Annotated in this window: 49 protein-coding genes and 1 riboswitch (1 of these 50 cut by a window edge); of the genes, 25 read left to right on the top strand and 24 right to left on the bottom strand. The window is 59.9% G+C overall.

The window, feature by feature from the left end:
- Positions 1-93 precede the first annotated feature (93 nt).
- From CLR77_RS06910 to CLR77_RS06880, 7 genes are all read left to right on the top strand, one after another.
- A complete protein-coding gene (locus tag CLR77_RS06910; RefSeq protein ID WP_097459896.1) occupies positions 94-435 on the top strand; it encodes a hypothetical protein in 342 nt (113 codons plus the stop codon).
- Complete coding sequence (locus CLR77_RS06905; protein WP_097459895.1) at positions 432-923, top strand: hypothetical protein; 492 nt, start codon at positions 432-434, stop codon at positions 921-923. The genes CLR77_RS06910 and CLR77_RS06905 overlap by 4 nt, the downstream gene beginning before the upstream one ends.
- 339 nt (positions 924-1,262) lie before the next feature.
- Positions 1,263-1,916 (top strand): DUF4303 domain-containing protein, encoded by a 654-nt coding sequence (locus tag CLR77_RS06900; protein WP_097459894.1) that lies wholly within the window; start codon positions 1,263-1,265, stop codon positions 1,914-1,916.
- Positions 1,917-1,976: 60 nt separating this feature from the next.
- Positions 1,977-2,369 (top strand): DNA-binding protein, encoded by a 393-nt coding sequence (locus CLR77_RS06895; protein ID WP_097459893.1) that lies wholly within the window; start codon positions 1,977-1,979, stop codon positions 2,367-2,369.
- Between the two features lie 21 nt (positions 2,370-2,390).
- The gene (locus CLR77_RS06890) at positions 2,391-2,645 is read left to right on the top strand and encodes a DUF2164 domain-containing protein (protein ID WP_097459892.1); all 255 of its coding nucleotides are present in this window, start codon (positions 2,391-2,393) and stop codon (positions 2,643-2,645) included.
- Positions 2,646-2,679: 34 nt separating this feature from the next.
- On the top strand, positions 2,680-3,114 hold the full coding sequence (locus CLR77_RS06885) for a GFA family protein (protein ID WP_097459891.1): 435 nt from the start codon (positions 2,680-2,682) through the stop codon (positions 3,112-3,114).
- Positions 3,115-3,176: 62 nt separating this feature from the next.
- Positions 3,177-3,866 carry an aspartate/glutamate racemase family protein gene (locus CLR77_RS06880; RefSeq protein WP_097459890.1) on the top strand — a complete coding sequence of 230 codons (690 nt, stop codon included), beginning with the start codon at positions 3,177-3,179 and terminating at the stop codon, positions 3,864-3,866.
- A gap of 270 nt (positions 3,867-4,136) precedes the next feature.
- Here CLR77_RS06880 and CLR77_RS06875 read toward each other — a convergent pair whose 3' ends face one another.
- From CLR77_RS06875 to CLR77_RS06865, 3 genes are all read right to left on the bottom strand, one after another.
- Positions 4,137-5,711, bottom strand: coding sequence for a class I adenylate-forming enzyme family protein (locus tag CLR77_RS06875; RefSeq protein WP_097459889.1), 1,575 nt, complete (start codon positions 5,709-5,711; stop codon positions 4,137-4,139).
- A 2-nt stretch (positions 5,712-5,713) separates the two neighbouring features.
- Positions 5,714-6,865, bottom strand: a complete 1,152-nt coding sequence (locus CLR77_RS06870) for an acyl-CoA dehydrogenase family protein (protein WP_097459888.1) — start codon at positions 6,863-6,865, stop codon at positions 5,714-5,716.
- A gap of 66 nt (positions 6,866-6,931) precedes the next feature.
- A complete protein-coding gene (locus CLR77_RS06865) occupies positions 6,932-7,768 on the bottom strand; it encodes an IclR family transcriptional regulator (RefSeq protein ID WP_097459887.1) in 837 nt (278 codons plus the stop codon).
- Between the two features lie 191 nt (positions 7,769-7,959).
- Between CLR77_RS06865 and CLR77_RS06860 the strand changes: the two genes are divergently transcribed.
- Both CLR77_RS06860 and CLR77_RS06855 read left to right on the top strand, forming a co-directional pair.
- A complete protein-coding gene (locus CLR77_RS06860) occupies positions 7,960-9,162 on the top strand; it encodes a 3-oxoadipyl-CoA thiolase (protein ID WP_097459886.1) in 1,203 nt (400 codons plus the stop codon).
- A 42-nt stretch (positions 9,163-9,204) separates the two neighbouring features.
- Positions 9,205-10,374 carry an acyl-CoA dehydrogenase gene (locus CLR77_RS06855; RefSeq protein WP_097459885.1) on the top strand — a complete coding sequence of 390 codons (1,170 nt, stop codon included), beginning with the start codon at positions 9,205-9,207 and terminating at the stop codon, positions 10,372-10,374.
- Positions 10,375-10,414: 40 nt separating this feature from the next.
- On the opposite strand, the gene CLR77_RS06850 is transcribed toward CLR77_RS06855, so the two are convergent.
- On the bottom strand, positions 10,415-12,175 hold the full coding sequence (locus CLR77_RS06850) for a thiamine pyrophosphate-binding protein (RefSeq protein WP_097459884.1): 1,761 nt from the start codon (positions 12,173-12,175) through the stop codon (positions 10,415-10,417).
- 238 nt (positions 12,176-12,413) lie between these two features.
- Here CLR77_RS06850 and CLR77_RS06845 point away from each other — a divergent pair, with 238 nt between their 5' ends.
- From CLR77_RS06845 to CLR77_RS06830, 4 genes are all read left to right on the top strand, one after another.
- Positions 12,414-12,938 (top strand): hypothetical protein, encoded by a 525-nt coding sequence (locus CLR77_RS06845; RefSeq protein WP_097459883.1) that lies wholly within the window; start codon positions 12,414-12,416, stop codon positions 12,936-12,938.
- Positions 12,935-13,726: a peptidoglycan-binding protein gene (locus CLR77_RS06840; protein WP_097459882.1), complete on the top strand. Its 792-nt coding sequence runs from the start codon at positions 12,935-12,937 to the stop codon at positions 13,724-13,726. Before CLR77_RS06845 ends, CLR77_RS06840 begins: the two co-directional genes overlap by 4 nt.
- 16 nt (positions 13,727-13,742) lie before the next feature.
- The gene (locus CLR77_RS06835; RefSeq protein WP_097459881.1) at positions 13,743-14,957 is read left to right on the top strand and encodes a CaiB/BaiF CoA transferase family protein; all 1,215 of its coding nucleotides are present in this window, start codon (positions 13,743-13,745) and stop codon (positions 14,955-14,957) included.
- A gap of 212 nt (positions 14,958-15,169) precedes the next feature.
- A complete protein-coding gene (locus CLR77_RS06830; protein WP_097459880.1) occupies positions 15,170-15,997 on the top strand; it encodes an IclR family transcriptional regulator in 828 nt (275 codons plus the stop codon).
- A gap of 181 nt (positions 15,998-16,178) precedes the next feature.
- Here CLR77_RS06830 and CLR77_RS06825 read toward each other — a convergent pair whose 3' ends face one another.
- From CLR77_RS06825 to CLR77_RS06800, 6 genes are all read right to left on the bottom strand, one after another.
- Positions 16,179-17,582, bottom strand: coding sequence for a porin (locus CLR77_RS06825; RefSeq protein ID WP_097459879.1), 1,404 nt, complete (start codon positions 17,580-17,582; stop codon positions 16,179-16,181).
- Between the two features lie 176 nt (positions 17,583-17,758).
- On the bottom strand, positions 17,759-19,429 hold the full coding sequence (locus CLR77_RS06820; protein ID WP_097459878.1) for a long-chain fatty acid--CoA ligase: 1,671 nt from the start codon (positions 19,427-19,429) through the stop codon (positions 17,759-17,761).
- 457 nt (positions 19,430-19,886) lie between these two features.
- A complete protein-coding gene (gene pstA, locus CLR77_RS06815; RefSeq protein WP_097459877.1) occupies positions 19,887-20,777 on the bottom strand; it encodes a phosphate ABC transporter permease PstA in 891 nt (296 codons plus the stop codon).
- A 2-nt stretch (positions 20,778-20,779) separates the two neighbouring features.
- A complete protein-coding gene (gene pstC, locus CLR77_RS06810) occupies positions 20,780-21,736 on the bottom strand; it encodes a phosphate ABC transporter permease subunit PstC (RefSeq protein WP_097459876.1) in 957 nt (318 codons plus the stop codon).
- Between the two features lie 92 nt (positions 21,737-21,828).
- The gene (gene pstS / locus CLR77_RS06805) at positions 21,829-22,899 is read right to left on the bottom strand and encodes a phosphate ABC transporter substrate-binding protein PstS (RefSeq protein ID WP_198962703.1); all 1,071 of its coding nucleotides are present in this window, start codon (positions 22,897-22,899) and stop codon (positions 21,829-21,831) included.
- A 428-nt stretch (positions 22,900-23,327) separates the two neighbouring features.
- On the bottom strand, positions 23,328-24,344 hold the full coding sequence (locus CLR77_RS06800) for an MBL fold metallo-hydrolase (RefSeq protein ID WP_097459874.1): 1,017 nt from the start codon (positions 24,342-24,344) through the stop codon (positions 23,328-23,330).
- Positions 24,345-24,506: 162 nt separating this feature from the next.
- On the opposite strand from CLR77_RS06800, the gene CLR77_RS06795 reads away from it, so the two are divergent.
- Positions 24,507-25,274 carry a class II aldolase/adducin family protein gene (locus tag CLR77_RS06795; RefSeq protein WP_097459873.1) on the top strand — a complete coding sequence of 256 codons (768 nt, stop codon included), beginning with the start codon at positions 24,507-24,509 and terminating at the stop codon, positions 25,272-25,274.
- Positions 25,275-25,303: 29 nt separating this feature from the next.
- Here CLR77_RS06795 and CLR77_RS06790 read toward each other — a convergent pair whose 3' ends face one another.
- From CLR77_RS06790 to CLR77_RS06770, 5 genes are all read right to left on the bottom strand, one after another.
- Positions 25,304-26,242: a ketopantoate reductase family protein gene (locus CLR77_RS06790; RefSeq protein WP_097459872.1), complete on the bottom strand. Its 939-nt coding sequence runs from the start codon at positions 26,240-26,242 to the stop codon at positions 25,304-25,306.
- A gap of 36 nt (positions 26,243-26,278) precedes the next feature.
- The gene (locus CLR77_RS06785) at positions 26,279-27,418 is read right to left on the bottom strand and encodes an acyl-CoA dehydrogenase family protein (RefSeq protein WP_097459871.1); all 1,140 of its coding nucleotides are present in this window, start codon (positions 27,416-27,418) and stop codon (positions 26,279-26,281) included.
- A 10-nt stretch (positions 27,419-27,428) separates the two neighbouring features.
- Positions 27,429-28,625, bottom strand: coding sequence for an acyl-CoA dehydrogenase family protein (locus CLR77_RS06780; protein WP_097459870.1), 1,197 nt, complete (start codon positions 28,623-28,625; stop codon positions 27,429-27,431).
- A 50-nt stretch (positions 28,626-28,675) separates the two neighbouring features.
- Positions 28,676-29,857, bottom strand: a complete 1,182-nt coding sequence (locus CLR77_RS06775) for an acetyl-CoA C-acyltransferase (RefSeq protein WP_097459869.1) — start codon at positions 29,855-29,857, stop codon at positions 28,676-28,678.
- Between the two features lie 108 nt (positions 29,858-29,965).
- Positions 29,966-32,053 (bottom strand): 3-hydroxyacyl-CoA dehydrogenase NAD-binding domain-containing protein, encoded by a 2,088-nt coding sequence (locus CLR77_RS06770; RefSeq protein WP_097459868.1) that lies wholly within the window; start codon positions 32,051-32,053, stop codon positions 29,966-29,968.
- Positions 32,054-32,274: 221 nt separating this feature from the next.
- On the opposite strand from CLR77_RS06770, the gene CLR77_RS06765 reads away from it, so the two are divergent.
- A complete protein-coding gene (locus CLR77_RS06765; protein ID WP_097459867.1) occupies positions 32,275-32,733 on the top strand; it encodes a MaoC family dehydratase in 459 nt (152 codons plus the stop codon).
- A gap of 50 nt (positions 32,734-32,783) precedes the next feature.
- Positions 32,784-33,473 carry a VIT1/CCC1 transporter family protein gene (locus CLR77_RS06760; RefSeq protein ID WP_097459866.1) on the top strand — a complete coding sequence of 230 codons (690 nt, stop codon included), beginning with the start codon at positions 32,784-32,786 and terminating at the stop codon, positions 33,471-33,473.
- Positions 33,474-33,566: 93 nt separating this feature from the next.
- Here the strand turns inward: CLR77_RS06760 and CLR77_RS06755 are convergent, their stop codons facing one another.
- Entirely contained in the window at positions 33,567-33,851 is a 285-nt protein-coding gene (locus tag CLR77_RS06755) for a hypothetical protein (RefSeq protein WP_097459865.1), read from the bottom strand.
- Between the two features lie 161 nt (positions 33,852-34,012).
- Between CLR77_RS06755 and CLR77_RS06750 the strand changes: the two genes are divergently transcribed.
- The 3 genes from CLR77_RS06750 to CLR77_RS06740 are packed head-to-tail and all read left to right on the top strand — an operon-like array spanning position 34,013 to position 35,955.
- Positions 34,013-34,432 (top strand): GFA family protein, encoded by a 420-nt coding sequence (locus tag CLR77_RS06750; protein ID WP_097459864.1) that lies wholly within the window; start codon positions 34,013-34,015, stop codon positions 34,430-34,432.
- A 9-nt stretch (positions 34,433-34,441) separates the two neighbouring features.
- The gene (locus CLR77_RS06745) at positions 34,442-34,990 is read left to right on the top strand and encodes a flavin reductase family protein (RefSeq protein ID WP_198962702.1); all 549 of its coding nucleotides are present in this window, start codon (positions 34,442-34,444) and stop codon (positions 34,988-34,990) included.
- A 50-nt stretch (positions 34,991-35,040) separates the two neighbouring features.
- Positions 35,041-35,955 carry a pirin family protein gene (locus tag CLR77_RS06740; RefSeq protein WP_097459863.1) on the top strand — a complete coding sequence of 305 codons (915 nt, stop codon included), beginning with the start codon at positions 35,041-35,043 and terminating at the stop codon, positions 35,953-35,955.
- Positions 35,956-36,006: 51 nt separating this feature from the next.
- Here the strand turns inward: CLR77_RS06740 and uca are convergent, their stop codons facing one another.
- From uca to CLR77_RS06720, 4 genes are all read right to left on the bottom strand, one after another.
- On the bottom strand, positions 36,007-39,630 hold the full coding sequence (gene uca, locus CLR77_RS06735) for an urea carboxylase (protein WP_097459862.1): 3,624 nt from the start codon (positions 39,628-39,630) through the stop codon (positions 36,007-36,009).
- On the bottom strand, positions 39,627-40,277 hold the full coding sequence (locus CLR77_RS06730; RefSeq protein ID WP_097459861.1) for an urea amidolyase associated protein UAAP2: 651 nt from the start codon (positions 40,275-40,277) through the stop codon (positions 39,627-39,629). The genes uca and CLR77_RS06730 overlap by 4 nt, the downstream gene beginning before the upstream one ends.
- A gap of 15 nt (positions 40,278-40,292) precedes the next feature.
- Positions 40,293-41,018, bottom strand: coding sequence for an urea amidolyase associated protein UAAP1 (locus tag CLR77_RS06725; protein ID WP_097459860.1), 726 nt, complete (start codon positions 41,016-41,018; stop codon positions 40,293-40,295).
- A gap of 56 nt (positions 41,019-41,074) precedes the next feature.
- Positions 41,075-41,174, bottom strand: a riboswitch (guanidine-I (ykkC/yxkD leader).
- A gap of 227 nt (positions 41,175-41,401) precedes the next feature.
- Positions 41,402-42,610 (bottom strand): HD-GYP domain-containing protein, encoded by a 1,209-nt coding sequence (locus CLR77_RS06720; RefSeq protein WP_097459859.1) that lies wholly within the window; start codon positions 42,608-42,610, stop codon positions 41,402-41,404.
- A 213-nt stretch (positions 42,611-42,823) separates the two neighbouring features.
- Between CLR77_RS06720 and CLR77_RS06715 the strand changes: the two genes are divergently transcribed.
- Positions 42,824-44,110 (top strand): serine hydrolase domain-containing protein, encoded by a 1,287-nt coding sequence (locus tag CLR77_RS06715; protein ID WP_097459858.1) that lies wholly within the window; start codon positions 42,824-42,826, stop codon positions 44,108-44,110.
- A gap of 27 nt (positions 44,111-44,137) precedes the next feature.
- Here CLR77_RS06715 and CLR77_RS06710 read toward each other — a convergent pair whose 3' ends face one another.
- Positions 44,138-44,479 carry a hypothetical protein gene (locus CLR77_RS06710; protein ID WP_097459857.1) on the bottom strand — a complete coding sequence of 114 codons (342 nt, stop codon included), beginning with the start codon at positions 44,477-44,479 and terminating at the stop codon, positions 44,138-44,140.
- A 258-nt stretch (positions 44,480-44,737) separates the two neighbouring features.
- Between CLR77_RS06710 and CLR77_RS06705 the strand changes: the two genes are divergently transcribed.
- Positions 44,738-45,007, top strand: coding sequence for a hypothetical protein (locus CLR77_RS06705; RefSeq protein ID WP_227519837.1), 270 nt, complete (start codon positions 44,738-44,740; stop codon positions 45,005-45,007).
- 55 nt (positions 45,008-45,062) lie between these two features.
- Here CLR77_RS06705 and CLR77_RS06700 read toward each other — a convergent pair whose 3' ends face one another.
- Positions 45,063-46,142, bottom strand: a complete 1,080-nt coding sequence (locus tag CLR77_RS06700; RefSeq protein ID WP_143269370.1) for a hypothetical protein — start codon at positions 46,140-46,142, stop codon at positions 45,063-45,065.
- A gap of 202 nt (positions 46,143-46,344) precedes the next feature.
- Here CLR77_RS06700 and CLR77_RS06690 point away from each other — a divergent pair, with 202 nt between their 5' ends.
- The 3 genes from CLR77_RS06690 to CLR77_RS06680 all read left to right on the top strand — a co-directional run bounded on the left by CLR77_RS06690 (position 46,345) and on the right by CLR77_RS06680 (position 51,031).
- Entirely contained in the window at positions 46,345-49,884 is a 3,540-nt protein-coding gene (locus tag CLR77_RS06690) for a response regulator (protein ID WP_227519836.1), read from the top strand.
- Between the two features lie 75 nt (positions 49,885-49,959).
- Positions 49,960-50,520 carry a hypothetical protein gene (locus CLR77_RS06685; RefSeq protein WP_227519835.1) on the top strand — a complete coding sequence of 187 codons (561 nt, stop codon included), beginning with the start codon at positions 49,960-49,962 and terminating at the stop codon, positions 50,518-50,520.
- A 97-nt stretch (positions 50,521-50,617) separates the two neighbouring features.
- On the top strand, positions 50,618-51,031 hold the full coding sequence (locus CLR77_RS06680; RefSeq protein WP_097459853.1) for a response regulator: 414 nt from the start codon (positions 50,618-50,620) through the stop codon (positions 51,029-51,031).
- Positions 51,032-51,085: 54 nt separating this feature from the next.
- On the opposite strand, the gene CLR77_RS06675 is transcribed toward CLR77_RS06680, so the two are convergent.
- On the bottom strand, positions 51,086-51,364 hold the full coding sequence (locus CLR77_RS06675; RefSeq protein ID WP_097459852.1) for a hypothetical protein: 279 nt from the start codon (positions 51,362-51,364) through the stop codon (positions 51,086-51,088).
- 633 nt (positions 51,365-51,997) lie between these two features.
- Positions 51,998-52,516: a 3'-5' exonuclease gene (locus tag CLR77_RS06670; protein WP_097459911.1), complete on the bottom strand. Its 519-nt coding sequence runs from the start codon at positions 52,514-52,516 to the stop codon at positions 51,998-52,000.
- A 315-nt stretch (positions 52,517-52,831) separates the two neighbouring features.
- On the opposite strand from CLR77_RS06670, the gene queC reads away from it, so the two are divergent.
- Positions 52,832-53,072, top strand: partial view of a 7-cyano-7-deazaguanine synthase QueC gene (gene queC / locus CLR77_RS06665; protein WP_097459851.1) — the 5' portion only. The gene runs 422 nt beyond the window's last position; 241 of the gene's 663 nt are visible here — the first part of the coding sequence; the start codon lies at positions 52,832-52,834; its stop codon lies beyond the right edge, outside the window.

Below are 53,072 nucleotides of genomic sequence, written 5' to 3'. Positions count from 1 at the left end.
TCGAGATGTTCTATAACAACCGACGCCGCCATGGTTCTAATGAGCAGTTATCGCCAGTAGAGTATGAGCGGCGTCATCAGGAACGGCTGGGAAGTGTCTAGAGAATTGGTGGCGATTCATCTCAATCTCAAGATTTCATTAAAATTTGATGGCATGGAGGCCAGAAGACATTCAAAAGAGCCTCACTTTGGCGAGGTTGGAAGAAAGCGACTTGAAAAGACCGCAGAACAAGTCATTTCTGAGTTCGAGAAAGATGATGAAACCGGGTTTGTAATTATTACTGGAGCAAATAATAGAATTACTTCAGAGGAGATAAGAGTATCTGACTCATTTCGTGTAAAAACTCTAGGGAAATCTTTGAGCAGAGAATCGGCCTGGACAAAATTGAAAGAATATTATGAGCGCCTCAATGCGGATGGTGTGTTTAACCAATGATTGCAGATATTGACAAGGATAAAGTCAAATACGGCGTCTGTGTGGTTCTATGGAGCATCCTTGCTTCACACTTTGGGCAGCCATTGGTACACGGAAATCAAGATGCTATAAATGTCATTGTCACCGTCTTTTCAATCCTAGCGGGCTTTTTGGTAGCAGTTATTACTCTGGTTGGCGACCCTAAATCCCTACCGTCGGGGAGTTGGCAGGTTGCAAGACTGGGAAGTGATTTGACTTACAATCGTTTGATTCGCCATAAATGGCTTTTCAAAGGTTATTTGATTACTTTATTTTTGATCTTTGCATCAATAGTCGCTAAAAATAAATTTCCGGCCACTCAAGTCGTGCTTGAGTACATATATATGTTTTTCGCTGCCATTTCATCTTTCCTATCCTTCAAGCTGCCATCGGCATTAATGGAGCTTCAGAAGGAGCGCATAGAACATGAAATTGAAGAGCGGCGTAAAAACGAAGGGATAGATGAGTAAGTCCGCGTATAACAATCAGCTGCAGCGGATCAATTTACGCTACGCTTCAATTGCCCGCTGAGCTGGGCGTTACGCCTACAAAAGCTCGAATTGAAACATCGACACCCTGCATAAAATTACCTCAGATGTGGCTATCGCGAGCCTTAGTTCTTGGATCACAGTGCAACTTTCCCTAAGACGCTTCAGGGCCGGCCTTGCACTGGTCTTTCTACAGGCTCGCTCGCTTAACCAGAAATAAATGCCAGAAGAAATCATTGAACCACTACACTTTGGGTGTCCGTTTTCATCATCAGATTAAAATGGGATCGTCCCGGTTCTCCTATACAGTGAGATAGCAAAATGGAATTTGATCTTAAGGAATTCAAGCAAGCACTTTTTGAGGAAGCGTCTGTGGTCTTCCCGCAAATCATGGAAGATCTGGGGCATGAGCGGATCTACTCGATTGCGCTCTACAATAGCGGTGATGACTGGTGTTACCTATCGCCCACGGTGAGTACATACGCGGGACTGCGGCAGGCTGCGGAGGGATACACAAAAAATGACTTCTTCCGGGAAAAGTCTATCCCGGATCTCGAATGCCTTCTGAAGTGGTCCCCCTGCGATTCACCCCACCATGGCACCTATGAGGAATCAATGCCGCGGACGGATCAGGCGCTTCGCCCTTTGTCCGACCTTATGGAGGACCTATACGACGAGGAGGAGGACGACTGGTCTGAATCCTACGTTTTGCATGACCTATTGGTCGACGCCTGCATCGAAACGCTCCAATTGCTTGACCAGAAAGGTGTGTTTGGCAAAGACCTCAATCGCCTGCAGATCACGCTTAACTTTCTCAACGGCGACCAGAGCAATGAAGAACGCCTGGAGCGAGCGCTTCGCCTGAATCCTGCCAGCCTCTGTGACCGACTTGCCGGAGACTATGAGAAGGCGTCTGAGGTTATGGAGTCCGTATACCGCCAAATGGAAGGCACACGCCCTCCTGGCACGGATTAATGAAAGAGGCAGCATCGGCGCTTTTTGCGGTTTTAGAGCCAGGATCAACCGGAGGCACCCATGGTACGAAGAACGAGCATAACAATACTGCTTGCCTCGCTGCTTTTGCTGTTCCCGGGCACCCCGGCGCTGGCCTATGGCATTATCTCGATCAAGCCTTCGGAAGCCGCGAGTCATGTCGGCGAGCAGGCCAGGGTTTGTGGGATCGTCGCAAGTGCCAAATTTGCCTCCCGATCCCGGGGAGCGCCGACCTTCCTGAATCTGGGGCAGCCCTATCCGCGCCAGGTTTTTACAGCGGTTATTTGGGGTAGAGATCGCAGTAAATTCGCCTACCCGCCGGAATCGCTCGGGGGATCATCCATCTGCGTCAGAGGCCTGATCAGCCTCTATCGCGGGAAACCGCAGATCGTCGTGCATGATCCAAAGTTCATCGAGCGTTCCAGCCATGAGTGATTGAGGGATATGGCAAACAGCATGGACAAGATCACGTTCACCAAAGAAGAAAAGGACCTGATGGTCCGGAAAGTTCAGCTCTATTTCCGGGAAGAGCTGAATCAGGAGATCGGCGGTTTCGATGCGGAGTTCCTCATCGATTTTTTCTCGGCGGAGATGGGGGCCTTTTTCTATAATCGCGGGCTCTATGATGCGGAAGCCGCCATCCATGGGAAGGTCGCGGAAATTTCAGACCTGCTGCTCCAGTTGGAAAAGCCCGTATCCATACGTAAATAAATCCAAGAGCCAGGTTCAAACACAGGGCTAATCAATGAAAGGCGAGTGTCTCTGCGGAGCCGTTAACTTTGACATCAACGGTGAATTGCCGAATATCTATCAATGCCACTGCTCGCTGTGCCGCAAGGTGACGGGCGCTGCCGCCAACGCGGCGACCTTTGTTCGGCAGGCGGATTTTCGGTGGCTGTCCGGTCAGGACAGCATCACCTCCTTTCAGAAACCCACCGGCTACCGGAGTGACTTTTGCTCGACTTGCGGTAGCCCCGTGCCCAACCCGCTGGGCCATTCAGATCTCGTTTGGGTTCCGGCCGGATTGCTCGACGGCAAATTCACGTCGGAGATTACCGTCCATCTCCATGTCGATTCATCGGCTACCTGGGAGAAGGATGCCGCGACCTGTCTCAGGTTCGGCGCCGGGCCCGACAGTCTCGATGCGCTCAATCAGGCATTGCAGAAAACCGCTGGCTGAACAAAGCGATACTGGGTGGATTCTCTTGGTAACCCTCCACCATCGCTTTAACGGAGGCATCCATGTCGCTTCACATCGGAATCGTCGGCTGCTCTGCTGAAGGAGCGGCCCTGTGCTACAAAACGATCTGCACCGAGGGCCCTGAAATCATGGGCCCCCATGCGCACCCTGAAGTCACCCTGCATACATCCTCTTTATCCGACTACGTGCGGTGCCTGGAAAATGGCGATATCGAGGGTGTCGGAAAGCTGATGCTGCGTTCTGCCCATATCCTGGCGGATGCCGGGGCGGACTTTCTGATTTGCCCCGATAATACGATTCACCAGGCTTTCGACTGGGTAGCCTCTCGCTCGCCGCGCCCCTGGCTGCACATCGCTGACGTCCTGTCCCAGGAAGCCCAGGACCGTGGCTACACCAAAGTCGGGCTCACCGGCACGAGCTGGCTTGTGCGTAGCGAGGTGTATCCCGTGGCCCTTCATCGTCATGGATTAGGATTCGAACGGCCACTGGCACATGAAGTCGATGAAATCGGCCGGATCATCATGGACGAACTGGTCTACGGACACTTCAAGCCGGACAGCATTGCGTATTTCCAGACCGTCATTGACGGCCTTAAAAACCGGGGCTGCGATGCCGTGGCCTTGGCCTGCACCGAAATCCCCCTCATCATCAATGACGCGAATTCGCCGTTGCCGACGCTCGACTCCAACTGTCTTCTGGCACGTGCGGCACTGAGGAGAGCGACGGCGTAACCAGCAACACCCTATGCGGCTGTCGGCCGGGTTGCTTGCCAACATGGTGGTATCAGGCCCCATCATCAGCTTTCCCGCCGACGGTCATCGATTGGGTCGTCAGCGGCACGCCGTCCTTGCCGGGATCGAGTTCGAGCAGGATGCTCGCCCAAGGGCTCGTCCACCGATCCGGGCAAGGGACCGAAGTTGGAATCGGTATCGAAGCCCCATTGCCTGCCGCCCGACCAGGTGCAGGACGTGCCCGCAATCCGGGATTTTCCGGCTGCGGACCTAAGAGTCCGCAGACTGCCGCGCGAGGTCGCGCAAATGCCCTTTCAGAATCTTGCCGGTGGCGGTCGCCGGCAGGTTATCCATGAAAATGATTTCCGATGGCCGTTTGTAGGCGGACAACCGCTGTGCCGCGAATTCCGCCAGCTCCTGCTCGGTCAACGCGGCGCCGGGCACGGGCTGTACGTAGGCGACCACCTCCTCGTTGCCTGCCACCGGGCGGCCGACCACGGCGGACAGTGTCACCAGGGGATGTTCGTTGAGCACAGCCTCCACATCGGGCGGATAGACGTTGAAGCCGGAGCGGATAATCAATTCCTTGGAGCGCCCGACGATATACAGGTTGCCCTCTACATCGACCCGTCCCATATCGCCGGTATTCAGCCATCCCTCGTCGTCGAGAACGGCCCGGGTCGCCGCTTCGTTCCGGAAATAACCTTTCATGATATTGGGGCCGCGCAACCAGAGTTCGCCGACTTCACCGCGCAGGACCTCCTGGCGGCTCATGGGCAGGATCAGGCGGTACTCAAGGCCCGGCAGGACCTTTCCCACGGTGACTGTTTCATTGATCTCGCCGATCCGGGTCTGGCTGACGGTCGGGCTGGCTTCGGTCAACCCATAGCCATTATGCAGCGTGGTACCGAATACACTTTCCACCCGGCGCTTGAGGTCCAGGTCGAGCGGTGCGCCGCCGGCAGACAGGTAAACCAGCGACGGCGCCTCCAGCGTCACGCCCTCCCGCGCCAGGTATTCCAGGGTGCGCGCATACATCGCGGGGACACCCTGAACGACACCAATCTCCCGGTGGGCCAGCGCGTCGACCAGATCCACCGGATCGAAACGCGGTACCGTGTGCAGACAGGCGCCGTTGGCCAGGGCGCCAATCGCCACTGATGACAGGCCGAAGACATGGGACGTGGGCAGGACACCATAGACATTGCGACCCGGCGCCAGCAATCTCATGCCGCCGGAGACACGGGAGATGAACAGGATACCGCGATGCGTCAGCATCACGCCCTTGGGCTGACCGGTGGTGCCCGAGGTGTAGATCATGGCGGCCACCTGGTTTCCGTCCGCCTCGACCGGCAGCGGGTCCACCGCATTCAGCGGGCCAACCGCCAGCTCGCCCAGATCACCGGCCGGCACCGATGCCGCACCATGGCGCTCCGCGTGCCGTGCGGCGTCCTCGGAAACTTCCACCGTATAGAGGATCCGGCGGGGCTGACAGTTATCGCGAATCGCATCGATTTCATTGGGCGCCAGACGGGCATTGATCACCGCCACCCACACATCCATCCGGCTGGCCGCCAGCAGCAACGCCACCAGCGCCCGGCCATTTTCGCTGACGACCATCAGCCGGTCGCCGGGACGCAGGCCCTGCTCGACGAGCCAGCGCTGCGTGCCGTCGATCACCGCAACCAGATCGCCGTATCGCCAATGGACCTTGTGGTCGATCAGTGCGACGGCGTCGGGACGCTTCTCGACCCACTCCCAGACAGCGTGGTGTATCCGCGTGGGCAGCTCCGCCTCGAGCTCGCTGGCCCAGCGTCCCTGGATCTTTTCGTCAGGCGCACGCATATCTATTGCGCCTCTCGAATCATGTTGCGGGCAATGACCAGTTGCTGGATCTGGCTGGTGCCTTCGTAAATCCGGAACAGGCGCACGTCGCGGTAGAAGCGCTCCACCGCGTATTCCGCCATATAGCCCGCACCGCCGTGGATCTGCACCGCCCGGTCAGCGACACGGCCGACCATTTCCGAACAGAACAGCTTGGTGCAGGAGGCCAGGGTACTGACGTTAACCCCCTCATCCTTCTGGCGCGCGGCGTCCAACACCATGCAGCGACCGGCGTAACTTTCGGCTTTGCTATCGGCCAATAGTGCCTGGATCAATTGATGCTCGGCCACCGGCTTGCCGAACTGCACGCGCTCCATGGCAAAGTGCAGGGCATCGGCCAGAAGCCGTTCGGCGACGCCGACACAGACAGCGGAGATATGCAGGCGACCGCGGTCCAAAACCTTCATGGCCGTCTTGAAACCCACCCCTTCCCGGCCACCGATGATGTTCTCGGCGGGCACGCGGCAGTTGTCGAAGATGATGTCGCAGGTGTGGGCGCCTTTCTGCCCCATTTTGTGATCAGGCTTGCCGCGAATCAGGCCGGGGGTATCCCCTTCCACAATAAAGGCAGAGATACCGCCAGCCCCTTTGTTGTCAGGATCGGTACGCGCCATCACCGTAAACAGGCCCGCTTCCGGCCCGTTGGTGATGTAGCGCTTGGTGCCATTGAGCACGTAGTGATCGCCATCTCGGATCGCCGTGGTCCGCAGGGAGCCGGCGTCCGACCCCACATCCGGCTCAGTCAGGCAAAAGGAACTGATCAGCTCGCCGGTGGCCAGGCGGGGAATGTACTTCTGCTTCTGCGCCTCGGTGCCGTCGATCAGGATGCCCTGGGAGCCGATGCCGTTGTTGGTGCCGAAAATGGAGCGGAAAGCCGGCGAGGTACGCCCGATCTCCATGGCCACCAGCGCCTCTTCCTCCATAGTCAGCCCCAGGCCGCCGTAGGCCTCCGGAATGGACAGGCCGAACAGTCCCATCGCCTTCATTTCCTGCAGGATATCGTCCGGGATACGGTCTTCCTCGGCGACGTGCTGCTCGCTCGGCACGAGGCGCTCGCGCACGAAACGGCGGAGAGTATCGAGGAGCTGGTTGAGGGTTTCTTCGTCTCTAATCACGTTCGATCCACCTAGGGCCGATTATTGTTTTCCGGGCACATTGTGCGGCCAGCCGTTCCTGTTGCTTCAACCCAGGTGGCTGAGCCCAGCCTGTACGTTGTGCGCAAGGTTCTTCAGGCGTGGCCCCAGATCGGCATCGAGCCGCTCCTCAGGCAACGAAAACGACGGCCCGCCACAGTTGAAGGCATAGATTTCGCCGTTTTCCGGCTGCACCAGCGCCACGCCGACGGCGTTGACGTCACGCTCCCAGGTACCGACGGTTTTGACATAGCCGTGCTGCTCGTAATACCGCAACGACCGCTCGATCCCACGACGCACCGTCGGCCAGCGTTCAGCCGCATGGCGCTTGATGTGGTCCATCAAATAGTTACGCTCCGCTTCCGGCAATGCGGCGAGGAAAGCCCGCCCCATGGCCGTCGTACCGACGGGAATCCGCGACCCCACATCCAGGCGCAGGGTCAGGGCGCTGTTGCCGCGCGCATGTTCCAGATAAATCATGTTGAGACGTTCGCGCATGCCCAGGGAGACTGAGGCGTCGACCGTATCCGCCAGTTCCTGCATCAGCGGCCGGGCGATCTGGCGAACGCCGAAATTCGACAGGGTCGCGTAGCCCAGGGCCAGGACGCCGGTACCCAGCGAGTAACGCTCCAGCCGTTGCGAGTACGACAGGTAGCCGAGCCGTGTCAGCGTATAGGTCAGACGGGTCACCGTCGGTTTTGGCAGGCCGGTACGGCGGGCGATTTCCTGATTGCCGAGAAAGCCTTCGCCCGGTTTGAAGGCCCGCAAGACCTCCAGGCCCCGCGCCAGCGCCGTAACGAATTTACGATCCTTATCGCCGGTTTCGGGGTCGACGGCCAAGTCCAGTCCCAAATCCGAAAATGCATTGATAGGGTCTTTACCCATGATCAGGTCCTGTGAAAACAACGAGTGTCGCCGCCGGCCGACAAAGCGCTCAAAGCCGCTGCCAGCCTCAATCCGGCACACCGAGCGAACGGTTGCATTGGACTCTGTCACGGCCTATGCTGTCTGTCAAGTTTGCGAAACCATGTTTTGCACAGCGAAACAATCGCCACTTTAACGATGCGGAGGCTTCCATGCTTGACGCTTACATCTACGACGGCCTGCGCACGCCGTTCGGTCGCCATGCCGGCGCCCTGGCACCGGTGCGACCGGATAACCTGCTGAGCTATGTCCTGAAAGCACTGGTCGAGCGAAACGGCTTCGAGGCTGCGCGCTATGAAGACGTGATCGCCGGCTGCACCAATCAGGCGGGAGAGGATGCTCGCAATGTGGCCCGCCATGCCGGACTCCTGGCCGGGCTGCCGGTGGAAACCGCCGGTCTGACCGTGAACCGGCTCTGCGGCAGCGGACTGGCCGCTGTCATCGATGCCGCACGCGCCGTCACCTGCGGTGAAGGCGACCTGATCCTGGCTGGCGGCGTGGAGAGCATGAGTCGCGCGCCCTTCGTGATCGCCAAGAGCGAGAATCCCTACAGCCGCCAGTTCACCGCCTTTGACAGTACCATCGGTGCCCGCTTTCCCAACCCGGCCATCCAGGCACAATACGGGGCGGACACGATGCCGGAAACGGCGGACAACGTGGCCCGCGATCTGGACATCAGCCGCGACGCCGCAGACCGCTACGCCGAGAACTCCCAGGCCCGCTATGAAGCCGCCCGCGCCGAAGGCTTCTTCATGGGCGAACTGCTTCCCATCGAGGTCCCACAGGGACGCAAGCAACCGCCCCTGATGGTGAGCGCCGACGAGCATCCCCGGCCGGGAACCAGCGCCGACAAACTGGCCCGCCTGCCCAGCCTGTTCGAGGGTGGCGTGGTCACGGCAGGTAACGCCTCGGGAATCAATGACGGCGCCGCAGCACTGGTGATCGGCTCCCGCACCGTCGGCGAACAGGCCGGAGTGCGACCGCGGGCACGTATTCTGTCTGCCGCCGTGGCAGGGGTGCCGCCGAGGGTGATGGGGCTGGGGCCGGTCGCTGCCTGCCGCAAAGCCCTGGCCCGCGCCAACCTCGCACTAAGTGCCATGGATGTCATCGAGATCAACGAAGCGTTCGCCGCCCAGGTGCTAGGATGCGCCAGGCAACTGGGCATCGACGGCGACGACCCGCGCCTGAACCCGAATGGCGGGGCCATTGCCGTCGGTCATCCATTGGGCGCATCGGGCGCACGCCTGACACTCACCGCCCTACGACAATTGGAGCGTAGCGGTGGGCGCTACGCACTGGTTAGTCTCTGTATCGGTGTCGGCCAGGGTATCGCCGCCGTCATCGAGCGTGTTTGATCCTAGGGTCTATTTAACGTTTGCTGAGCACGAGGACATCGCATGAAACCCTTTACCTGGGAAGATCCCCTGTTGCTGGAACACCAGCTCACCGAAGAAGAGCGCATGGTGCGCGATGCGGCACATGACTACTGCCAGCAAAAACTGATGACCCGTGTGCTGGAAGCCAACCGCCACGAGATCTTCCACCGGGAGATCATGAATGAGATGGGCGAACTCGGCCTGCTCGGGCCGACCATTCCGGAGGAGTATGGCGGCCCCGGCGTGAATCATGTCAGCTACGGACTGATCGCCCGCGAAGTGGAGCGGGTGGATTCCAGCTACCGCTCGGCCATGAGCGTGCAGTCCTCTCTCGTCATGCACCCGATCTATACCTTCGGTTCCGAGACGGTACGCCGCAAATACCTGCCCAAGCTGGCCAGTGGCGAGTGGGTTGGCTGCTTTGGCCTGACGGAGCCGGATCACGGCTCCGACCCCGGCAGCATGCTGACCCGCGCCGAACGTGTCGACGGCGGCTTCCGTCTCAACGGCGCCAAGACCTGGATTACCAACAGCCCGATCGCCGACGTCCTGGTGATCTGGGCCAAGCTCGACGGCCAGATCAATGGCTTCGTTGTCGAACGTGGCATGGCTGGGCTGGAGACACCGAAGATCGAAGGCAAGTTCGCCCTGCGCTCCTCGATCACCGGTCAGATCATGATGAGTGACGTCTTTGTCCCCGAGGAAAACCATCTCGACGTCACAGGCCTGAAGGGCCCCTTCAGTTGTCTCAACAAGGCCCGCTTCGGCATTGCCTGGGGCGCCTTGGGCGCCGCCGAATTCTGCTGGCACGCCGCGCGCCGCTATACGCTGGATCGCAAGCAGTTCGGCCGTCCGCTGGCCGCCAACCAGCTGATCCAGAAGAAGCTGGCCGATATGCAGACCGAGATCACCCTGGGCCTGCAGTCCGTACTGCAACTGGGCCGCCTGATGGATTCCGGCGACTGGGCGCCGGAAATGGTTTCCCTGCTCAAGCGCAACAATTGCGGCAAGGCGCTGGACATCGCCCGCACGGCCCGCGATATGCACGGCGGCAACGGGATCTCGGACGAATACCACGTCATCCGCCACGTCATGAATCTGGAAGCCGTGAATACCTACGAAGGGACCCACGATATCCATGCACTGATCCTGGGCCGTGCCCAGACCGGGATTCAGGCCTTCATGGCCTGACGTCAGGACCGGGGCCGGCGGCGACTCAGCCGCCAGCCCGTTACATGGAAATACTGCCCTTACGAAAATCGCTCACGGCCAAATGCAGGTTGATGCAGACGGCCGTCCCCTGATCCGCAACCCGACACGCCTCGTCCAGCGCCGCCGGTACCTCCTCGTTACGCGTCACCAGGATTCCATGACCGCCATAGCCTTCCGCCACCCGCTGGTAGTGGGTATGGCGCAGATCGGTGCCCACACTATCGCCCAGCATCTCCACCTGCTCCCGGGCAATCTGGTTCCAGCGGGCATCACAGCCGACGATAGCGATAGGCGTCAGACCCAGCCGGCGACAGGTATCGAATTCGGCCAGGCTGTAGGCACTGGACCCGTCACCATAAATCAGCCAGACCCGACTGCCCGGACGTGCCGAGGCCGCTCCCACGGCAAAACCGCCGCCCACTCCCAAAGTGCCGTATACGCCGGGATCGAGCCAGGCAAGCGGGCCACGGGGACGCAGGGTATAGGCGCTGGTCGCCACAAAATCGCCACCATCCACCACCAGGATGTCGTCCGGCCCGAGGCGCGGGTCCAGCGTCCTGAAGAACATCAGCGGATTCACACCCTCGCCCGAAACTGCCGCCTGAGAGTCGATCTCCGCCTCCCGAGCCACTTCATTCTGGCGCAGATGCGACAGCCAGTCCTCACAGTCCGGAGGTGTCGCCACCCGGTCCGCCAGCGCACACAGGAAATCGCCGGGATGATCAAGTACCGGCACCGTGGGTTTGCGGTTCAACAACAGATCGTGCAGCGATAGATTCACCGACACCAGGGTCGCCTTCTTACCGAAACCGCGGCCGTATTTCAGGCGAAAATCCATCGGGAAACCACAGACGATCACCAGATCCGCTTCTGCCAGCGCCTTGCCGCGATGATGACGGAACAGCAACTCGTGGTCGGCACCGAGCAGGCCGCGGGACATGCCCCCCGTCCACACCGGCATCCCCAGCCGCTCCACCGCCCGGGCGATCTCCCAGGCCTGGGCCATGGTCCGGTTGACCAGTACCTGCGAGCCCAGCACCAGGGCCGGACGGCGCGCCTTCCGCAGACGATCCACCACCTTGTGCATCTGACGCGCCGCATGCCACTCCGCCGCCGGACGCGTCAGCCGGTGCATATCCACATGCAGGGGCAGGCTGGGCTGCCGCTCCTGCCGCCACAGATACAGGTCCAGAGCGCCACGCAACAGGTTGCCCACCGGTCCTTTCAGCTTTTTCAGTCCGGCCTGGTCGGCGTAGAGATCGTGGACCAGGTGACGCGGGTACAGCAGGTCAATCGGCGCCTCGATAAAGACCGGCCCGGGCACCCCTTCCACCGCCACACGCAGCGCATATTTCATCGCCTCGTCGAGCTGTGCCAACGTACCAACCGACGTCTGCCACTTGACCAGCGACGCCATCAGCGACTGCTGGTCGATATCCTGCAGCGACCCCCGGTTCTTGAGCACCGTCGGCGTAGCACCACCGATAATGATCACCGGCGACTGGGCCATCTGGGCATTCTTCACCGCCGTGATGGTATTGGTCACCCCCGGCCCCGCCGTCACCGCCGCCACACCCGGCCGACCGGTAAGCCGCGCCATCGCATCCGCCGCAAAGACCGCCGACGCCTCATGCCGCACATCGACAACACACAAGCCCAAGCGCCTGGCCTCAACCAGAATCGGCGAGATATGCCCACCACATAAGGTGAACAGATGCGAGATGCCTGCGGCGTGCAGATGTTCGGCGATGATCTGGCCGCCGGATTTGACGTCCCCCATGACGATTCTCCTTTCACCGGGCGAGTCGAAGAAAACTCACTATGGGCGCTGGATTTACCTGGGGACAACCCGTCTGGATCAAGTAAGGCAAGGAACCTTTCATTAGTTTGATATCAGTCAGGATCCCGCACGATCGCAGTCGGACCGGCAGAGCTGCCCCGATGCCGGGCACCTTGGTCTACTCCGGAATTCCTGTAGAATCTTCGCTCCAGGGATAAACACATGTAGGGAGACAACCTTGTATTCTCGTCATCTTGTCGCGAGTTTTTGCCTGTCGCTGGCACTCCTATCAGGCTGCGACGCCAATGCCCAAACCCTCAAAGGCAGTTCGGCAGCCGATTCAGATCAAACCCGCTGCATCGTTGATACCGCCGCGTTCAAGCACCTTCCACGGCAGGTACTGGTCGGCACCGACATCCAGCAACGGTCCGATTTTCCTGCCGCCTCCGCCTTTACCGGCAAACACTATCAAGCAGAAATGGGAGGAGCCACGCTGACCCTCTCGATCGAGCGGGACGGCCGTTCGTTACGCGTGCAGCGCACCTATCAGGAAGCCGGGATGGCCGCCGCCAAACGCACCTACGAAGCAGTGTGTCGACAGGGTGATTTACTCGACGGGACATCGCTCAAAGGCATGTTGGTGCGGGGCGGGCTGCTGGTCTTGGAAACCCACAGCGGTGTAGAAGGGATTCCCGGCGACCTATGGGTCCTGTATCACCCCACTGCGCCAAGGAACGATCATCGAAAAGGAACTTCGCAATGACCTACAGACAAACCTTACGTTTTGGCGCCAAGGGCCAACCGGTCGCATTGCTCCAGAATGCGCTCAATCGCCTTTTGGAACCGTCACCACACCTGGCACCTGATGGCGATTTCGGCAAGCGCACACTAGCCGCGATCAAACGATTTCAGGCCGAATCCGGCACGACACCCGATGGCATCGTCGGCGCCAGGACCTGGGAGGCACTTGAGCATGCGAAGGCTTCCCAAAGCACGGAGGTGTTACCTCAATTCAGGCTCGCCGATATCGCCGCCACCTTCATCGGTGTCTCGGAGACCGGCAACAATCGCGCAGGGAAAAGCGCAAGGATGCTGAAGATCTTTCAGGCCGACAACCTGGTCATCGATGGACATACTGACGGTTACCCCTGGTGTGCCGCTTTCGTTTCACTATGCGTGCAGCAGCTATGCAAACAGACGCCCTATTACGCATCACTGGTTCCGCCCCGTGAAGCCTCTGTCAGCCGTTTTCTTCACGTTTGGGCGAAGCACCAGAAATGCCTGATATTCACCCCTTCCAGTCAGGTTTTTAAACCCATCAAAGGTGATATCGTCGTCTTTACCTTTTCACATATCGGTATTGTCGAATCCGGAGAAAGCAGCCTGATCACGACCATCGAAGGGAACACCAACGACGCTGGGAGTCGCGAGGGCGTCAAGGTCGCCAGAAAAAAGCGCCCCAGCAGTATCATTCGCACCTTTATACGACTTCCAATGACAGCGACTGGCGTCACCACCACCTTAGCTCCTACTATCTCAGCCCTGAGCTAAGACATTTGAGGAAAACATGAACTCCAAACCCCTCACCGGCATTCGCATTCTCGACCTGTCCCGTATTCTCGCCGGCCCCTGGTGTAGTCAGCATCTGGCCGACCTCGGTGCTGAGGTGATCAAGGTTGAGCATCCGGTTCGGGGCGACGACACCCGGCATTGGGGTCCGCCCTGGCTGGAGGGTGAGGGGGAAGCCGCTTATTTTCTGAGTGCGAACCGGGGCAAGCAGTCTGTTGCCGTGGACATCGCTAAGCCCGAGGGGCAGGCCATCGTGCAGGCGCTGGCGAAGCAGTGCGATGTGGTGCTGGAGAACTTCAAGGTTGGCGGCCTTAAGGCTTACGGGCTCGACTATGCGAGCCTGAAAGCGATCAACCCCGGCCTCATCTACTGCTCGATTACCGGCTTCGGCCAGGACGGCCCCTACGCACACCGGGCAGGCTACGATTTCATGATCCAGGGGATGGGCGGCCTGATGAGCCTGACCGGCCTGCCGGACGACCAGCCCGGCGGCGGCCCCATGAAAGTGGGTGTCGCGGTGACCGATCTCTTCACCGGGATGTATGCCGGTACGGCGATACTCGGCGCACTGTTCCAGCGGGAGCGTAGCGGCGAGGGCACCCATATCGATCTCGCCCTACTCGATGTGCAGGTGGGCGTGCTGGCGAATCAGGCACTCAACTATCTGGTATCGGGCCAGCCGCCGGGACGGATGGGCAATGCCCATCCCAACATCGTGCCCTACCAGGCTTTCGCCACCGAGGACGGCCACGTCATTCTCGCCGTCGGCAACGACAGTCAGTTCCGCCAGTTCTGCCGGGTCGCCGGACAGGAAGCGCTGGCAGACGATCCCCGTTTCGCCACCAATCGCGAGCGCGTCACCCACCGTGACGCCCTGCTGGCCATCCTCGAACCGCTGATGCAATCGCGCACGTCACAGGCCTGGCTCGATGGACTGGAAAAAGCCTCCGTACCCTGTGGCCCGATCAACAAACTCGACGCCGTCTTCGATGACCCGCAGGTACGACATCGCGGCATGCGCCTCCATCAGGATCACCCCCAAACTGCCGACCTCAATCTCGTCGGCAACCCCGTCCGCTATGACGGACAACCCCAGAATGCGGATACGCCTCCCCCGCTGCTGGGCCAGCATACCGACGAGGTGCTCGGTGAGCTGCTCGGCTACACATCTGACGAAATGGCGGCCTTGCGTGAGCGTGGCGTGATTCGTTGAAGGCCTGCCATCACCCTCATCCCGTGGCGAGCCCCTCGTATCACTGTTATTATTACCTGTAGCTATAGCAGGTCATAAACCATACTTATAATTGCTTGCGCGCTGTCTTCCTCACCCCTATGTGTCCAGCTGCTGGGCACAGGTGATTGTCGTGACAGCACGTCAGGCAGGCGGCGCAGAATCCGGCTCAATGAAGCCGGGGGTGGGGGAAAATGGTCAGGGCAAAGAAAGTCCAGGGCGATCCGGAGGCGTTGGCAGCCAAGGATCGTAATTTCGTTACCGCGCTGGCGCGTGGTCTGGAGTTGCTGCGGGCCTTCGGGCCGGGCGACGATTTCCTTGGCAATGCCGAACTGTCCGAAAGAACGGGCATCCCCCGCCCCACCGTTTCACGTCTCACACATACCCTGATCGAACTCGGCTACCTGCGTTACTCGGAACGGCTGGAGAAGTACCAGCTCGGCGCCGGGGTCCTGGCACTGGGTTATCGCTACCTGGCCAATATGGGCGTGCGGGAGATTGCACGCGGCGCCATGCAGGAACTGGCCGATGCGACCGACTGTCTGGTGGCCCTGGGCACCCCCGACCGCCTGCAGATGACCTATATCGAAACCTGTCAGGGAGCGGGCCCGCTGGTGCTTCGCCTGGAGATCGGCTCACGGATACCCATGGCCACGAGCGCCATGGGACGCGCCTATCTCGCGGCCCTGCCCGAAGACCGCCGCGATCAGTATCTGGAACAGTTCCGTACCGCCTACCCGGACGATTTCAACGAGATCCGGCACCAGATCAAGGATGCCGTCAAACAGTATCGTGAAACCGGATTCTGTATGTCGATCGCCGAATGGAACAGCCATATCAGCGGTGTCGGCGTTCCCCTGGTCCTCGATGGCGGCAGCCAGATCCTGGCCTTCAACTGCGGCGGTGCCGCGTTGCGCCTGAGCCGTAAGACGGTGGAGAAAAAGCTGGGACCAAAGCTGGTCGCCATGGTGCGCAAGGTGGAAGAACAGCTGAATGGGCGACGGCTGGAACAGGCGTCCTGAGCCCACAAAAAAGGCGCTGCCCAACACCGTCTCCGGTATCAGGCTAGCGCCCTGAAGCACCTTCCACGAAAGTGCCGGCACCCTTAATCCGGCTGCCTGAAGAACACTTAACACATCCAAACTCCGACGGGACCTATCCCCCCGGTAAGCCCCGTCGTGCGTCCGCAGAATCAATAGGACACTAGAAGTCCCAGATCATGCCCATCGACAGCGACTTGGGATCGTCGCCGGCCTTGGTCGGGTAGATGCTCTGGCCATGGTTCGGACCACCCAGGCCATAGAGCCCGTTCTTGCCATTACGCGTATACGCATAGACAAGATACATCGACACCTGCTTGTCGAAGTGGTGCTTCATGCCCACAACATATTCGTTGGCACCGGAATCTTCGACCTTGCCGCCGGAGCAGTTGATTTGCGAATAGGTAGCGTTGATCGCGCAATTGGACATCGGAGAGCTCAAGTCACCCGCGTGAATCCAACTCGCCATCAGGTCGTTGTTACCCGGCACGGCCTGGCTGAAGCCCAGGCTGTAGGCATTCCGGGTGTAGAGTCCGTTTGACCGCTCCCACACCGCAATCGCCGTGGTGCCCGATGGGATGTACTCGTAGCTGGCAGCCAATTCCAGAGCCTTCAGGCGCATCTTGTCGCTGGGTGGCAACTGACCGACCGACTCTGCCGAATCATAACTGACGGGCACGGACTTGCTGAGTGCCGAGATATACTTCTCGATGCCGGTGGTATTGCCCTGGACGTTGATCTGGCTGTAGTTGACCAGCCCTTTGATGGCGCTGGTATCGTTGAAGGTTTTGTCGTAACGGATACCCCAGGACCAGGCATTGTTGTGCTGGTTGGCGTTGGGATAGCCGTAGGACTCGCCCGAACCGGCAATATACCCCACACCGTAAGTGTTATAGGTACCGAAATCCCCGCCGTTGGCATCTTCGGTGTAGGAAATCACACTGTCGACTCCGTTCCACTTCGGCGACGTGTACGACATGGCATAGTTCGCCTGCCCTGCAAAGCTGATGGCCGGCTCGCCACTGGGACCGCCATTGGGGAAGTTGGCCGTGTCGATGATCGAATTGAAGTCGCCGACGGTGTCCTTGAACATGTTAAAGGGTCGCGACAGGAAGGCGCCCTGGTTCTCGAAAGAAGGCTGGAACAGCAGGACACCCAGCGGGTTGGCGATACCGAAGTAGGTATCGTGCAGACCCACGTTCTTGCTGACGTGATTCCCCCGTCCGTAGCTGTTGTTGACGCCGGTCTGACTACCCGGAAGGGCCAGCTCGACCTGGAATATCGCCATAAAGGCACCCGGCACCAGATGCTCGCCGGTGAAGCCGATATTGGAGTTGTTGTTGGACATGTTCAGCGCGCGCGAAGGCGTGCCTGCCGCTTCGCCGTAGCTGATATCGTTGGGGACACTGGCACCACCGGTGTCCGAGTAATCCACCGATCCGTGAAGGTGAGCGTGGACCTTGATATTCAGTTCGCTCATGACACTTTGACCATCTCCCGCGGCCATAGCCCCTGCGGGAGCCACGAGCAGACCGGCCAAAGCCGTGGCCAGGTATTTTCTCTGCATCTTGATGTCCTCTATTGTCGTTGTTTTGAAGTGCGCACTGGCTGCGCCCCATCCTTATTGGATGAGTCAGTCACCGCCGCGTCGGCAGGTCTCATGAATGGGGGCGGCGGCTGTCGTAACCGCCCCGCTGCGCCGACCGCGGCCGAGATGCTTGTCAAAGGATGCAAGGGCGGGAATCAGTTCCCGGCTTTCTGTTTTTCCTCCTCCTGAAGAAGACGCCACATCAGCTTGCCGGTTCCCGAACGCGGCAGGCTGTCACGGAATTCGACAACTCGCGGGGCCTTGTAGGCCGCCATGTTTTCGTGGCACCAGGCCACGACAGACTCTTCGGTAATGTCATTGCCCGCATCGGCACGTAGCACGACCACAGCCTTGACCGTCTCACCCCGGCGAGGGTCCGGGGTCGAGATCACGCAGGCCTCCTGAATGGCCGGATGCTTGTACATCATCGACTCGACTTCGGCCGGCCACACCTTGTAGCCCGAAGCGTTGATCATGCGTTTGACGCGGTCGACCAGGAAGAAGTAACCCTCTTCGTCGTAATAGCCGAGATCGCCGGTGCGGAAGAAGGACTTGCCGTCGATCTCGATGAAGGCCTCCCGGGTCGCATCGGGACGATTCCAGTAGCCCTTGAAGACCTGCGGGCCATGGGTCACGATTTCGCCGGTTTCACCGACACCCAGCTCCTGTCCCGAGGCCACATCGATGATCCGGCAATCCACATCGAACACCGGAATCCCCAGGCACTGGGCCTTTGGATTGTCCGGCGGATTGATATGGGTGGCGGCAATGGTCTCGGACAGGCCGTAACCCTCGATATAGTGAAGGCCGGTCATCTCGAACAACCGCGCCTCTATCGCCTGGGGCATTGCCGCACCGCCGCCACCGATGGCTCTCAAGGTGGAAAGGTCATAGTCCCGGGCCTTGGGATCGGACAGGAAGTCGATGACCATGGTGACGATGTTGCGCCATTCGGTGACGCCGTAGCGCTGGATCAGTTCGCCGGCGGTGTAACGGTCCCAGCGCGTCATCAGCACGATGGTGGCACCGACATAGATGGGCGCATTCATCGACACCTGCATACCGGTGACATGAAAAAACGGCAGCGTGGCCAGGGTGACCGAGTCAGCTGTGGCCGGCGTCCAGGACACCGCGCCCACCACCGTAGCCATGACGCTGCGATGGGTATGCATGCACCCCTTGGGGGCGCCGGTGGTGCCGGAGGTATATGGGAAGACGCAAAGATCCTCGGGGCCGACCGACAGCACCGGCGGCGTCCGCCCGGCATCCATCACCTGGGACCAGAGCAGGACGCCGTCACGGCTCATTTCCTGCCGTGGGGCCGAAACCGCCTCTGGCAGGTTGAGGTCGGTTTCCCGGGTCAGGTAATCCGAGTAGGCCGCCACCACCGCCCGCGTAACCAGGCCTGAATCCAGCAGAGGTTCAAGGTTGGGATACAGCTCCTGACCACAGAGTGCGACGGTCGCCTCGGTGTCATTGGCGTAATGCTTGAGTTCTTCCGTCAGGTTCATCGGGTTGACGGGGATGACCACTGCATTGGCGCGGAGGATCGCGTAGTAGGCGATTATCCACTGCGGGCTGTTCTGCATATACAGCAGCACCCGGTCGCCCTTGGCGACGCCCAGGTCTTTGGCCAGAAAACCGGCCAGGGTGTCCACCTGCTGCTTGAGCTGCCCGTAGGTCAGGGTGCTGTCGTAGAAGATAATGGCGTTCTTGTGCGGATAACGCGTTGCGGAGACCTCCAGGTTGAAGGAAAGACTGGTCTCCGGCAGGGTCAGATGATGCGGCGCCGTACCGGGCCAAACCTTCTTGTGGCGATCGAACATCGGTGTTCCTCCTCATAAGCCCTTCGCATGACCTGGGCTGTTGTTGTTATGTCGAGGAGAGGCCCAAGGGGCCCCGGGATTCTATGCGATCGGACATGGAACGATGACCCGGCTCCACACATTGCCTGTACCGTCGAAGGTACGGGTCGCCCCGACCGGAACCAGCGACCTACAGGTCTTGCCGGTTCGACACTGGGCTCAATCTGGCATGGAATTAACAGAGCGTCAATTTAACTGGAATTTAGTTTTACTATGCGGAACAGGCTGTATACCAGCCTTCACGATGACGAGGATCACTTCGTGGCCGGAGAGACTGCAATTCCGGCAGACGGAATGGACTTCCGTTTTAAAATGGACGACAACGGGCGTTCTGACAACCCAATTCCTCATTCAGATCAAGTCAACCCGGGCCGGCCCAGACGGAAGGGGCCTCGGCAGCCCCACAGGAAGCAAGGTGTCAGTGAGGGGCGTTTTTCCGGCGCAGGGTGCTGCGCGCGAAGAGGTTTATCAACAACGCAATCAGGGTGGTCAGAAATGCTGCCACGTAAGCCAGCTGATGGGCCGCGGCGGAGGGTTCGCTGATGAAACTCCAGATTACGTAGGTCAGGTAGCCAACCGGTTCGTGAAAGAAGTGTCCGTTCCAACTGTAGTTGGACCAACCGGCGGTATAGATCAGTGGTGCAGTCTCCCCCATCGAGATCGCCGCCGCATAAAGCACGCCGTTGAGGATCTGCGGAACGCAGCTGACCAGCACGACACGGAATATCACCGTGCGGTCACCGGCGCCCAGTGCGTAGGCCGCCTCCCGGATATTGCCGGGCACCTGCAATAACGCCATTTCGCTGGTACGCGCGATGTAGGGAACGATCATCGCTGCCAGCGTGATGCACCCGGCCAGCAGGGAAAACTGCCACCCCAGGTAGTTCACCATGGCGATATAGCCGAACATCCCCAACACAATCGAGGGCACGCCGATCAGGACATCGCAGAGGAAACTGAACAGCCGTGCTGTCTTCAGATACTGGTATTCGGACAGGAAAATACCGGTGACGATGCCGACCGGAGCCGCAATCAGCAAGGCGCCAAACGTGACCAGGACAGACCCTTCAATGGCGTTGATCAGGCCGTGATAGCTCTGGGTGGTCTGGGTGAATGTCGCCCAACTGATATTGGCGCCACCGCGAATGATCACGAAAGCGATGATGGCCACCAGCGTCATCGCCAGCAGCCCAAACATCAGGGCCATCAGACTCCAGCCGATCGTGCTCGCCAGCAAACGCCAACGGTAAGCGGCGCTGTTGGGACGGAAAACCGGGGTAATCCCCGGTTCGCTGGACACGTAACTCATGGTCAGTCCCTCGCCAGCCAGAGCAATCCCCGGGCCGCGACATTGACGATCAGGGTGATGGCAAACAGGATCAATGCAATCTCGGCCAAGGCGTGCTCAGCCATACCGGACGCATCCTGCAGGGCGCTGTCGAGCTGCGACACGATAAACGACGCCATGGTCGAAATGGGGCTGTAGATATTATGCGGCAGATAGCCGAGGGCGTTGCCACTCACCATCAACACCGCCATGGTTTCCCCCAGGGCCCGCCCCAACGCCAGGATACCTGCGCCGATAATGACGCGGCGGACGCCGGGAATCACGGTTTTCACGAGGACCTCGAAACGGGTCGCACCCAAGGCCAGCCCCGCCTCGCGCTGCACCATGGGAACGTTCTCGATGGCGCCGCGCACCGTCGACGTAATCAGCGGCGCAATCATCACCGCCAGCACCACCGATGAGGTCAAAAGACCGTATCCGGCGCCGGTTGGCGGTTGGAAAAAGGGGATATCGCCAAGGACATGCGTCAGTCCCGGATAGATGTAATGATTCATGAAGGGAACCAGCACAATCAGGCCCCATAGTCCGAACACCACGCTGGGCACCCCGGCCAACAACTCGACCATCAGGGATGCGGTGTTCTGCAGACGCTTGGGCACCATTTCCGCCAGGAAGGCAGAAGCCGCCACTGACACCGGCAAGGCCAGCAACAGGGCGATAAAGGCACTCGACAGGGTACCGACAATCAGGAAGCCGATCCCGTAATCGGCGCCGGGCGGCACTTGCTGCCCATTGACCGTCACCAGATCGCCGTATTCGTTACCCAGGTTCCACTGGTTGCTCACCAGGAAATGCCAGCCGTTGAAACGCATGGCAGGCCAGCTGTCGATCAGCAGGAAAATAACGATCGCCAGCAGCACCAGCGGGATAATGGAGGCACAGGCAGTTACCCCCCACCGAAACCATGTGTTTCTCTTCATGCGAAACCGTCGTCTGACATCGATAGGCCGGAGAAAGGGACCCCGCCCGTTATTCCGAGGCTAACGGGCGAGGCCAAACCGGACGTGCCGGATCAGTGGATCTTGGCGATCTGTGCGCGCGTCAGTTCCGCCGCTTTCTGCGGCAGCGGCATAAAGTTCACCGGCTTGAGGAACTCACTGGCGTTGCCGCCTTTCGTACTTACTGCCCAATTCAGGAACTGCTTGAGCGGTGCCGCCATGTCGCCCTGATCGGCGCTGACGATGGTGTACTCGTAGTTGATGATCGGGTAAGCGTTATGGCCCGGCGCAAAGATCAGGCTGACACGCTCATCCTTCGGCGTTTTGGGCACCATGGCGGCCGCTGCAGCCGGCACTGTCTCCACGGTGGGCAGCACGAAGTTGCCGGAGCGGTTCTTCAGCTTGGCTTCGCCCAGGCCGTCCTTGTCGATCTGACCTTTATAGCTGATACCGATGTAGGCCACGCTGTAGGGGTTGTCCTTCAGCGCCTGCACCATACCCGGGTTACCGGTGGCGCCGATTTCGCCCTGAACGGCAGGCCAGTTAACCGTGGTGCCGTAGCCGTATTTCTTGTGCCAGTAGGGGTGGCTGAACGACAGGTACTGGGTGAACAGGAAGGTGTCGCCACTGCCGTCGCTGCGATGTACCGGCACGATGCGGTGATGTGGCAGGTCCACACCCGGGTTCATGCGCTTGATGGCGCTGTCATCCCAATAGGTGGCGGTGCCTTCATAGATGCGCGACAGAACGGGGCCGCTCAGCTTGATGTGCTTGCCGTTCAGGCCCGGCAGGTTGTAATTCACCATCTGGGACGAGATCGCCACCGGAATGTTGAGCATGTGAGGATGCTTTTTCATCATCGCGCCGCTCAGGTAGGCGTCGGAGCCACCCAGTTGCACGTTACCGGCGATCGACTGGGCGATGCCGGTACCGCTACCGGTGCTGGCAGCGTTGATCTGTACGTCCGGGTGCGCCTTGCTGTATGCCGGTACCCACAGGTTGAACAGCGGGTAGAGCAGGCTGGAGCCGGTTTCCTGAATGGTCGTCGTCGCGTTGGCAGCGCCGATACTGGCGGTTGCCAGGGTCGCCGCAAGAACACCCTTGATCACCAGCGAACCGGTGCGCAGGCCTTTGGCCTTGAACATGCCTTTCATCTTGATACCTCAGTCTCTCGTTTATGCGTTCTATCGATAACAACGGGATGTCGGATCGCTGCAGCATCCTTACCGGTGGCCGAAAAGGCCGGATCCCGGATATGCCCGCTCTATCCTGGCGGAAATGACGGGGTCCCGGACGCCCGATAGATTGGCGTTTGGGCCATGACATTTCGGTGACAGCGAGACTGAGGTTCTTGACCTGGAGCATGATGCCACACGGATGAGGGACGGCAGGAGGCGATCCAATCGGGTTTTCACGGTGGTGGGGAGAGGCAGCCGCCGATCAGGCAGGCTTGACGCCAACGGGGTTGAAGGCATACCTTCGTGCTAGCGGAATTTAACGGAACTAGGTTTTGCACTGCGAAACAAAGGGCGCCCCGCCATCAAACGGGCAGGACGCTATACAACACGCCGACTTAGCGTGCGTAGCGGTAGGGCTCGGTTTCCGAGCGCCGCAGCTTTCCCTGAAGATGCAGGTGGTGCAGGTGAGCGATACTCTCCCCCATGGCGAACAGGATCGAATGTCCGTCCAGCTCGCGCTTGAACAGTACCGGCAGAACATCCGCCGCAGTCTGGGGCTTGTCGCAGGCGTCCAACAAATGCTGCAGGTGCACACGATGATGTGCCGCCAGGGCATCAAGCCGATGATGCAGGCCGTCGAAGACCAAGCCATGGGAAGGCAATACCCGGATCGACGCGGGCAAGGCGGACAGCCGTTCCAGCGATGCCAGATACAGCCCCAGCGGGTCGATACTCTCTTCCCCCGGACGCATGCTGATATTGGTGGAAATACGCGGCAACACCTGATCACCGGAGATCAGCAGGTCGCCGCTCTCGCTGGCCAGGCAGATATGCTCCGGTGCATGCCCACGTCCGATGATCACACGCCACTGACGGTCACCCACGGTGATGACATCGTCATCCCGCAGGAAGTGCACGGTTTCAGGCAAACGCTTGACCATACGACGGTATCCATTGCCGTGACGGCGAAGCCCCTCGAGCAGATCACCGTTCAAGCCGTGCGAAACCATCATGTCCGCCATGCGGGCGCTGGACTCTTCGTCGCTGACCGACAGCAAACGACTGGCCAACGCGTATTCCTCCTCCGCCATCCAGACCGGCGCCCCAAAGTGCTCCGACAACCAGGCGGCCTGCCCCACATGATCCGGGTGATAATGGGTCACCAGGATCCGGCGCAGCGGACGACCTTCCAGGGCCGTCTCGAACAACGTCTGCCAGACCGGCTGGATCTTCGTGTAACCGATGCCGGTGTCGACCAGGGTCCAGCCATCCTCATCGGCCAGCAGCCAGACATTGATATGATCCAGTGCAAAAGGCAGCGGCAGGCGCAGCCATCGCACACCCGGCGCGACTTCGCGCCATCCCCCCGGCACCGGCGCTTCAGGCCAGGGGTAATACAAACCATCAGACATTATCGCTCCCCGATCCCCTCGGAAGGGGTACATAATCGACCCAGTGGCCGTCTCGCTTTCAGTCGTACCGTATCTAGCCGGTCGTTCTTAACCAGGCGTTCTCAGCCGAATGTTCATCGCTAAATGTTCCAGGCTAAACGCTCTAAAAAAGTAGGAGGCTCAATGCACGTGCCCACGGAAACCCTTTCGCAACGCCCCACCGACATATCCGAAGCGGAATGGCAGGTCCGCATGGAGCTGGCCGCCTGTTACCGGCTGGTCGCCCGTTATGGTTGGGACGACCTCATCTTTACCCATCTGTCGGCCCGGGTACCCGGGCCGGAACATCACTTCCTGATCAACCCGTACGGTGAGCTGTTCAATGAAATCACCGCGTCGTCACTGGTCAAGGTCGACGAGGACGGCCAAGTGGTCGATGCCGATCCGGAGAAACGCATCAACCCGGCAGGCTTCACGATCCATAGCGCCGTGCACATGGCTCGTCCGGAAGCCGGCGCGGTGATGCATCTCCACTATGCTCCCGGCGTCGCCGTATCAGCCCAGGCCGATGGTCTGCTGCCCCTGAGTCAGACCGCCATGCTGGTGCACAAGCATGTTGCCTACCACAACTATGAAGGCGTTGCGCTGAATCTCGACGAGCGGGAGCGCCTGATCCACGACCTGGGCGACAAGCCCATCATGCTGCTGCGTAACCACGGCACCCTCAGCGTCGGCCGCAGTGTTCCCGAAGCCTTTATCTGGACCTACTTCCTAATCAAGGCCTGTGAAATCCAGGTTCAGGCCCAGGCCAGCGACAATCTGCATTGGCCGAGTCAAGCGGCCATCGACACCACCTATGAACAGTCGGAAGGCTTACCCGCCATTGCAGGACTGGCCTGGAAAGGACTGATCCGGCAACTCGATCGCGAAGACCCGTCCTACCGGAACTGAACGCGGAGTGACAGACGGAGGCGCTCCGCTCAGGCGCGGGGCGCTTCCCGGTTGGCCAGCAGCATGCCGATCAGGGCATAAATCGAAGACAGGTGCGGAACGGCCACATCATGCTTTCTGGCCAATCGCACCACATTGCCGAGGATGGCTTCCACTTCCATGGGCCGGTGATGCAGGAAGTCTTCCGCCATACTGTTCTTGTAGGGCGGCATCTGCCGAGTCTGCTCCAGAATACCGTCGATCAGACTCAGGTCCAGAGCCTGGCCTTCAGCCGCCGCCACCAGACAGACCTCCTCCATCAGAGAGCGGATAAAGGCCTCGCTACCCGGCGCATTGAGCATGGTCTGGGTATCCGCGCCACCGGCGAGGACCGAGGTCGGATTAAATGCCACGTTCCAGACGCACTTACGCCAGCGCTCACGCAGCACGTTGTCACGCACCTTCCCGGATACGCCACCCTTGTCCAGCATCGCCGCGAACTGCTGTACGCCCTCGCCAGCACCCAGCGGGTAGTCGCCCAGCACCAGATGCCCGTAGGCCTTGTGCTCCAGGTGTGCCGGTGCGATCCGCGTTACGGCGACAAAGGCCAGCGCGCTGATAAGTGGGTTGGAAGGAAAGGCCGCTGCGATCTCCGGCTCGATATCGATCCCGTTCTCGATCATCACGATCGTCGTCCCGGGTCCGACAGCCCCCCGGATCAGGGCCGCACGGTCAAGACCGTCCACCACCTTGACGGTCAACAGCAGGTAATCCGGCGGCTGTGGGCAATCGTCGGCCTGACGATAAACCGCACCCGGCCGGTAGGACAAATCGCCAAGTGTGCTGTCGACCCGGATACCGTCACTGACGATGCGGTCATAGTCGGAACGACTGACCACGGACACGGCGGCTCCGGCGCGATGCAGTATGGCGCCATAAAAACCGCCGACAGCTCCCGCCCCCACCACCAGCACACTCGGTTGTTGCATCCTGTTTACCTCTTTAACCTGTTGAACAGGGCGAACTCAGGCCGTCTCCATCAGGTCGCTGAAACGTTCCAGATGGAAATCGACATCGCCCAGTTGATGATCGATCATCACCAGCCGCTTGGCATAATGCGGCAGACTGTATTCCCAGGTCATACCGATACCGCCATGCAACTGAATAGCCTCTTCCGCCACGTGCCTGCCGGCCTTGCCGATCAGGCACTTGGCCGCACTGAGGACCCGCTCCCGCTCCTCGCGCCCGGCATCCAGACTGCTGGCCGCCAGGATGGCCATGGAGCGCGCCTGCTCCAGCTCGATGCGCATATCCACCATACGGTGCTGTAGCGCCTGGAACTTACCGATGGGCACACCGAACTGCTTGCGCTGCTTGAGATAGTCCAGCGTGAGGTCGCAGGCCACTTCCATGGCACCGACCGCTTCGGCACACAACGCCACGATAGCACGACCCACCGCCTGTTCGATCAACGCATAGCCCTGGCCGGGCTCACCCAGGCATGCTGTGCCGGGAACCTCGACAGCATCCAGCGCTATTTCGGCGGCACGCAAGCCGTCGATGGTGGGGTAACCGCGCCGCGTAACGCCCTTGGCCGCCGCATCCACCAGGAACAGGCCAATGCCGTCCTCGGCGCCAGTATCCCCTGAGATGCGGGCAGAGACGATAAGCCATTCGGCGCTGTCGCCATGGGGAACCACGGCCTTGCGGCCGGTCAGCCGGTAACCGTCGCCCTGCTTTTCCGCACGGGTTTCGACCTGGGATAACGCGTAGCCCGACGTCGGCTCACTATGGGCGAAACTGGCGATCAGGTCACCACCGATGATGCGTTCGACGTATTCGGCTTTCTGCGCCTCGGTACCCGCAGCGTCCAGCAAGCCGCCCGCCAGGACCACCGTTGCCAGGTAGGGCTCGAGGATCAGGCCACGGCCAAATGCCTGGGAGATCAGCATCAGCTCCACACCGCCACCGCCGAAACCGCCGCTGGCCTCGGAAAAAGGCACACCCAGCAGCCCCAGGTTGGCATATTGGCGCCACATTTCCGCGCTAAAGCCCTGCTCGCTGTCGAGCAGTTTCTGGCGCTCCTCGAACGTGTATTGCTCACGGACCAGGCGGTCGGCCGTATCCTGGAGCATGCGCTGTTCGTCAGTCAGTGAAAAGTCCATGCCCTGCCTCCTAAAGTCCGAGAATCATCTTCGAGATGATGTTTTTCTGGATTTCGTTGGAACCACCGTAGATCGACAGCTTGCGGCGATTGAAGTAGTCGGCAGCCAGGGCGGCCCCGTAGTCAGGACCCACCGGCTCGACCCCGGAACCGGCATCCAGCGCTTCGGAAACAAAGGGTAAGGCATAGGGACCCAGCGCCCGGCGCAGCAGGTCGGTGATTTCCTGGCGCACGACGGTGCCCTTGATCTTCAGCATGGAGCTTTCGGGACCGGGGACACCGCCGTTCTGGGCTGCCGCGACCACCCGAAGGTTGGTGATTTCCAGCGCCATCAGGTCGATTTCGACATTGGCGATACGGGCCCGGAACAGGGGATCTTCAATCAGCGGGCGACCGTTCTTGAGCTGCTTGCCCGCCACGTACTTCAGGTGGCGCAAGGCCTCCTTGGCATGACCGACGCCGGCAATACCCGTGCGCTCGAACGTCAACAGGTACTTGGCACAGGTCCAGCCCTGCCCTTCCTCGCCGACCCGGTTGGCCACCGGCACACGAACGTCTTCGAAGAAGACCTCGTTCACCTCGTGCTCACCGTCGAGCGTGATAATCGGTCGCACGGTAATGCCCGGCGTCTTCATATCGATCAGCAGGAAGGTAATGCCCTCCTGCTGCTTCACGGTGGTATCGGTTCGCACCAGGCAGAAGATCATGTCGGCGAACTGGCCCAGAGTGGTCCAGGTCTTCTGCCCGTTGACGATATAGTCGTCGCCGTCGCGCACCGCGCGGGTCTTGAGTGACGCCAGGTCAGAACCGGACCCCGGCTCGGAGTAGCCCTGACACCACCAGTCGTCGCTATTGAGGATGCGCGGCAGGTAATACTGCTTCTGCTCCTCGGTACCGAAACGCAGGATCACCGGCGCCACCATGTTGACCCCAAAGGGAATGATGGGCGGGGCATTGGCCGCGGCGGCCTCCTCCTCGAAGATATGCCGCTGCACGGGGCTCCAGCCGGTGCCGCCGTACTCTTCGGGCCAATGCTGGGCAAGCCAGCCACGGCTGTTAAGGGCCTTGTGCCAGTTCACCATATCGTCTTTATCCAGACGCTGGCCGGCAGCAACCTTGGCGGCAATGGTTCCAGGCAACTTGTCGCGCATGAAGGCACGCACTTCCTCGCGGAAGGCCTGCTCTTCGGCGGTGTAATGCAGATCCATCGGATTCTCCTCGTCAGTCAGTAACCGCGACGGGCGGACGACGGCGGCCCTCAGGCCACCTCGAACAAACCGGCAGCACCCATGCCGCCACCGATACACATGGTGATGACCACGTAACGAACACCACGGCGCTTGCCCTCGATCAGGGCATGCCCGGTCATACGGGCTCCCGTCATTCCATACGGATGGCCGATGGAAATGGACCCGCCGTTGACGTTCAGTCGCTCGTCCGGAATGCCAAGGCGGTCGCGGCAGTAGAGCACCTGGGAAGCGAAGGCTTCATTGAGCTCCCAGAGGCCGATGTCATCCATCTTCAGACCAGCACGCTCCAGCAGGCGCGGCACGGCAAAGACCGGACCGATCCCCATTTCGTCCGGTTCGCACCCCGCCACGGCGAAACCGCGGAAGATACCCAGCGGCTGCAGGCCACGCTGCTCGGCGAGCTTGCTGTCCATTACCACACAGGCGCTGGCGCCATCAGAGAGCTGGCTGGCATTGCCGGCTGTGATGAACTGACCTTCTCCACGGACCGGCTGCAACTGGCTCAGACCGTCCAGCGTCGTGCCTGGGCGATTACATTCGTCGTGAGAAAGGGTCACGGCCACCTGCGCGGTTTCGCCGGTCTCCTTGTTCTTCGTCAGCATCGTCGTTTCGAACGGCACGATCTCATCGTCGAAGAGGCCTTTCTCCTGCGCTGCCGCCGTGCGCTGCTGGCTTTGCAGGGCATACTGGTCCTGCGCTTCCCGGCTGACGCCGTAGCGGCCGGCCACGATGTCGGCCGTGTCGATCATCGGCAGATACAGTTCCGGCTTGTGCTTCAGCAGCCAGTCCTCATGGTGGAACGTCGGATTCAGGTTGGCCTGGGTCAGGCTGATCGACTCCAGACCGCCAGCGATAGCCACTGGAACCTTGTCGACGATCACCCGCTGGGCCGCCACCGCAATCGCCTGCAGACCGGAGCTGCAGAAGCGGTTGATCGTGGTGCCGCTGGCGGTGACAGGCAGACCGGCGCGCAACGCCGCCTGACGGGCAATGTTGTGGCCGGTGGCGCCTTCCGGCAGGCCACAGCCCAGGATCACATCCTCGATTTCAGCCGGGTCGACACCGGCACGGCGCACCGCCTCAGCGATGACATAACCACCCATGGTCGCGCCATGGGTCTGGTTCAGGGCACCACGGAAGGCTTTGCCGATACCCGTGCGTGCGGTGGAAACGATGACTGCTTCGCTCATGATGAGTCTCCTGAATCTATCGTGAAATGCCATTTCCCCTCTCCCCTTGTGGGAGAGGGGCCGGGGGAGAGGGGGGAAAGCCCAGCTCAATACGCTTTCCGACTACCCTTAACCGGCATAAAACCCTTTACCGGCTTCCGCCAACTGCTTGAGCAACGGTGCCGGTTTCCAGTTGCTGTCGCCCAGCCGCTTCTGGAACTCCACAACCTTGTCATAAATCGTCTTCACGCCGACGTGATCGGCCCAGAACATGGGGCCGCCACGATAGACAGGGAAGCCGTAGCCATAGATCCAGACCACGTCGACATCCAATGGCCGCGCCGCAATGCCTTCTTCCAGGATCTTGGCGCCTTCGTTGACCATCACGTACAGACAGCGCTCGAGGATTTCCTGATCGGTCACTTCCCGCGGCGTAATGCCTTTCTCGCGACGGTGCTCGGCGATCAGCTCAGCCACTTCCGGATCAGGGCGCGGCGTGCGGTCGCCCTCTTCGTAACGGAAGACACCGGCGCCGGTCTTCTGGCCATAACGGCCTTTGGCGGCCAGCTTGTCGACCCAGCTCAGCGCCTGGGCTTCCGGATCTCCGGCTTTGCGCAACTCTTCGCGGATACGGTAACCGACGTCGAGACCGGCCAGGTCGGACATGGCGAAGGGGCCCATGGGCAGACCGAAGTCGTAGATGACCTTGTCCACCTGTTCTGGGCTGGCGCCCTCTTCCACCAGGGCGATGGCTTCATGCTGACGCTTGTGCAGCATGCGGTTGCCGACGAAACCGTGGCACACGCCGACACAGACGCCGACCTTGCCGATGCGTTTGGACAGGTCCATGACGGTGGCAACCACATCGTCGGCGGTCTTCTCGCCGCGCACGTTTTCCAGCAGTTTCATGACATTGGCAGGACTGAAGAAGTGCATGCCCATAACGTCCTGGGGACGGCTGGTTATAGCGGCGATTTCGTTGACGTCGAGGGTCGAGGTATTGGTGGCGAGGATGGCGCCCGGCTTGCAGACGCGGTCCAGTTCCTTGAACACCGCTTTCTTGATGTCCATGGTTTCGAACACAGCCTCGATCACCAGATCAACGCTGCCCAGATCATCGTAAGACAGGGTCGGCTGGATCAGGCTCATGCGTTTTTCCACATCGTCCTGAGTAAGGCGCCCCTTCCTGGCGGTGTTCTCGTAGTTGCGGCGGATGACCGCCAGGCCGCGGTCCAGGGCATCCTGCTTCACTTCCAGCAGCCGCACCGGGATACCGGCGTTGGCGAAATTCATGGCGATGCCGCCACCCATGGTGCCCGCCCCGATCACAGCGACGGTATTGATGTCACGCCGGGGCGTATCCTTGGCAATGCCCGGCACCTTGGCGACTTCGCGCTCGGCGAAGAACACATGCCGCTGGGCGCGGGATTCGGAGGACTGCATCAGCTCCATAAACAGCGCCCGCTCCCTTTTCATGCCTTCATCGAACGGCAGCTCGGTGGCAGCACGCACCGCCTCGATACAGCGGAACGGCGACAGGAAGCCTCGCTGTTTGCGGGCAATACTCTTCTCGTATTCTGCAAACAGGTTGGGGTTATCGAGTTTGACCGCTTGCTCTCGCAGCGGACGCTGCGGCGCGTTGGATTCGACCAGCTTGCGGGCGAAGGCAACGGCGCCTGCAACCAGATCGCCACTGACCACCTCATCGACCAGCCCCAACGCTTTGGCCTTGGCGGCCGGAACCGGGTTGCCCTCGGCAATGATCGGCAGTGCCGCATCGGCACCGATCAGACGCGGCAGGCGCTGGGTGCCGCCGGCGCCGGGCAACAGGCCCAGTTTCACTTCCGGCAGACCGACCTTGGCCGAATCGAGCGCCACCCGGTAATCACATCCCAGTGCCACTTCCATACCGCCGCCTAACGCCGTGCCATGGATCGCCGCGACGGTCAGCTTGCCGGCACTTTCATAGGCGTTGATCACATCCGGCAGGAAGGGTTCGACCGGCGGTTTGCCGAATTCACGGATATCGGCCCCGGCGGGAAAGGTACGGCCGTCGCCGGTCACGACCAGTGCCCTGGCATCGGCATCCTGGAGTCCCTGCTCCAGCGCGGCCAGCAACCCCGAACGGACAGCTGCGCCGAGTGCGTTGACTGGTGGGTAGTCGACGGTAATTACACCGATACCGTCGCGGCATTCGTAACGGACAACTTGCGTCATAACTCCTCCCATAAACAAGACCCTCTCAGGCATCAGGACGGGGCCCGTGAACGACGAACAGGCGATAACCCCGGAAAACGTCAATCAGATCCGAATGACGGATTATCGCACCCCAACTTGCGGAGGACCCCAGTATAAAGTAAAAAAGTAAGCAGGCAATTTTTTCGAAATGCAATTCCGACTAGCGAAACAATAAGCACAATAACGCGGAGGTTCCGACCATGCAACGTATTGCCGGCATAGAGGCTCTTCACAGCCTCATCGGCCAGGAACTGGGCACCAGCCCCTGGCTGAACATCGACCAGGCCCGCATCCAGGCCTTCGCCGACGCCACCGACGACCATCAATGGATCCACCTGGACCAGGCCCGTGCCAAACAGCAGTCGCCCTTCGGCACCACCATCGCCCATGGTTTCCTCACCCTGTCCATGCTGCCTTACCTGAACCAGCAGATTTTCGCCCTGGACAATATCAGCGCCACCATCAACTATGGCATGAACCGGGTCCGCTTCACTGCCCCGGTCCCCAGCGGTGCCAACATTCGAACACGAGTAACACTGACGGCGGTGGAACCCCAGGGAGACCAGGGCGTACGAGCCACCTTTGAAACCCACATTGAGATAGAAGGCCAGGACAGGCCCGCCTGCATCGCCGAGCACCTGGCCGTGTTCCTTAAATAACGCCAGAGCAATGCCTGCTCCCACCAACCCAGCACAACAAGGAAGGCCCCATGAAGCATCCCGAAAGACATAAGACACAACGCATCGGATGGCTTCGCGCCGCTGTTCTTGGGGCAAATGACGGCATTGTCTCCACGGCGAGCCTTGTGATGGGCGTTGCTGCCGCGGGGGCCGATGCACAGAACATCCTGGTTGCGGGCGTCGCGGGTCTTGTCGCTGGCGCGATGTCGATGGCGGCCGGCGAGTATGTTTCGGTCAGCTCACAGGCCGATACCGAACGTGCCGATCTGTCCCGGGAGAAAGAAGAACTGATCGCCAATCCCGATTATGAGCAAAAGGAGCTCACGGCAATCTATGTCAAACGCGGACTGGATCCGGCACTCGCCTCCAGCGTGGCCACCCAGTTAATGAAGCATGATGCACTGGGTGCACATGCCCGTGACGAACTGGGTATCTCCGATTCCCTGGCAGCCCGGCCCGTTCAGGCGGCACTGGCTTCCGCCGCTACCTTTACAGTGGGTGCCGTTCTTCCGCTGCTGGTGGTCGTCCTGTTTCCAGCAAACTCGCTCATGTGGGCGGTCTCAGGCTGTTCGCTCCTGTTTCTGGCACTGTTGGGCTCGCTATCGGCCAAAGCAGGCGGCGCACCGGTGATTGTCGCTGCCTCACGCGTGACCTTTTGGGGCGCCCTGGCGATGGCACTGACATCTGGCGTGGGGGCGCTGTTCGGGGTGGCAGCCTGATGCTCGTGGCGGCGCAATGCCCGTTGGTTATTGCGCCCTACGCGGGTTGAGACGTCCGCACTAAATCCGCACAAAAAAGGAGCACCCGCCCCTTCAGATCAACCCAATCCCCAAATACGCACAGGCACCCGCCAACACCACGGACACCAGCGCCAGCCACCTGGGCTTGAGATTCCCGCCTCGCGAAATAAAAGCCCCCAGCGTCAGCACGAAGGCACTGAACAGGGGCCACATCAGGATAACCGCCAGACTCGCTCCCCACGCGGAACCCGGACCTTCCATGCCACCCACTTTCCAGCGGGACAGGTCATAGCCGGCCAGTACACTGAAAGCGACCAGAAGAAACCAGTAAATCAGGAGCGAGGACTTTATGCGCATGGGACAGTCATCTTCTTTTCAAGGGTGGCAGGAGGATAAACGAATTGTCCTCCGGGCGCACACTGCACACCGCCGCCTTTCACAAATGATGAAGGCAGGCGAACCCATTCGATGATAGCGTTACAGTGATCATTTCCAATCGACCAAGGCAGGCCCTCAGGATGACGACGATCACCAGCGGTTCATGTCTGTGTGGAAAGGTGCGCTTTGAGATCGAAGGCGCCTTCGAGCACTTTTTCCTGTGTCATTGCACCTACTGTCAAAAGGATACCGGCTCAGCCCACGCATCGAACCTGTTCTCGACAACCGCAACGCTGACCTGGGTTTCCGGTCAGGAGCGAGTCAGCACCTTCCATCTGCCATCAAGCCGGCACCAGAAGAGTTTCTGTTCCCACTGTGGTTCTGCGTTACCCAGCACCCAGATGGAGGGTCGCCTGGTCGTCGTTCCGGCGGGAAGTCTTGATGACCCACTGCAGATGAGACCGGATGCCCATCTCTTTATGGCCAGCAAGGCCGCCTGGGATCACGAACTGGAGAGCGTTCCAGTCTTCCAAGGCCTGCCCACGGATCGCCAACCTTAGGGAGCACGGATGCCCATGAAACGGATGCCGCTCGACCACGCCTTCACCCTGATAGAACCCGGCCCGGTGACGCTCATCACGACGCATGATGGCAAGAACAGCAACATCATGACGATCACCTGGACCATGGTCATGGACTTCTCGCCGCGTTTTGCCATCACCACAGGCCCCTGGAATCACTCCTACGCGGCGCTATCTGCAACACGGGAATGCGTCATTGCGATTCCCACCCTGGATCTCATCGACAAGGTTGTTGGCGTGGGTACCTGCTCCGGCGCCGATACCGACAAATTCCAGCAGTTCGGCTTCACCTCCATGGCCGCTGAACACGTCAAGGCGCCCCTGATCCGGGAATGCCTGGCCAATATCGAGTGCCGTGTTGTCGACATTATCGAGCAGCACAACATCGTCGTACTCGACGGCCTTGCCGCCTACCGCGACGATACCCGTCAGGAGAAACGGACCCTCCACGCGGTGGGCGATGGCACTTTCATCGTGGATGGGCGCCGCCTGAATCGCCGGAAGATGATGCAGCCGAAGCTGCCGGAAGGCGTCTGAGAGCGTATAAAGTAGGTTTGGGCATTACCGTTTAGGACAGGGACATCATCATGAGCAATCTGGCAAGAGACGTCGAACAACCATGTCAGGTGACCGAGGAATGCGGCGCCATCGAACTGCTGTTGCAGCCCAAGGACCGCGACCTGGGCGGCTTTTCGGTCCGGCGGCTACTGCCGACGGCAAAGCGGAAAATGGTCGGCCCCTGGATCTTTTTCGATCACATGGGACCGGCGCAGTTTAGCGCCGGTGACGGCATCAATGTGCGCCCGCACCCCCATATCGGCATCGCCACCGTCACCTATCTTTTCGAGGGCGAAATCCTGCACCGGGACTCTCTCGGCAGCCTGCAGCCCATCCGGCCGGGCGATATCAACCTGATGGTCGCCGGGCGCGGCATCGTGCATTCGGAACGGGAGCGCCCCGACATCACCAAAACCGACCACCTCCTGCACGGCCTGCAGCTCTGGCTGGCCCTGCCCGAGGAAGAGGAAGAACGGGAGCCGGCGTTCCATCATTACCCGGACGCCGAGATTCCTGCCGTCACGGTCGAGGGCGTGCCGGTGCGGGTCATGATGGGAACGGCCTATGGCGTCACATCGCCGGTCAAAACCTTCAGCGACACCCTCTACGTCGAAGCCTGGCTGCAACCCGGTCAGCGCCTCACCCTGCCGGACGCCCAGGAACGGGCAGTCTATGTCGCCAAGGGGCAACTGAAGGCCCAGGACACCGGGATTCCGGAGCACGCCATGGCGATCCTGTCCGCTCAGTCAGGCATTGTCATCGAGGCCGTCGAAGAGACCCGGCTGGCCCTCATCGGTGGTGAGACCTTCTCGCCGCGGTTTATCGAATGGAATTTCGTTTCCAGCCGAAAGGCGCGTATCGAGCAGGCCAAGCAGGACTGGAAAGCTGGCCGTTTCGACAAGGTGCCGGGCGACGAGCAGGAATTCATTCCCCTGCCGGAATAACCCTGAAATCGTTTGCTCCGGCGCCTGGCACCGGAGCAAACGGATTGCCGCCTACGCGACTTCGACCACCACCACCCCCATACCGGGCTGCACCGGCTGCCCGGCTTCACGACGTAACTCCCGCACGACGCCGGCCACCGGTGTCAGTAGCTCGATCTCCATTTTCATGGACTCGATAATCGCCACCGGCTGCTGCGCCTCGACACGATCCCCCGGCTTGACCAGGCATTGCCAGAGGTTGCCGGCAACATGGCTTTCCACGGCTTCGCACCCTTCGGGCAAGGTATCCTCAGCATCTCCCAGGTCGCCCGCCACCGTCTCGCTCTGGAAGTTGATCTGGCCGCTGGCGATCCAGCGCTGCAGCTCTTCATCGAAGGCTTTCTGACGCTGCTGCGTGAAGGTGTCGATGCCCTCGGCATGCTCGGCCAGGAAGGCTTCATAGTCACTGAGACTGAACGTCGTCTCCTCGACCCGCAACGGATAATCGCCGTTGGGGAAACGACGCCGGATATCCTGAAGCTCTTCGGCACCCACTTCGTAAAAACGGATCTGGTCGAAGAAACGCAACAGCCAGGGCTTGCCCGGTTCGAAGGCGTCAGTGGTACGGTAGCGATTCCACATCTGCATGGTACGGCCGACGAACTGATAGCCGCCAGGGCCTTCCATGCCGTATACACAGAGGTAGGCGCCGCCGATGCCCACCGAGTTTTCCGCGGTCCAGGTGCGGGCCGGGTTGTACTTGGTGGTGACCAGGCGGTGACGGGGGTCCATCGGCGTGGCCACCGGCGCGCCGAGGTAGACATCGCCGAGGCCCATCACCAGATAGCTGGCTTCGAAGACGATGCGTTTGACCTCGTCGATACTGTCCAGGCCGTTGATGCGGCGAATAAACTCCAGGTTGCTCGGGCACCAGGGAGCGTCCTTGCGCACCGATTGCATGTATTTCTGGATTGCCAGGCGACAGGCCTCGTCGTCCCAGGACAGGGGCAGATGCACGATACGGGCGGGTACTTCCCAGTCATCGCGCCTTGCCAGCACCGATTCCGCCAGAACCAGGCGGTCCAGCAGGGTCGCCTGATCCAGTCGCAGGCTGTCGTAATGTATCTGCAGAGAGCGGATACCGGGGGTCAGCTCCAGGATGCCGTCGATAGCCTGTTCCTGCAGCCACAGCATCAACGCATGGGCGCGGAAACGCAGGCGGATATCCAGCACCAGCGGACCGTATTCCACCAGCAGGTAGTTGTCGCCCGCAGGGCGATAGACGACGCCGACATCGTGGACATCGGTACCCAGCGTTTTCAGCACTGGCGACGCCGGTCGTACCGGTTGGATATCCATGGCGACGGCCTCCAGCCGGCTCAGGGTATCTTCCTGCGCGCGACGCAGCGCGACGGCCTGCGCCTGGTCGACCGGGACGAAGCGCAGCTTGTCGCCCGCCTTGAGCTGACCGAGTTTCCACAGGTCGGCACTGATCACCGTTGCCGGACAGACGAAGCCTCCCAGACTCGGGCCATCGGGGCCCAGGATGACGGGCATATCGCCGGTAAAGTCGATAGTGCCGATGGCATAGGCATTGTCGTGAATATTCGAGGGGTGCATGCCGGCTTCGCCGCCATCGGAACGTGCCCACTGGGGCTTGGGTCCGATCAGGCGCACGCCTGTGCGACTGGAGTTGTAGTGCACCTCCCACTCGCTGGCGAACAGCGTTTCGACATCCTCCTCGGTAAAGAAGTCCGGCGCACCATGGGGGCCGTAGATCACCCGCAAGGTCCATTCGCGGCCGACAGCGGGACGCACTGACGGTGGCAGGGTCCGCGATGGCGCCGACGTCGCCGCATGCAGGTGCAACACGTCGCCGGCGCGCAGGGCCCGCCCGCCGTGACCGCCGAACTGGCCAAGCGTAAAGGTGGAACGCGACGCCAGGTAGGCCGGGCAATCAATGCCACCGCGCAGCAACAGGTAGCTGCGGGCTCCGGCCCCGGTCACCTTGCCGAGTCGCAACAGGCTGCCGGCGGCAACATCGACCACCTCCCAGAGGGCGACCGGCTGGTCATCGAGGGTTGCCGCAATCTCGGCACCGGTGATCGCGATCTGCGTGTCGCGGTTGAAGCGCAGCGCCGGGCCGTTGAGGGTAATTTCCAGACCGGCCGCATCGCCAGGGTTATCCAGCAGGCGGTTACCCAGGCGGAACGACAGGCTGTCGAAGGGGCCGGAAGGCGGCACGCCCACATCCCAGTAGCCCACCCGGCCCGGATAATCCTGCACGGTGGTCATGGTGCCGGCGGACAGGACATCCAGCGAATCCGGCCGGTAGACAAAATCGTTGAGGCTGCGGGTAAACAGCAAGCCGGCGCGAAAATCCGCGGCATCGAGCACCTGACGCACGTAATCCCGGTTGGTCTCGATGCCGTACAGCACCGTCCCGTCGAGCGCGGCGATCAGTTTCTGCCGGGCGCCCTCGCGGCTGTCCGAGTGCACAATGACCTTAGCCAGCATCGGGTCGAAATAGGGCGAGATCTCCACACCCGGCGCCAGCCAGTGATCGATACGCAGCGAAGTGTCCGCCGGCCACTCCACATGGGTCAGCAGACCTGCACTGGGCTGGAAGTCCTTGTTGGGATCTTCCGCATACAGACGCGCCTGGATGGCATGGCCCTTCGGTTTCAGCACCGCCGCACGCGCGGAAAGATCATCCAGCAGGCCAGCGCCCAGCTCGACCATCCAGCGTACGATATCGACGCTGAACACCGCCTCGGTGACGCCGTGCTCGACCTGCAGGCGGGTGTTCACCTCCAGGAAGTAGAAATCCTCAGCCGCCTGGTCGTAGATGAATTCCACGGTGCCGGCGCTGCGGTAGCCGATGGACTCGCCCAGGGCAACGGCGGTTGCGTGCAGACGCTGGCGAACGGCGTCCGGGATATTGGGGGCCGGCGCCTCCTCGATCACTTTCTGGTTACGGCGCTGGGCGGAGCAGTCCCGCTCGCCCAGCGCCACCACAGTACCGAGTCCATCGCCGAACAACTGCACCTCGATATGACGCGCCTGTTCGACGAACTTTTCCAGGAAAACGCCACTGTTACTGAAGTTGTTCTGGCTCAGGCGTCGCACCGACTCGAAGGCACGGGTCAGGTCGTCGGCGTCATAACAGCGGGACATGCCGATGCCCCCACCACCCGCCGTGCTTTTCAGCATGACCGGATAACCGATACGGCTGGCTTCGGCCAGTGCCGCTTCCAGCGTCTCCAGCAGACCGGAGCCCGGCAACAACGGCACTTGCGCCTGCTCCGCCAGTTCCCGGGCAGTGTGCTTGAGCCCAAAGGCTTCCATCTGCTCAGGTGTCGGTCCGAGAAAGACCACCCCTTCAACTTCACAGCGGCGGGCAAAGGCGGCATTTTCACTGAGGAATCCATACCCCGGATGGACCGCCTGGGCCCCACTCTTGCGGATCACCTCGAACAGCTTATCCTGATCCAGATAAGTGGCCGCAGCGCCGCCTTCGCCAAGGCTATAGGCCTCATCGGCTTCACGCACATGGCAGGCGTCAGCGTCCGCTTCGGCATAGACCGCCACCGAGGCGATTCCCATCGCGCGCAGGGTGCGAATGATGCGGCAGGCGATGGCGCCGCGGTTGGCGATCAGCAGTTTTGACGGCAGGGCCGGGGCAGGAGTGCTCATGCAGTTGCCTCCTCCCACACCAGGATTTCGATCGGTGTCGGGTTGTAGGCATTACAGGGATTGTTCAGCTGGGGACAGTTGGAAATCATCACCAGCACATCCATGGCCGCTTTCAGTTCGACATACTTGCCGGCTTCGGAAATACCGTCAGCGAAAGTCAGGCCGCCCTCGGGGGTCACCGGCACGTTCATGAAGAAGTTGATGTTGTGGGTGATGTCGCGCTTGGTCATGCCCAGCTCTTCGTGCTGGGTCACCGTCAGCAGCCAGCTGTCGCGGCAGGCGTGCATGCACTTTTTCTCCAGCGCATAGCGCACCGTGTTGCTCTCCGCCGCGCAGGCGCCACCGAGGGTGTCGTGACGGCCGCAGGTATCGGCGGTGATGGTCAGCAGCTCGTTACCCTCCGTGGAGAGCAGCTTCGAACCCGCTGTCAAATAGACGTTGCCCTGCTCGCGGATGGTATCCACGGCACTGTAGCGCTCAGTCGGATTGTGGGCATTATAGAAAAGCGTGTCCGCCGCCTGATTGCCTTCCAGATCGAGAATACGGACAGTTTGCCCCTGCTTGACGACCTTGATGAAGTACTCCCCGGCAGGGACCACTTCGCGGAAACAGGCATCTTCAGGCTGTAACGGGCTTACTTTGATCATGATCCGTCCTCCGGCTCAGTGCATCAGGTGGTACAGGGCGGTATTGGCAAAGCCGCGGCTGTTCTCCGGGCAGGACGTTTTGCAGGCATCGTCCTCGGCCACCGGCGCCGCCTCGAAGAACTGGTAGCGCACCGGCTGACGCGGATAGTCCCCGGCGGGGGCCAGCGGGTGGGCGCAGGTGTGCAGGACGACCAGGGTGTCCATCTCGAAACGCAGGTCGACGTGACTGCCCGCCGAGGAATGGTCCGGCACATACCTCAGGTTGCCTTCGGCGTCGGTCACCACCTTGCTGAACCAGTTAACGTTGGCCGCAAGGTCCTTCTTGCCCAGACCGTATTTGCCCAGCTCGTTGAGGAAGCAGTCCAGGCCATTGCGGTAATAATCGTTATGGGCTTCCTGATAGGTCTTGCGCCCCCATTTGCGTTCGACCAGACCCGCATTGCTGGTGCCACAGACAGTGTCATGCCAGCCCAGGGAATCGCCGACGACCGAGCAGAAGACACGTCCCATATCGGAATAGAGGACATGGCCCGTCGTCAGGTGAAAGGTGTGCTGGGCCTTGAGGGTGTCCGGCATGTTGTAGCGTTCGAGGGGGCTGACCGGGTTGTACAGGAGCATGCCCACATTGGCGCCCCCATTTTCGTCGATCAGGCGCAGGATGTGACCGCGCTTCATCACGAATGACCAATGGGCGCCGCCGGGTAACAGGTCTTCGTATAGGGGGGTGTCTGACTGGAACATGGCATTCTCCTCCAATTCACTGCGAAACAGGCACGAGAGACGTCATTGACTGAACGATCTCCCGGGCTTTTGTCCCGCCGTGTAGCTCCTGGAGGAGCCGTCGACTCTCGGACCAGTCACCGTGCAGGCACGGCCGGAACCCTAGTCAACCTTTACCGAATTGTGTGGCCCAAACGTCAGGGCCGGTTGTACTTTTCGAGTGCTGGTGGCAGCGTTCCGCCACTGTGGTCTCTCGCCACGATGAGTAGAGCAAGCGACATGCCAAGACAATTTGGTCACAAAATCGGGCCCTTAGCGGTACCACCTCCTCACTTCGCGCCCCACGATAAGGCGTCACGGGAAAACGGCGCACCGTTATAGGGCGAAACAGCCGCGCCAAGGCCTCACGTCAAAAAGTCACGAACGTCGATGCGATAGTCTTCCGGATCGACAGCCCGAACGATGCGATCCTGGACGGACGGCCGGGAAAGGTCGAGGGTTTCAACTTTAACGAACTGACGGAAACGGGTGTGATACATGATACGGACCGTCGGCAGCCGCTGGTCGTCCTCATTGGTCTCGACCACCACACCCAGCCGGCCGCTCTCCAGCAGCACCAGGGAACCGATCGGGTAAAGCCCGATACAGCGAATGAAATGGTGCACCAGATTGCGGTCGAGGTGGCTACCGCTCCATTCCAGCAGCTTCTTCAAGCCCTGGCTCGGCGTCATGCCCTTGTGATAGACCCGATCCGAGGTAATGGCGTCATAGACGTCGGAAATGGCCACCATGCGGCCGTAGGGCGAAATCTCCTCGCCCTTGAGGCCGTCCGGATAACCCGAACCATCCATACGCTCATGGTGCTGCCCTGCCGTAAGTATGGTGAGTTCACCGATGCCGTCGGTATTTCGCAACAGGTCACGACTATGGACGACATGCTGCTTCATCACCCGGAATTCATCGTCGCTGAGTTTGCCGGGCTTATGCAGAACCTCGTCCGGCGTCAGGATCTTGCCGATATCATGGAGCAGCGCACCGACGACCGTCTGGTGCATCACATCGACCGGCAACTGGATCGACTTGCCGAAAATCGACATCAGCACACTCAGGTTGACCGAATGCTCCAGGAGATAGTTATCCTTTTCCCGGATGCGCCCCAGGCATGTCAGGGCATTATGATTGCGCAGCACAGAGTTGAGCAATTCGCCCGACAGATCGTTGACGGAGCTCAGGTCGATCGCCTTGCCCAGCTTGACGCCTTCCAGCACGTTGCTGACCAGCCCCTGGGCTTCGTTATGGATACGGTGGGCAACGATCATCTCCTCTTCCCGCGACACACGGTTACGCGTGACGGGCGGTAGCGATCCCGCATTCTGCAACAGCGACTCATTCTTCGCATCGACTTCGCTAAGCGGCACCGCAAAGCTGGAATCCCGCCCCTTGGCGGTATCGATGTAAACCTCCTTTACACCCATCTGACGGATCTTTGCAATGACCTCGTCGGAGCGCAAAACGCCACGCCGGCGATTGTTATTGTGGGGAATCCAGTCATTATTCAGATCGGTAATGAACATACCGACCTCGAGGTGTTGTACCGCGATACGTTTGATCATGCCGTGTCCAAAGCTGGCAGCGTGCTACCCTTTTATTATATCCATTAAGAGATAGAGGATATTTCCAAACCGCGCCACTTCGCAGATGACGCCAGTGGCAACGGGCGACTTCGACGAACCCCATCGAATCAACGCCGCGAAAAGACCACGTTATTATGTCACTGCTGACGACAAACCATGACAATAAAATATCCCGTGTCAGGAACTGAATACATGAAGCAACTGGTCAGACAGGCTCTCCATATCAGTGCCATTCCCCAGGATCTGAAGGCTGTCACAACCATCGACAGTGACCGGGAGATCGACCCCCACCGAGTCGGTCTCACCCATCAGAATATTGACGCCATCTGGCGAGCCGCTCTCGACCTTTATCGGACCGGCACCCAGCCCGGCATTCAACTCTGCCTCCGGCGCCGAGGCGAGATCGTCATGCAGCGGGCGATAGGACATGCCCGGGGAAACGGGCCGGAGGATGCCCGCAATGCTCCCAAGACCCTGCTCACACCCGAGACGCCCATTTGCTACTTTTCCGCGTCCAAAGCGGTCACCGCCCTGCTGATGCATATTCTGGCAGAGGAGAATCTGGTCAACCTGAATGACCCAGTCAGCCACTACATGCCGGAGTTTGCCCAACACGGCAAAGGTGCCATCACACTCCATCAGATTCTGTCCCATCGGGGCGGCATTCCCGGCCTCCCCCGCAACGCCCCCCTGGACACACTGTGGGATCGCGACGAAATCTGGCGTCTGCTTTGCCAGGCAAAACCGATCACCGTGGACGGCAGCACCGTCGCCTATCACGCCATTACTGGCGGCTTTGTGTTGCAAAGGGTCCTGGAAAAAGTAACCGGTTGCGGGATCGAAACCTTTCTCGACGAAAAACTGCGGCAACCGATGGGGATGCGTCGCTTCACTTACGGCATTGAATCCGCAGACCTGGATCAACTGGCCATAAACTACGCCACAGGTCCACGCCCGACCTTCCCGCTTTCATGGGTCGTCAAACGGGCCCTGGGCGCGAACCTGGAAACCGTGGCGCAGGTCACCAACGATCCCCGCTTTCAGGAAGCGGTGATTCCTGCGGGCAACCTGGTGGGAACGGCAGAGGAAATGAGCCGCTTTTTCCAGATGATGCTCAATGGCGGAGAGTGGAACGGCCGGCGCATCTGCCATCCAGACACGATACGACGCGCCATTCAGCCTTTTGGCGCCATGCAACTGGATCGGACCCTGATGGTTCCCATGCGGTTCAGCGCAGGCTTCATGCTGGGCAACGATCCGGTGGGAATTTGGGGACAGCAGACGGGAGCGGCCTTCGGCCATGTCGGACTGATCAACAAATGGTGCTGGGCGGATCCGGTGCGGGATATTTCAATATCGCTGATGACGACCGGGATTCCGATCCTGGCGCATCACCTACCGGCCCTGGCCCGTTTTGTCTGGACCGTGGGACAGCAGTGTCCGGCAGCGTCGGGATCAGCCCTCACCTCTGCAGCCTGACCCCCTCAGGAGCCTGGCCGAAGCCTCTCAGTAGTCGCGCTCTTCGGCCAGGATATTCATCACCAGCGACAGGATTTCGCGGAAATCGATCAACGTCTGGGTACGCTGGATGATGTTGTCCTTACGCTCGTCCAGGCGCTCCAGCTTGGGCACGACCCGACGCATGCCTTCAGTGATGATCTCATAGGGAAAATGGTGATCCTGAATGCTGAGCTTGTTCAGCTCGGCAATCTCCTGATTGAAAATGCTGATAATGTCGTAAACCGTATCCTTATGCTGGACGGTACCAGCTTCCCAGTAGGCATCGTCCAGCAACTCGATCAGCGACATGAATTCGCGTAATGCATCTGCGACGGTAGCGTTGGTCATGGTGCGTCATCCTCACCGGTAAATAAGAGGTCTCAGGGCATAAACGACAAACATCAATGTCACTGAGCTTAGCAGAAACTGCCCGCAAGGCGGGCCACAAACAATTTATGAACGATCGCTCACTCTTAAACTTGCGTTAGCAAAAATATCGCGAGAGAATGAACCCGCATTCACCTTTAGTGGGCTGGCGCTGGGTCTGTAACCGGACAAATAAAAAAGAAAAACCGGATAACGCATCATATACAGGGATGAGATGGTATGTTGATTCAACATCAGGATACATTACTGGCAGAACCTGACGAGAGACAGCGGAGCGGCTACCGCCTTCCGGCCCTGGATCAGTTCGACAGCGTTCGCGACCACGTCCAAACCAAGCTGCACCGGGAAGTCGTGCTGCTCGAAAAGCGCATCGACGCGCTCCGCAAGGCCCCTACACCGCACAGCGCCATCATTATCGACACCTATGAACGCATGATCGATCGCAAGCTCGGTTTTATGCGCCGATGGGGCATGGACGAATCCATCTGACAGACGGACCGCTCTCCGACATTTGCTGAATCACCGCATACGCCAGCGGGCCGGCTTATTGCCGGCTCGCTGCCGCAGTGGGGTCGGTTGCGTAAGACGTCTTCTGAACGGACCCACCTGGCGTCGTCGCAAAGCAGGATTGATCGGTGCTTGTCGGCGCATTGGTGGACGTCAGAATCGTCATCGTCATCGCCGAATAATCCAGGGTTGCCTTAAGGCACCGAATCGCCTTTCCATCAAACTGAAACGTCGGAGGAGATGTCGCCGCATTGCTTGCAGAGGTGTCAGAAGCCTGTGTCGCCAGATCCAGCTCATCCGTATTGGTTTTCACGAAGGTCTGGCGAAAGTTCATAACCGTCTTACTGTTACCGCTATCGCCGTTGTAGAGCGTATAGCCGAAGATATTGGACTGCGGCGCATTGTATCCGGAGGCGCTGAAGGTGTTCTGATCGTAAATCGACTGCAGTGAAATATCCTGCGGCAGCTTCGAGGTGTTATCGATGACAAGCTGCCGAGCCAGGATAACCCGCGTCACCTTTCCATAATCCGGCTCCGTCGTCCAGGACAGCTGGTAACTCCAGTTGTTGTAGAAGTCCTTGCTCGGGTCCGTCGTACCCGCGCTGATATCACTGAACGCAACAGAATTGTTGTTGTATTTGACGGCATTTCCCGCCGCAATACAGGTCGCGATGTACTGCCTCCCGATATTGAAATTATCAATCGCATTCGTGGAGATCAGATCATCAATCAGATCCAGTGGATTACGCACCTTGGTATAGCTGGAGTATGGCGTGCCGCTATATGCAATAAAGGGTTGCATCAAGGTCCCAATAGAATCAGCCATCGCCTGGGCGTCACCGGGATTGCCTGAAGCACTGCTGTTGGGTTGAATGGCGCGGAAATAATCGAGGTAGTCCGTGTGGGGGAAGTCGGCGACCGCGACCTCAAATGTCTTCAGGTTCAGGTTCACCGGAGCGGCGGGATCCTTGGTATTGTCACAGGCAGCCGCATTCGTCGAGGTATTCGGCGTGGCACCGTTTCCACAAGCGCTAACAACCAGTGACAGCCCCAAAAACAACATCCATTTCATCAAACGAACAGCCGTTACTCTTGGCTGTATTGCGGCATATGCCATGGTAAATGCTCCGGAAATCGGCGAAAAGGTCGGTTTTGCCGGCCATATGACCTGCGATGACAGGCAACAGTGTGCCAAAATCTCGCGCACCGACTACAGTTGACATTGAACAATGATCGGGGCGCCGACAGACTCGACCCCGACGGCCGGACGGAAAACAATAACGGATCGCGTGTCCCTTTGCCCGCGGGGAGATCACATTTTGTCGCAAAAACCGGCCCTTGCCCTCTGGCAATGGCTATTTTCGATCGCCTTTGGCCTGCTCAGCCTGCAGACCCTGGCGGCGCCCAAACCCGTGAGCGCCGACGGTTGCCATTACGGTCCCATCCAGATTTTCGATGAAAAGCAGAGTTACGATCTGGCGTCCTGTATCTGGTATCTCAAGGACCCGACGCGCAAGCTCGACATCGATCAGGTCCGCTCCCCAAAGTATGGCGACGACTTCGTCGAGCACCATCAGGGCGTCATGAATTTCGGCTACACCCGCTCGGCCTATTGGATCCGCTTCGAGCTGGACTATCGTGGAGAACAACCCCAGCGGGACTGGGTCCTCGAACTGGCACTGCCGCTCGTCGATGAGGCCGACCTCTACCTCTATGACGGCAAGCAATTGCGTGAAAAGCGTCACACCGGCTACTCGGTGCCGATCGACAAGCGGGACCTGGCGGTGCCCAACCCCACCTTCAGGCTGCACCTGAAAAAGGACGAGGTCACCACCATCTACCTGCGCATCTACACGCGCAATACGTTCCGCCTGCCGTTACGTTTGCTGTCGCTGGAAGCCTACACCCACAAGGTATCCATCGACGAGGCGATACAGGGTATTTTCCTGGGCGCCATGATCGCCATCTTTGCCTACAACCTCTTCGTGGCGATCTCGGTGCGGGAACGCGGGCACTGGCTCTATGTCGCCTTCCTGTTTTTCGTGACGCTTTTCGTGCTCACCGAGCAGGTCCATGGGCAGCAGTTCTTCGAAACCAGACCGGCCATCCTGGATAAACGCTTCCTGCACCTCGATATCCTGATTGCCTGGTTCTTCGGCATACTGATGGCGCGGGACATCCTCTCGACACGGGAACATGCCCCGGGCCTCGACCATATCCTTCGCCTGTCCCTCTATGCCGTCATCGCAAGCACGGTGCTGAGCTTCTTTATCAGCTATCACGTGGCGATCAAGTGGACCGTCTACCTGTCGATCTTCCTCGCGATACTGATGATCGTCGTCAGCTACCGCGCCTGGAAAGCCTACGACCCCTCTGCCTGGAGCTATTTCTTTGCCTGGCTTTTCACCTTTGTCGGGGTTGGGGCCTATGGCATCACTGTGATTGGTTATCTTCCCCTGGATAGTATTACTGCCCATGCGCCACAGATCGGCGTTATCTGTGAGGTGGTACTCCTGTCCTTCGCCCTCGCTGACCGGATCAAGACCGTTCAGCGTGAAGCCCTGGAGTGGAACCAGCGAGCGGTCGCCAACCTGCAACGCTACCGGTCGCTGTTCTCCAATGCCATCGAAGGCATCTTCCAGATCTCTCGCCATCGACGCTTCATCGACGCTAACCCGGCTCTTGCCGATATGCTGGGTTACCGCAACGTCAAGCGCCTGCAACGGGATGTGCCCGATGCGTTGGCGGCCCTCGTTGCCGACGAGGACGTACGCGCCGACATCCTTGAGCAGCTGCGGGCAGACGGTACCGTCAAAGGCGTCGAGGCCCTGTTTATCACCGCAGGCGGCGAACAGCGCTGGGGCAACATCTCGATCCGCACCGTTTACTTCGACAACGGCGACCCCTCCCACCTGGAAGGGACCGTCGTCGACGTTACCGAACGCAAGGAGCGTGAACAGATCGAGAAGGAGCGGGAGAACGAGCGACTGGAGAAGGAGATCGCCAAGAGCTCGGCCGAGTCCAAGAGCCAGTTCCTGGCCAATATGAGCCACGAGATCCGCACGCCGCTGGGTGCCATCATCGGCTATGGCGAATCGCTGCTCGACCCGGAACTGGATGATGAGGAAAAACGCCATAGTGCGGAAACCGTCGTCCGCAGTGGACGTCACCTGCTCGACCTGATCAATGACATCCTCGATCACTCGAAGATCGATGCCAACAAACTGGACGTGGAAATCCTGACGGTCAACCTGCCGGAGTTGTTGGATGAGGTGCGAGCCTTCTTCGCACCCCGTGCCCGGGAAAAGGGCCTGGATTTCGCCATCACCTGCGATTACCCGCTGCCGGAGACGATCCAGACCGACCCGACCCGCTTCCGGCAGATACTGATCAACCTCTGCGGCAACGCCCTTAAATTCACGGAAAAGGGCAGCATTCAGGTGGCGATCCGCTGCGACCGCGATCAGGAGAAGATCGTCGCCCGCGTGATCGACACCGGCATCGGCATGAAGCCCGAACAGATGGCGCGCCTTTTCGACCCCTTCGCCCAGGGCAGCGCCGCTATCGCGCGCCAGTATGGCGGCACCGGGCTGGGCCTGAGCATCTCTCGTCGCCTGGCGGAGCTGCTGGGTGGCACCATCCAGGTGCACAGCACCTATGGTGAAGGCAGCGAGTTCGAAGTGACGATCGACAGCGGAACGCTGGACGAGGTGCATTTCATCCGCGATGCCTCCGAGATGACACAGCGCCGCCGCCAGTTGCCGATGATCGAAGCGCCGCGTCTTCACGGCCGCATCCTTTGCGCCGAGGACAACGAGGTCAACCGCAAGCTGGTGGACCTTCTGGTCTCGCGCACCGGTGCCACGGTGGTGCACGTCGGCAACGGTGCTGAGGCGCTGGAGGCGGCCACCCGCGACACCTTCGACCTGATCCTGATGGACATCCAGATGCCGGTGATGAATGGACGGGATGCAACCGAGGCCATACGCGAGGCCGGGGTCAACACCCCCATCATTGCCCTCACGGCCAATGTCATGTCGGAGGACATTCAGGATTATCGCGATGCGGGCTGTAGCGATTATCTCGCCAAGCCCATCGACAAACGCCGTTTCTATGAGACGCTGGCCCGCTACCTGGCCCTCGACGACGGCAGTGAAACCACGGGCATGGCAACGGAACAGTTCTCCGGCACCATTCTCGTGGCCGAGGACAACGAAGATAACCAGCGACTGGTGGAACGAATGCTGCACCGCTTCGGTCTCAACGTCATTGGTGTCGCCAGCGGCAAGGAAGTCGTGCAAAGGGCCCTGGCGTCGACGGTGCACATGATCCTGATGGACAGCCACATGCCGGAAATGGACGGTCCGGATGCCACACGGATGCTGCGCCAGACCGGTTTCATGCGACCGATCATTGCCTTTACCGCCGGCGACCAGCAGGAAATCGACCTGTTGCGCGACGCCGGCTGCGATGGCGTGCTCAACAAGCCCATCGATCAGCGCCAATTGCTGGAACTGCTACGTAAGCACCTGGAACGACGCACCGACGCCGAGGTGGAAGCCGAAGAGGATGATGCCATCCAGGCTCTGATCCAACAGTTCGTCGACGGTCTCGCCGAACGTCAGGCCCGCATGCAACGGGCCCTGGCCGACGAAGACTGGCCCGCCCTGCAGGTCGAAGCCCACCAGATTAAGGGAACCGCGGGCGCCATGGGCTTCCCGCTGATGACAGAAAAGGCCGGCGACCTGGAAAGGGCGCTGAAGAATGCCGATTGGGCAGCTGCCCACGAATGCCTGGAAGCGTTGGAACGCCTGATTCGCCATACCCTGGCACGGCGTTCCTCGACACCGATGCATTGATATTAGCGACAACGACACAGTGAAAGTATCGATACCGGTACTTTGAGAAACGACAAGAGCCCTGGATAAACCGCCATGAACGAATATCGCCCCCAGAACGAGCGCTCCAACCGCGAAAGCCGCACGCTCAACCAAATGTACGGCACATACTCGGACGTGCTGTTCGTCCTGTTTCCGTTCCTTATAATCGCGCTGCAGCGCTTGTGGAGCGGTGAGGGGCAGAGCATACTGCTACGGCCGGATCTATCGATCGCTGCCGCCATTCTCGGCGGACTTGCCATCGGAAAATTCGTGCTCAGCCTGATTGCGGATCGCGAGCTGGACCGCTACCGTGAACGCATTGTGTTCTTCATCGCGCTGACACTGTTTATCGTCTTGGGGCCGGCGCTGATTCTGATGATCCGCATTGTCGGCGGCGACAAGGTGCCGGACTTCGTCTCCTTCGTGCAGCCGATTTTGCTGATCATCTCTATTTCGCTCTACACAACGGCCATCAGCGTGAGCAGCATCCTGACCCGGCCCTGGAACGGTGAGTCCGACGCCAGGCCCTCGGACGACGACGAAGACGATGAGCGCCGAACCGGCGGGGAATTGCCTGAGGCGCTGGATTTGCCGCGTCGGCAGGATGGTTTATAAAAAGGTCCCGGCGCCCGCTGTAGCCGGAACAAAATAAAACGCCGATGGCACAACCCTATGAGATCCGTCGGGCTAGAGAATGACAATGAGGTGTGCAATGGAAGATCTGAGTGTCCTGGTGGTTGAAGACGACACCACCATGCGGCAGATGTTGAAGGAGATGCTGTTTCGTGTCGGCGCCGCCCGCATCACCGAAGCACCGGATGCGGCCTCAGCTCTCGATAGCTTCGCTGGCGAAGCCTTCAGCATCGTGATGCTGGACCTTGGCCTGCCGGATCGCGACGGTCATGAAGTGATGCATGAGATCAAGCGACGCAATCCCCGCCAGCACATTGTTCTGGTGACAGCGGACGATTCGATCGAAAGCATCCAAAAGGCCATCAGTGCCGGCGCAAACGGCTACGTGGTCAAACCCTATTCACAGGAAAAAATCCAGGATGTCGTGAACAACTACTTGATGGTACACGGCATGGATGACAGCTTGATCCGGGACATGCGGGATCGTCACTGATCCCGCTGCACGAAGTGGCCAGCGGGCGACAATCCCTATGCCGAACGCTTAACTTCAGGCGACCTGGCGGGCAATCCAGGAGTTGTAACGGCCAGCCAGGGCTCGCACATAACGGGCCTCGTCACCTTCCAGATTGCATAACACGCCCTTGAAGATCCAGCCGCGCTCATAGAGTGCCAGAACACGCTGCTCGTCATCCCGATTGACCCGCTGGTTAAGCTTCTTACAGATGGCTTCCAGCAAAGGCAGCGAGGCAGGCTGACGTAGCGGTGCCTGTTTTTGCGGTCCGTTTTGCGGACGGGGTTGGCTGGGACGCCGATGCGGCCTTTTCATGGATGACCTCCTATGCGAGTGTTGATAGCACAATCCCTGTGGACTGCCGCCGGGCCAGTCATGGCCCGACAGTCCCCCTGCATGGACTGAATGCAGGGATCAGGTCACGGTGGACAAGGTTATCGACGACACGTTTCCGGCCTGGCTCCCATCCCTTCGTGTTATTCCTGGCGAGCACCCATAAAAAAACCCGGAAGTGGCATCTTCCGGGTTTTTTAACGGGAAGATCCACCATCGAACCTTCCGGCTGTCATTGCCATCAGGTTCGGAACCGGTCCTTATGCGTGTCGATTACAGATTTCACGTGAATGCAGCCGTTTTTGAATACGCGTTTAGTGTCCCTGACGGGAACAACAATCCTGTCTCATCGTTGGAATAAGTCTATCGGGTAAAACCCAACTTTAAAACTGAAATGTACTGCTCAAGGCGCCTTCGGAAACCACCTACAGACGGTTAGGCAGGCGGAGACCATACTCGAGTCATGATTGCGACGGCGCCAACGGTCGTTGCGGTCTCGTCGGTGTTACCGACTCCATTGTGCTCTCCTTCCAGTCGCGCCTCTCTCCCACGAGCGCGACTTTTTTTATGGGCGAAGCCAGCCCAAAAAGATGCACAAACCGGCGGTTTGGTGCTTCAGGACGGAGAAGCGGAACGCCGCCGGCCGGCCACCACGTCCTTCCAGGTTTCCAGAAGGATGTAGGCATCGTTGGCCGCGCGATGTACCGATACGTCCAGGCGCTCGATCACCTGGCGACGGACATCCGGCCAGAGCGCAACTTCCGAGGCATTGAGGATCATCGAGACCGATTCCAGCTGGAAGCTCGGCGTCACCCGCGCGGCCCGGAACAGGCGGTGCAACCAAAAGCTGTCGAATGTCCAGGCATCGCAATAGGCCACGCCGGGAATCAGCTGATTGAGCGCCGTCGCCACATCGCTGGCTTCGACACCTTCTTCAATCAGGCGCTCGCGCGGAATACGGTGGATCTTCTCCGCACTCTCCGACCAGTCGAGCCAGAGTACGTGAGGACGAATCAGCCAACTGTGAGTGGTACCGTCGGCCAGGCACAACCCCACTTCAATGGGATAGCTGGCCACCAGATCAAGACTTGAGGCTTCGAAATCGATAAATACCGGACTCTGCTGTTGCATCATGCTTTTGCGAGTTTCTGTCGTTGTCGTCATTCTGCCCAAGGGCCGCCTTTACCCAGTGTTCAGGCGGGAACTGCCGTCCTGAGCCTTCCACATCCCTGTGCCATCAGTGTAATCGGGGTCGGCGCTCGACGCGACTGTAAATAGTTTACTGATTTGTCAGATTGGTCCCTTTTACCGGGCCCTGATGCCTGCAACCCCTGGCCTGCAGGCTCTATCCTGCGGGTAGGATATTTCTGCTCAACCTTGATTGACTGATAAAATGTTCCTTTTGAAGATCCCGCGCGGGGTCACGTACGCAAGAACGAGGAGTATTTCATGACAGAGAACGTGGTGGTCGTCTATTCCGGCGGCATGGATTCATTTACCCTGCTGCACCGGGCGCGCGCCGCCGGACACCGCATCCACGCGCTCTCCTTCGACTACGGACAACGTCACGTCCGGGAGCTGGATTGTGCCCGTCAGGTCTGTAGCGACCTGGGCGTCCCCCACCAGGTACTGGACGTCTCCGCCCTGCGCCAGATCATGCGCGGCTCCTCCCTGACCGACGACATCGAGG

The sequence above is a fragment of the Mangrovitalea sediminis genome (assembly GCF_002514725.1).
GTDB lineage: Bacteria > Pseudomonadota > Gammaproteobacteria > Pseudomonadales > Oleiphilaceae > Mangrovitalea > Mangrovitalea sediminis.
The sequence above is the reverse complement of the archived record's forward strand: the minus strand, read 5'-3'. Positions and strand labels throughout refer to the sequence as shown.

Excerpts from the sequence above, each read along its gene's own strand:
- CLR77_RS06820 (WP_097459878.1), bottom strand. The coding sequence starts at position 19,429 with ATGTTCGATCGCCACAAGAAGGTTTGGCCCGGTACGGCGCCGCATCAT.
- CLR77_RS06765 (WP_097459867.1), top strand. The coding sequence starts at position 32,275 with ATGCAACGTATTGCCGGCATAGAGGCTCTTCACAGCCTCATCGGCCAG.
- CLR77_RS06855 (WP_097459885.1), top strand. The coding sequence starts at position 9,205 with ATGAAACCCTTTACCTGGGAAGATCCCCTGTTGCTGGAACACCAGCTC.
- CLR77_RS06685 (WP_227519835.1), top strand. The coding sequence starts at position 49,960 with ATGAACGAATATCGCCCCCAGAACGAGCGCTCCAACCGCGAAAGCCGC.
- CLR77_RS06860 (WP_097459886.1), top strand. The coding sequence starts at position 7,960 with ATGCTTGACGCTTACATCTACGACGGCCTGCGCACGCCGTTCGGTCGC.
- pstC (WP_097459876.1), bottom strand. The coding sequence starts at position 21,736 with ATGAAGAGAAACACATGGTTTCGGTGGGGGGTAACTGCCTGTGCCTCC.
- CLR77_RS06670 (WP_097459911.1), bottom strand. The coding sequence starts at position 52,516 with ATGATGCAACAGCAGAGTCCGGTATTTATCGATTTCGAAGCCTCAAGT.
- CLR77_RS06730 (WP_097459861.1), bottom strand. The coding sequence starts at position 40,277 with ATGATCAAAGTAAGCCCGTTACAGCCTGAAGATGCCTGTTTCCGCGAA.
- CLR77_RS06890 (WP_097459892.1), top strand. The coding sequence starts at position 2,391 with ATGGACAAGATCACGTTCACCAAAGAAGAAAAGGACCTGATGGTCCGG.
- CLR77_RS06720 (WP_097459859.1), bottom strand. The coding sequence starts at position 42,610 with ATGATCAAACGTATCGCGGTACAACACCTCGAGGTCGGTATGTTCATT.
- CLR77_RS06750 (WP_097459864.1), top strand. The coding sequence starts at position 34,013 with ATGACGACGATCACCAGCGGTTCATGTCTGTGTGGAAAGGTGCGCTTT.
- CLR77_RS06700 (WP_143269370.1), bottom strand. The coding sequence starts at position 46,142 with ATGGCATATGCCGCAATACAGCCAAGAGTAACGGCTGTTCGTTTGATG.
- CLR77_RS06905 (WP_097459895.1), top strand. The coding sequence starts at position 432 with ATGATTGCAGATATTGACAAGGATAAAGTCAAATACGGCGTCTGTGTG.
- CLR77_RS06885 (WP_097459891.1), top strand. The coding sequence starts at position 2,680 with ATGAAAGGCGAGTGTCTCTGCGGAGCCGTTAACTTTGACATCAACGGT.
- CLR77_RS06785 (WP_097459871.1), bottom strand. The coding sequence starts at position 27,418 with ATGGACTTTTCACTGACTGACGAACAGCGCATGCTCCAGGATACGGCC.
- CLR77_RS06740 (WP_097459863.1), top strand. The coding sequence starts at position 35,041 with ATGAGCAATCTGGCAAGAGACGTCGAACAACCATGTCAGGTGACCGAG.
- CLR77_RS06880 (WP_097459890.1), top strand. The coding sequence starts at position 3,177 with ATGTCGCTTCACATCGGAATCGTCGGCTGCTCTGCTGAAGGAGCGGCC.
- CLR77_RS06790 (WP_097459872.1), bottom strand. The coding sequence starts at position 26,242 with ATGCAACAACCGAGTGTGCTGGTGGTGGGGGCGGGAGCTGTCGGCGGT.
- CLR77_RS06800 (WP_097459874.1), bottom strand. The coding sequence starts at position 24,344 with ATGTCTGATGGTTTGTATTACCCCTGGCCTGAAGCGCCGGTGCCGGGG.
- CLR77_RS06835 (WP_097459881.1), top strand. The coding sequence starts at position 13,743 with ATGAACTCCAAACCCCTCACCGGCATTCGCATTCTCGACCTGTCCCGT.
- CLR77_RS06825 (WP_097459879.1), bottom strand. The coding sequence starts at position 17,582 with ATGCAGAGAAAATACCTGGCCACGGCTTTGGCCGGTCTGCTCGTGGCT.
- CLR77_RS06715 (WP_097459858.1), top strand. The coding sequence starts at position 42,824 with ATGAAGCAACTGGTCAGACAGGCTCTCCATATCAGTGCCATTCCCCAG.
- CLR77_RS06775 (WP_097459869.1), bottom strand. The coding sequence starts at position 29,857 with ATGAGCGAAGCAGTCATCGTTTCCACCGCACGCACGGGTATCGGCAAA.
- CLR77_RS06780 (WP_097459870.1), bottom strand. The coding sequence starts at position 28,625 with ATGGATCTGCATTACACCGCCGAAGAGCAGGCCTTCCGCGAGGAAGTG.
- CLR77_RS06725 (WP_097459860.1), bottom strand. The coding sequence starts at position 41,018 with ATGTTCCAGTCAGACACCCCCCTATACGAAGACCTGTTACCCGGCGGC.
- CLR77_RS06865 (WP_097459887.1), bottom strand. The coding sequence starts at position 7,768 with ATGGGTAAAGACCCTATCAATGCATTTTCGGATTTGGGACTGGACTTG.
- CLR77_RS06840 (WP_097459882.1), top strand. The coding sequence starts at position 12,935 with ATGACCTACAGACAAACCTTACGTTTTGGCGCCAAGGGCCAACCGGTC.
- CLR77_RS06755 (WP_097459865.1), bottom strand. The coding sequence starts at position 33,851 with ATGCGCATAAAGTCCTCGCTCCTGATTTACTGGTTTCTTCTGGTCGCT.
- pstA (WP_097459877.1), bottom strand. The coding sequence starts at position 20,777 with ATGAGTTACGTGTCCAGCGAACCGGGGATTACCCCGGTTTTCCGTCCC.
- CLR77_RS06680 (WP_097459853.1), top strand. The coding sequence starts at position 50,618 with ATGGAAGATCTGAGTGTCCTGGTGGTTGAAGACGACACCACCATGCGG.
- pstS (WP_198962703.1), bottom strand. The coding sequence starts at position 22,899 with ATGTTCAAGGCCAAAGGCCTGCGCACCGGTTCGCTGGTGATCAAGGGT.
- CLR77_RS06795 (WP_097459873.1), top strand. The coding sequence starts at position 24,507 with ATGCACGTGCCCACGGAAACCCTTTCGCAACGCCCCACCGACATATCC.
- CLR77_RS06875 (WP_097459889.1), bottom strand. The coding sequence starts at position 5,711 with ATGCGTGCGCCTGACGAAAAGATCCAGGGACGCTGGGCCAGCGAGCTC.
- CLR77_RS06745 (WP_198962702.1), top strand. The coding sequence starts at position 34,442 with ATGCCCATGAAACGGATGCCGCTCGACCACGCCTTCACCCTGATAGAA.
- CLR77_RS06895 (WP_097459893.1), top strand. The coding sequence starts at position 1,977 with ATGGTACGAAGAACGAGCATAACAATACTGCTTGCCTCGCTGCTTTTG.
- CLR77_RS06900 (WP_097459894.1), top strand. The coding sequence starts at position 1,263 with ATGGAATTTGATCTTAAGGAATTCAAGCAAGCACTTTTTGAGGAAGCG.
- CLR77_RS06760 (WP_097459866.1), top strand. The coding sequence starts at position 32,784 with ATGAAGCATCCCGAAAGACATAAGACACAACGCATCGGATGGCTTCGC.
- CLR77_RS06675 (WP_097459852.1), bottom strand. The coding sequence starts at position 51,364 with ATGAAAAGGCCGCATCGGCGTCCCAGCCAACCCCGTCCGCAAAACGGA.
- CLR77_RS06850 (WP_097459884.1), bottom strand. The coding sequence starts at position 12,175 with ATGGGGGACGTCAAATCCGGCGGCCAGATCATCGCCGAACATCTGCAC.
- uca (WP_097459862.1), bottom strand. The coding sequence starts at position 39,630 with ATGAGCACTCCTGCCCCGGCCCTGCCGTCAAAACTGCTGATCGCCAAC.
- CLR77_RS06705 (WP_227519837.1), top strand. The coding sequence starts at position 44,738 with ATGTTGATTCAACATCAGGATACATTACTGGCAGAACCTGACGAGAGA.
- CLR77_RS06710 (WP_097459857.1), bottom strand. The coding sequence starts at position 44,479 with ATGACCAACGCTACCGTCGCAGATGCATTACGCGAATTCATGTCGCTG.
- CLR77_RS06830 (WP_097459880.1), top strand. The coding sequence starts at position 15,170 with ATGGTCAGGGCAAAGAAAGTCCAGGGCGATCCGGAGGCGTTGGCAGCC.
- CLR77_RS06770 (WP_097459868.1), bottom strand. The coding sequence starts at position 32,053 with ATGACGCAAGTTGTCCGTTACGAATGCCGCGACGGTATCGGTGTAATT.